The sequence below is a fragment of the Cypionkella sp. genome, from assembly GCF_036782355.1.
GTDB lineage: Bacteria > Pseudomonadota > Alphaproteobacteria > Rhodobacterales > Rhodobacteraceae > Cypionkella.
In genome coordinates this window covers 1-49,613 of sequence record NZ_DAIPZF010000025.1, presented here as the reverse complement: position 1 = coordinate 49,613, position 49,613 = coordinate 1, and the positions used below count along the sequence as shown (strand labels likewise).

The window sequence follows — 49,613 nt, the reverse complement described above, 5'->3', positions numbered from 1 at the left end:
CTCTCACAGCACCATTTAGCCAAAGCGCCTCAGGTCGCAGCCTAGCTAAACATCCTTAAATATGCACTTCTTTCAACCCAAATCAGCTCAGGCGTCGATTTGTGTGGACCAAAAACATCCCTTATACCTTTACCCGTGGCGGTTACTTTTACCCTTCGCGTCCTATGCCATCAGACTTGCTGCACCATGACAGCTGCCCCAGAATCGCGCAAAGGCTCACGACCAAATCGCAACAATCAGCGAAAACACGCGCTTTGGTTGCATCTGCAAAACTGGATAAACCTTGGTCACAATTGCACTTCGCACATGGCACTGTCTATGGCCCTGAAGCCGCCCTGCAAAGTGACAGCTCCTGTGTTGAGCCTAACGCTTTCATCTTGGCATAAATATCCTCGGGGGTGAGGCGAAGCCGAGGGGGCGGAAAGCCCCCTCCCCGCGCCCTAGCCCCAAACCCCGGCATGCACGGCGGCCGCCTCTTCCTCCAGCATCGGCCCAATCACCTCGACCTGTCGCTGCCCTGCGGCAAAGACCACGCGGCAGGGCAGATCCAGCGTCGGGTTTTCTGGATGATTGCCGGTAATCTCTTTCAGCGCATGTTCACTCAGCCCGTAAACCACCCGCTTTAACCCGGTCCAATAGATCGCCCCCGCGCACATCGCACAGGGCTCGGCCGAGGTATACATCGTGCACTCGCGCAAAACCTCTATCGGCAGGCTGGTCGAGGCGCGGGTCATCAGCACCCGCTCGGCATGGCCCGTCATATCGTGATCGGGCATAAAAGCATTGTGCTGGGTCATCAAAACCCTGCCATCCGGCCCGACCAAAATCGCGGCAAAGGGATGCACGCCGCTTTCGCGCGCCGCAAGACTTTCGGCAATGGCAAGCCGCAACAGCGCGGTGTGGTCAAGCTCGGGGGCAGCAGGCATGGCGCGTCCTTTTTATATCTTGTGATCCCAGCATGCGCTGAATCGGGCAAATTTCAAGCCGCAAGCCAGTGGCCCTGCGCTGATTCCAGCTTTACAATCCGCCTAAATTTTCAGCCGCTGCGCCAAAGCGTACGCGCAATCGGTTAGGCGCTTGCCTCATTCGCGCGGGGTCACAAGGGTATTTTGTGAAAAATTAAACATTAAAAACAGATATCTACACAAAAACCGCAAGCCACCGTCCTGCAAGCCGACCCCATTATAAACCTGAATTTCTTATCGCTAACGCGTTGCATCTCTTGCTGAAAAAACAGAATTCAGCTTAGGTGTTGCTGATCGAAGCGCTATTTTCCGGCATTGCTTGAAACAGCTTCGCTTGAAATCGAGAACCAAAACCCGACCCATGGGGCTAGCACTGATGCAGCAGCCAGACTGCAAAGCCAAAGGACGAACTATGACAGCTGCCCCTTCGTCTGCCATTCCGCCCCATTCCGATCACCTGCGCCTGTCCTTAAACGGCATCACCAAGCGCTTTCCAGGGGTTCTGGCAAACGATCAAGTCAGCTTTTCGGTGCGTCCGGGCGAGATCCATGCGCTTTTGGGAGAAAATGGCGCAGGCAAATCGACGCTGGTCAAGATGATCTACGGCATCCAGCAGCCCGACGCGGGCGAGATCTGCTGGAACGGCGCGCCGCTGGTCATTGCCAACCCCAAAGCCGCGCGCAAGCTGGGCATCGGCATGGTGTTCCAACATTTCTCGCTGTTCGAGGCGATGACGGTGCTGGAAAACATCGCGCTTGGCATGGATGCCTCGATCCCTGCGCGCGATCTTGAGGCGAAAATTCTGGCGGTGATGGCGCAATACGGGCTGAAACTGGAACCACATCGCATCGTCTCGACGCTATCGGTGGGCGAGCGTCAGCGCATCGAGATTGTGCGGGCATTGCTGCTGAACCCCAATCTGTTGATCATGGACGAGCCGACCTCGGTGCTGACCCCGCAAGAGGTGGATCAGCTGTTTGTGGTGCTGCGCCAATTGGCCTCGGAAGGCTGTTCGATCCTTTATATCAGCCACAAGCTGCATGAGATCAAAGCGCTTTGCGACACTGCCACCATTCTGCGCGGCGGCAAATTGGTCGCCACCTGCAACCCTGCGGTGGAAACCTCGCGCTCGATGGCCGAGATGATGATCGGTGGCAGCCTAAAAGACATCCAGCGCGGCGCGGGGCGGCAGATGGGAGCTGCGAAATTCGTGGTGCAGGATCTTTGCCTGCCCAAAGACGGGCCCTTTGGCACCGTGCTGAAAAACATCAGCTTTTCAGTGCGCGCGGGTGAGATTTTCGGCATTGCCGGCGTGGCAGGCAATGGCCAAAACCCGCTTTTGCTGGCGCTTTCGGGCGAGGCGGTAACGTCAGCCCCTGCGATCACGCTGGACGGTGTGCACATCGGCGCAACCTCGGCCAAGACCCGGCGGTTGTCGGGGCTGGCCTCGGTACCAGAAGAGCGCAACGGCCATGCCGCCGTGCCCGAGTTTACGCTTTCGGAAAACACTTTGCTGACTGCGCGCGACCGTTTGGGCATGGTCTCGAACGGCATGATCAACGCCCAAGCCGCAAAAACCTATGCGGGCGAGGTGATCAGCGCCTTTGCGGTCAAGGCCACCGGCCCCGCAGCCTTTGCGGAATCGCTTTCGGGCGGCAATCTGCAAAAGTTCATCATGGGGCGCGAGATTTTGCAAAAACCCGCGGTTCTGGTGGTCAGCCAGCCGACTTGGGGCGTCGACGCCGGGGCGGCAAGCGCCATCCATCAGGCCTTGGTCGATCTGGCGGCCACGGGATCGGCCATCGTGGTGATCTCGCAGGATCTGGACGAGCTGTTGTCGCTTTGCGATACGCTGGCGGTGATCAACGAAGGCAGGCTTTCCGCACCGATGCCGGTGGCGGGGGCAAATATCGAAGAAATCGGCCTGTTGATGGGCGGTGTCCACGGCGACGCGCCCCCAAGCGCGCTGCCACAGGAGAGTGCCCATGCGCATTAAGCTTGAACGCCGCCCCACCCCCAGCCGGATGATGCTGATCGTCACGCCGATTGCCTCGGTGCTGGCAACGATGCTGATCGGCATGTTGGTGTTTGATCTGATGGGCATCGACGGCGCACGCGCGGTCAAGGATATTTTCCTGTCGCCGCTGCTGCTAAGTTATAAATGGCAGGATGTGGCGCTGAAAGCCGCTCCGCTGATCATCATCGCGCTGGGTCTTGCGGTCGGCAACCGCGCACAGGTCTGGAATATCGGCGCCGAAGGGCAATATGTGGTCGGCGCCCTTGCAGCCGCAGGCGTTGGCATCGCGGCGGGCACTGCGGGTGGGTTTTTTATCGTTTTGGCGATGGTGCTGACCGGCGTGGTGTTTGGCGCGCTTTACGCGCTGATCCCCGCCATCTTGAAAACCCGCTGGAACGTGAATGAAATCCTCTCAAGCCTGATGCTGACCTATATATCGTTGCAAATCCTAAGCTATTTGGTGGGCGGGCCGTGGAAAGACCCCAATGGGCGCAACTTTCCGGCCACGGCCCCGCTGACCGACAGCCAAAGCCTGCCGCTGCTGTTTACCGGCAGCACCGTGCATCTGGGCGTGGTGATTGCGCTGATCATGCCCTTTGTGTTTTGGCTGATGATGTCGCGGTCGGTCTTTGGCTATCAGGTGCGGGTGGTCGGATCAGCGCCGCAAGCCGCGCGCCATGGCGGCTTTGACGCCAAGCAAACCATCTGGATCGCGATGCTGATCGGCGGCGGCATGGCGGGTCTGGCAGGCGCGCTGGAATTCACCGGCGCCTCGCATGCCATCAACCTTGGGTTCCCCTCGGGCTATGGTTTTACCGCGATTATCGTGGCCTTTCTGGGCCGGTTGAACCCGATCGGCTGTCTGATTGCGGGCATCGTTTTGGCGGTGACCTATGTTGGCGGCCAAGTGGCGCAAACCACCGTGCATATTCCCAACGCCACGGCAGGCATTTTTCAGGCGATGATGCTGTTCTTCATCCTTGGCAGCGAGATTCTGGTGCGCTACCGCCCCCGGATTGTCACCACCGCCAAGCCCGCTGTGGCAGGAGAGTAAAATGACCCCTGAATTCATTGTTCTGGTCATCACCGGCATCGTAGGGCTGACAACGCCTATTCTTTTGGCAGGTCTGGGCGAGTTGGTGGTCGAGAAATCCGGCGTGCTGAACCTTGGCGTTGAGGGCATGATGCTGATGGGCGCACTTGCGGGCTTTGGCGTCACCGTGATGACCTTCAACCCTTGGCTTGGCCTGATCAGCGCCGCGTGCGCGGGCGCGGTTTTGGCGCTGCTGTTTGGGGTGATGGTGTTAAGCCTGAATTCGAACCAAGTCGCCACCGGCCTTGCGCTGACGATCTTTGGCATCGGGGTGTCCTCGCTGATTGGCAGCAAGATGTTTCAAGGCCGCATCACGCCGGTTTTTGGCTCGGTCTTCCCCAACAGCCTTGCTAAAGATCCGATTTTGCAGGTGTTTTTCGGATATTCACCGATTGTCTACTTTGCCCTGATCATGGTGCCGCTGGTGGCGTGGTTTTTGAAATCCACCCGCGCCGGGCTGATCCTGCGCGCGGTGGGGGAAAACGACCACTCCGCCCATTCCATCGGCTATTCGGTGATCGGTGTGCGCTACGCCGCCATCGCCTTTGGCGGCGCAATGGCGGGGATTGGCGGGGCCTATTTCACCATGGTGATCACCCCGATGTGGAGCAACGAGTTGACCGCAGGCCGTGGCTGGCTTGCACTGTCCTTGGTGGTCTTTGCCGGCTGGCGCACATGGCGGCTTTTAGCGGGTGCCTTCTTTTTCGGCATTCTGATGTCTTTAGAGCTTTATGCCAAAGGTGCCGGTTTTTCTTTCGTTCCGTCGCAATTTTGGGCAGCTATGCCTTTTCTTATGACCGTGGTTGCGCTTACGTTCATCTCGTCTCGGGGGAACGTTGGCGCCTCTGCGCCTGCTTGCCTTGGCAAGCCCTTTCTGCCGTAACAAAAAACCTCAACAGGAGACTTCGATGACTACGATTTCCCGTCGCACACTGATGAAAGGCGTTGGCGCTGCTGCCACCCTTTCAATGATCGGCACCGCCGCGCAGGCCGAAGACAAGGTGAAGGTTGGCTTCATCTTCCTTGGCCCGATTGGTGACTATGGCTGGACCTGGGCGCATAACAAAGGCCGCGAAGCGATTGAATCTGCGCTTGGCGACAAGGTTGAAACCGTCTACGTCGAAAACGTTGCAGAAGACGCCTCTGCGGTTCCGGTGCTGCGCGATCTGGCGCAACAGGGCTGCAAGCTGATCTTCACGACCTCTTACGGCTATATGGATCAGACCCTGCAAGTCGCAGGCGAATTCCCCGATGTGAAGTTCGAACATTGCACCGGCTTTAAGCGCGCAGACAACGTTTCGACCTATAACTCGAAATTCCATGAAGGCCGCGCCGTTCTGGGCACCATTGCTGGCAAAATGTCGGCTTCGGGCACCTTGGGCTATCTTGGTTCGTATAAAGTGCCAGAAGTGGTCTTGGGCGTGAACGCCTTTTGTCTGTCGGCACAAAAGCAAAACCCAGCCGCGACCGTGAAACTGGTGCTGATCGACAGCTGGTTTGACCCACCGAAAGAGGCTGCTGCCACCGAGACCCTGATCAACTTGGGCTGTGACATCGTCACCACCCACACTGACAGCCCCGGCCCGCTGCAAATCCTTGAGCAAAAGGGCCTGCATGGCTTTGGCCAAGGCGCTGACATGTCGGCTTTCGCGCCAAACGCGCATCTGACCGCGATCGAAGACATCTGGGGCCCACATTATGTCGCTCGCACCCAAGCTGTGCTGGACGGCACTTGGGAGTCGATCGACATGTGGGAAGGCATGAAAGAAGGCGGCGTTGTGATTGCCCCCTATAACCCGATCATCCCAGCAGATGTTGTGGCTTTGGCAGACGGCATTCAGGCTGGCTACAAAGACGGCACCTATGACATCTTTACCGGCCCGATCTTTGACCAAGACGGCGTCGAGCGGGTGAAGGAAGGCGAGATCATGACGCTTGAGCAATTGGCAACCATTGATTGGTTCGTCAAAGGCGTCGAATCCGCCGCGTAATCGCGCACACTTTCGGCAAAAAGGCCCGCTATCTGCGGGCCTTTTTTATGCGCTACCGCCGGTAAGGCGCGACCATCTCGGCATAAAGCTTTTCAGCCCTGCGCTGCCTGCGCGCGATCTTGTCGGTTTGCAGCATCAGATCCATCTGGGCGCGCACCGCTGCACCATAGCGCAAAATGCTGTCGTCGCGGGCCTCGGGCTGGTTGCGGCTTTGCCAATACGCATCGGTGTGGCGGGCATTTGCCTCGGTGGTTTGCGCCACAGCCCCACGCCCGCGCAAGCGCCGCTGCATAAAACTGTCCCAAGTCTTTAGCCCGTAATGATTATACTGCGCCAAACGGTGAGAGACCGCATGGATCTTGCCATTGCGCAACTGCTTCCACAGCGGCAGCTCTGGGTCGGTCTGGGTCTGGGTGCCATCCCCCCACAACACCCCAAGTGGCGCCTTTTCGCGCAGGTTCACCAGCGAGTGGTTATGAATTTCGCGAAACCGCGCCGGTGCCCGTGTGAGGGTTTTCAGCGCGATATTGGCCTCGTGCTTGATCGGCAGGCGCATCTGAAACCTTGGGCAAATCGGGCCTTTGCGCCAGTTCACCTCGGGCTCGGCTGCGAAAAACATGCCGTTCAGCGCGATAACATCGACCTCGGGCTCTGCACGCGCGGTCAGATCGCTGACTTGCCCCGCCCCCAGATGCACGTTCAGAAACTCATCCGCATCCAGCATCATCAGCCAATCTGCGCTGTCGACATCATGGCGCTTGCGGATCTTGGCATAGCCCGCGTGCTGCGGGATCTCGCCCGGTTTCACCTCATTGGGCACATGCGCGATAAATCCCGCATCGGCCAAGCCCGCAAGCAGGCGGTCGGTGCCATCGCTGCAATCATTTGACGCCACGATGATCTGATCAAACCCCAGCACCAGATGATGCGCCACCCATTCCAAAACGAAGGGGCCTTCGTTTTTCATGTTGGAAATCAACACATGGCGGGCGGGGAATGCGGTCACAGGCGGGCCTTTACTCTTGACCCTGCCATTGAAAACCAAGCCCGCGCAAAGTCAACAGCAGCCCGCGTGACAATGTCGCCCCGCCTTGCCATGATGCGCCAAAACCACGCGAGGCCCGCCATGATCCACCGTCTTGCCCTGCTGCAATGCCTCTCGCCCGCAGGCGAGGCTGAGGCCGCTTTTGCACTGCTTGCCCCTGCGCTCAACGCCGCTTCTGCCGCAGGCGCGCAGATGTTGGTTGCCCCCGAAGCCCTACTTCCGGGCTATAACAGCCCAAGGATTGCAGAGCTTGCGCAAGCCCAAGGCGGCGCGTGGCAGCAGCGGCTGGCGCAGATTTGCCGCAAGGCAGGCTGCGGCCTGACGCTTGGCTACGGCGAGCGCGCGGGCGATGATGTCTATAACGCAGCGCTTTGCCTTGATGCGCAGGGGCAGGTTTTGGCCAACTACCGCAAAATTCAGCTTTATGGCGCGCGCGAGGCCGGGCTTTACCGCGCCGGTGACAGCTATTGCGTCTTTGACTTTATGGGCGAGAAAGCCGCGCTGCTGATCTGCTATGACGTTGAATTTGCACCCCATATCGCAGCACTTGCGGCGCGCGGCGTCAGCACGATCTTTGTGCCGACCGCCAATATGCTGCCCTTTACCCATGTTGCTGCGGCCACCGTGCCCGCCATGGCCGCAAATCACGGCGTGACGATTGTTTACGCCAATTTCTGCGGCAGCGAAGGCGATCTGACCTATGCCGGCGGCTCGGTGATCGCGGGGCCTCATGGCGAGGTTTTGGCGCAAGCAGGGCAAACCGCCAGCCTGCTGATCGCCGATATCCCGCCGCGCGACCCGGCACGGCTGACCAGCCAAAGCCGTGATTACCGCCCGATCAGCGGCTAAAGCCGGGCTTGCGGCTCCAGGCCAGCGCATCGCCGATCATCAAGGGCAGGGTCGAGCGTTCGGGCCGCCAGCCCAGTTCTTCGCGCGCGCGCGCCGACCCCGAGACCAGCGCCGCCGCATCCCCCGCCCGCCGCGCGCCAAGCGTCATCGGCACCTCGCGGTTGGTCACAGCGCGGCTGGCATCCACGACTTGGCGCACCGAAAACCCGTGCCCGGTGCCAAGGTTAAAGGCGCGATTGCCCCGCCCCGCCAGCAACCATTGCAATCCTTTGACATGGGCGTCAGCCAGGTCGCTGACATGCACATAATCGCGCACGCAGGTGCCATCTGGCGTTGGATAATCCTGCCCAAAGATCGTCAGCGCCGGTCTGCGCCCGTCAATCGCATCCAGCATCAGCGGAATAAGATGGGTTTCGGGGCGGTGCTGTTCGCCCACCTCGGCTTCGGGGTCGGCACCTGCGACGTTGAAATAGCGAAAGATCACATGGTTCAACCCATGCGCTGGCCCGAAATTCTTTACAATCTCTTCAATCGCCTTTTTCGACGCCCCATAGGCGTTGATCGGATATTGCGGGGTATCCTCGTTCAACAGCACGCCGTCCTGATCGCCGTAGGTGGCGCAAGTGCTTGAAAACACAAAGTTCAAACAGCCGGCACGCACCGCTGCCTCAACCAAGTTCAGCGAGCCGTTGACGTTCACCCGCCAGTAGCGGCCCGGATCGCTCATCGATTCGCCCACCAGTGACAGCGCTGCAAAATGCAGCACCGCGATGGGTTTGTATTGCGCAAAGGCCGCGTCCAGTGCGGCTGGATCCATCAGATCGCCCTGAAACAGCGGGCCAAATTTCACCGCCTCGGCCCAGCCGGTGCTAAGGTTGTCAAAGGCCACCGGCGTGAACCCTGCCCGCGCCAAGGCCTTACAGGCATGCGCGCCAATATAGCCCGCCCCGCCTGTCACCAAAACATGCTGCGTCATCGCCACTCCTTCAGGCCGCAGACTGCTTAGCGACCAACGGCAGTATAAATTTCAAAGCCCGCGGCTTTGGCCTCGTCTTCGGAATAGATATTGCGCAGATCGGCCATGCGCGGCAGCTGCATCTTCTTGGCCAATTTCTCCAGATCCATTGCGCGGAACTCGTTCCACTCGGTCAAAAGAACAACCAAATCAGCACCTTGCGCCGCCTGATAGGGGGTTTCGACCCATTTCACCCCCGGCAAAAGCGCCTCACCCTCGCGCTGGCCTTGCGGGTCGCAGACGCGCAGTTTGGCCCCGCCCCCGACCAGCGCGGGCACGATTGTCAGCGATGGCGCGTCGCGCATATCGTCGGTATTGGGTTTGAACGTAACCCCCAGCACAGCGATGGTCTTGCCGTTAAACGATCCGTCACACAGATCTTCCAGCTTGGCGATCATCCGCCGCTTGATCTCTTCGTTGACCTTGATCACGGTTTCGGTGATCTGCATCGGCACCGCATATTCTTGCCCTATCCGCGCCAAAGCCTTGGTATCCTTGGGAAAACAGCTGCCGCCATAGCCCGGGCCCGCGTGCAAAAACTTATTGCCGATGCGGCCGTCCATCCCCATGCCCTTGGAGACATCCTTGATATCGGCACCAACCTTTTCGCATAGCGCCGCGATCTCGTTGATAAAGGTGATCTTGGTCGCCAAAAACGCATTGGCGGCGTATTTGATCATCTCGGCGCTTTCAAGGCCGGTGTAAACCACTGGAAACTCGCGCAAAAACAGTGGGCGATAGACATCGGCCATCACCTTGCGGGCCTTTTCGGTCTCGACCCCGACAACAACGCGGTCAGGCCGCATAAAATCGTCGATAGCAGCGCCTTCGCGCAGAAATTCTGGGTTCGAGGCCACATCGAAATCGGCCGCCGGATTGGCCGCGCGCGCGGCCTCGGCCACCTTGCGGTTGGTGCCCACAGGCACGGTTGATTTGGTGACGATCACCGCATAGCCGGTCAGCGCACGGCCTATTTCTTCAGCCGCAGCCATGACATAGGTCAGATCGGCATGGCCATCGCCGCGCCGTGTCGGCGTGCCCACCGCGATGAAGACCGCATCCGCACCTGCCACGGCCTCGGCCAAATCAAGGGTGAAAGACAACCGGCCTGCGGCGACGTTCTTGGCCATCAGCACATCCAGCCCGGGCTCGAAAATCGGCACCTCGCCTGCCTTCAGCCGATCAATCTTGCGCGGATCTTTATCGACGCAGATCACCTCATGCCCGAAATCCGAAAAACACACGCCCGAGACCAAGCCCACATAGCCTGTTCCAATCATCGCAATTTTCATGAAGCAACACCTAAATCTGTTTGTACCTGTCTAGAAACTCTGGGCTAGGCTGTCAAACCCCATGCCCCGCGCGGCCGGCGCGCGCAGCCTCCGTTGCATCGCGCCATGACACCCAAGAAATCGCCGCGATAATCATCGCGCCGCCCAGCAGCACAAATCCGTCCACCGCCTCGTGAAACACCAAAGCGCCCAGAAGGCTGGCCCAGACCAGCTGCAAAAACGTCACCGGCTGCGTCACCGCAATTGGGGCCGCCTTGAACGCCCGCGTCATGCAGTAATGCCCCGAGGTGGCCCCAAGCGCCACCAGTGCCAGCCAACCCAGCTGCGCCCCCGTCACCGGCACCCAAACCCACCACGCCAAGGGCGCAAGCCCCGCCGTCACCGTCAGCGACAAAACCGCCACCACCTGCGAGGCCGAGACCAAGCCGCTAAGGCGTTTGGCAAAAAGATAGCTGCCACAAAAGCAGATCGAGGCCGCGATTTGCGAGAAATGCCCCAGCGTCAGCACCTGCACCCCCGGCCGCAGCACCACCAGCGCTCCCAGAAGCGCCACGCCCACCGCCAGCAGTTTGCGCAAAGGCAGCGCCTCGCCGAAAAACGCGGCACTGGCCAAGATCATCAGCACCGGATTGAGATAACCAATCGCGGTGACCTGCGCGACGGGGATGCGCACCATGGCATAAAACCAAAACAACACTGCCGCCGAATGCATCAGCCCGCGCCAACCAAACAGCCGCAAGGCCTGCGCCGGCAGCTTTGTGCGAAACAGCTTTGGCAGCACCGGCAGCAGGAACATAACCCCAAAGGCAAAACGCAAAAACGCCGATTGCGCCACTGGCAGATCGGTGCCCAAATAACGCACCACGCCATTGACGGTTACAAAAGACAGGCCCGAAAGGACCATCCAGAAAATGCCCTCACGCGGGCGGCCAAGGTCGGTAAAGCGTTCCATCGCCGCACCAAACGCCGCTTATCCGCCAAAGGCAAGCCCCACTGCAATGGCCCACATCGTGGCCCCGACGATCAGCTCTAACACCACCCAAGCGCGCGGGTTTTCAAACACGGGTGCCAGCAGCCGCGCGCCAAAACCAAGCGACAGAAAAAACACAAAACTGCCCAGCGCCGCGCCCAAACCAAAGCTCAGCCGGTGCGGATCATATTGCGCCGCAATCGAGCCCAGCAGCACGACCGTATCAAGATAAACATGCGGATTGGCCCAAGTCAGCACCAGCACCGTCATCAAAACCGCGCGCAGGCTGGCAGCCTCGCCGCCCTGCGGACGCAGCGCCTCGCCACCGGCAAAGGCCGCGCGAAACCGCATCGCGCCATAGGCCAGCAAAAACGCCACGCCGCCCCAGCGCATCGCCTCGCCCAGCCAAGGCAGCGCCGTCGAGGCCGCGCCAAAACCCGCCACCCCTGCCGCAATCAAGATTGCATCCGATCCAGCGCAGGCCAGCACCACCGCCAGCACATGCTCGCGCCGGATGCCTTGGCGCAGCACAAAAGCATTCTGCGCCCCAATCGCCAAGATCAGGCTGAGCGAGACCAAAAATCCGTGCAGTGCAGCATCAAACATCGCAGTCCCCCCAATATCCCTCAGACATGACAAAGGCGGGGCAGCCCCCGCCTGCGTCGTCAGATCCCCTAGCCCGATTATTCGAGCTGGGCGGCGACCTCTTCGCTCATGTCAAAGTTATGGGTGACGGCTTGCACGTCGTCATCTTCTTCCAACATGTCGATCAGCTTCATCAGCTTTTGCGCGGTTTCCAGATCAACCTCGGTCAGAACCTGCGGCTTCCAGATCAGCTTGGATTCGGTCGACTCGCCCAGCGCTTTTTCCAAAGCGTCCGAGACATCGTTCAACGCATCCATCGCGCAATAGATCCAATGGCCCTCGTCATCGGATTCGACATCATCGGCCCCCGCATCCAGCGCTGCCATCATCACATCATCGGCAGAGCCTGCCGAGGCGGGATAGGTGATCTCGCCCACACGGTCAAAGCCGTGGCTGACCGAGCCGGTCTGCCCAAGATTGCCGCCAGATTTGGTGAAATAGCTGCGCACGTTCGAGGCAGTGCGGTTCAGGTTGTCGGTCATCGCCTCGACGATAATCGCGATGCCATTGGCGCCGTAGCCTTCATAGCGGATCTCGGTGTAATCCGCGCCATCGCCCAGTTGCGATTTCTTGATCGCGCGATCAATCACATCTTTCGGCATCGACACGGCTTTCGCCGCCTTCACCGCAAGACGCAAACGCGGGTTCATATCTACGTCGGGCATGCCCATTTTCGCAGCGACGGTGATTTCCTTCGCCAGCTTTGAAAACATCTTTGACCGTAGTTTATCCTGCTTGCCCTTACGGTGCTGGATATTCGCCCATTTTGAATGGCCTGCCATGACCTTAAACTCCGCGCTTTTCGGTGATGGGTTGCCTTACACCACCAAAGGGGCGTCCTGCAACCCCGCGCGCTATTTCATATCGACAGGTGGTGGCGAGACAAAGCGGTAGCTTTGGCCGGCAGGGCTGGTCAGCACCACTTCGGCCATCGGCGCCAGCAGCCCTTCGGCCCCCAAGGCGGTTGTCAGATCGGTGAAAAGCTGGCGCAGCAGATTGGGCTTGGCGACTTCACTGACGCTGTAGCCAAAGCCACAGACCTGCCCCTGGGGCGCTGTGCGCCAATCAGCGCGGCAGATCTCGCCGGTGTTCAGGGTGAAGGACAGGGTCTGATCCGACAAACGCGCCTCTTGTGGCGTCGGCACTGTCAAAGCAGCGCAGCCCGCAAGCGCGAGGCAAATCAGGGTAAGGCGGGCGAAGGCGGGGGTTTTCATGCTACAGACCATAAATCAAAGGCACGACCAATGTAACGACAATTGCAGAGATCACATTCAAAGGCACGCCAAATCGGATGAAATCCATAAACTTATATCCCCCCGGCCCGTAAACCAGCGTGTTGGTCTGATAGCCAATCGGCGTGGCAAAGGAGGCCGAGGCCCCGATCATCACCACCACCACCAAGGGCCGCGGATCGACCCCGATGCCAAGCGCCAGCTGAATGACAATCGGCGTCACAATCACCGCCACCGCATTGTTCGAGACAATCTCGGTCAGAAAAGACGTCAAGACATAGACCGCAAACACCAGCACATAGGGCGATGCGCCACTGAGCACCGGGCTTACAACATTGACCACCAACTGCACCGCGCCAGAATGCTCAAGCCCAGCCCCGACCCCCAGCATGCCAAACAGCAGGGCCATAAGACGCCCGTCAATCGCCGCCATCGCCTCGTCTGCGTCAATCGCGCGGGTCACCAGCACTATCGCCACCCCCACAATCGCCAGAAACTGAATGGGGGCGATGTTCAAGGTCGCCAGCACCACGACCGCGATCAAAATCGCCACCACCAAAGGCGCATGGCCGCGCCGGAATGGGCGTTCAGAGGGCTGCGAGACATCGACCATGTCCATATCGGTCGCCAAGCGCTGAATATCGGCCATCGCCCCTTCCAGCAGCAGGGTATCGCCGACTTCGACCACCAGATCGTCCAACTGCCGACCGATGTTCTGATTGCGCCGATGGGCGGCCAGCGGATAGACGCCATAGCGCCTGCGCAGCCGCATCTGCCCCAAGCTGCGCCCGACCATGCGACAGCCCGGCGTGATCAGCACCTCGACCGTCGAGGTTTGCACCGTGGCCAAGGCATCGGCCTGCCGCAGTTCTTTATTGCCCTTTAGCCCCAACAGCTCGGCCATCGGGCTGCGCAGAACCACGCGGTCGCCCGCCTCGAGCAGCACCTGATCCAAACTGCGCCGCAACGACAAATCGCCGCGCAGCACATCGATCACCCGCGCGCCGCCGCGCGAAAACAGATCAATCTCGGCCGGCGCCTTGCCGATAAACCCCGAATCATCCGGGATCGCCACTTCGGTGAAAAACTTCATGCCCTTGCGATCCGACAGCAATGCCGCCATCGAATCGCGCTCGGGCAGCAGCCGCTTGGCAAACAGCCCCAGATAAATCAGCCCCGCCAGCGCCACACAAAGCCCAACGCCCGCAATCTCGAAAATCCCAAAAGCCGCCAGGCCCTTGGATTGCGCCACCCCATCCACCACCAGATTGGTCGAGGTGCCAATCAACGTCACCGTGCCGCCTAGAATTGTCATATAACTCAGCGGGATCAGCAGCTTGGAGGGCGAGACATGCAACTGCTTGGCCAGCTTCATAAAGATCGGCATCATCACAACCACCAAGGGTGTGTTGTTGACAAAGGCCGAAACCAGCGTCACCCCCAGCCCCAAAAGCACCAGAGTCCGCACCGGCTTTGCCTCGACATTGCGCGACGCCATTTGGCTGGCCCATTCCAGCGCGCCAGTGCGCACCAAGGCCCCCACGATCACAAACATCGCCGCAATCGTCCAAGGCGCGTTGTTCGACAACACCCCCGCCACATCCTGCATCGGCAAAATGCCCAGCAAAAGCATCAGCGCTGCACCCGAAATGGCTGTGACTTCAACAGGATAGGTTTCGCGCACGAAAAGCGTCAGCATCCCGCCAAGGATCATCAGCGCCAAGACCGCTTGCGTCGATTGCGCCAGTTCAAAGCCAAGCATCTTCGCCTCCAAAGCCCATCGGCGCAAAGTAACAATCAAAATTCAATCGGGCAACTTTAATCTCGACAAAAATGGCCGAGATTTACGGAGCCGCCTGTTCCAACCGCCCGCCCTCGCGGATCATCCGCACCTTCAGCGCTTTGCCGGTGCGATCGTCGGTTTCCACAAACACCCCCGACAGCGTCGCAGGGCCTTCGGCAGGCATAAACCGCCCCGAAGACATGCCGGTGATAAACCGCCGCAGCGGCTCTAGTTTATCCATGCCAATCACAGAATTATAATCGCCGCACATGCCAGCATCGGTCAAATAGGCCGTGCCCTGTGGCAAAATCTGCGCGTCCCCAGTCGGCACATGGGTATGGGTGCCCACCACCAAAGACGCCTGCCCGTCGCACCAATGCCCCAGCGCCATCTTTTCGCTGGTGGCTTCGGCATGCACCTCGACAAGTGCTGCTTGAACAGCGCCCCCCAAGCGGTGGGTTTTCAAAATCGTCTCGACGGCGGAAAACGGGTCGTCAAACGGGCGCTTCATGAACACCTGCCCCAGCACTTGGGTGACCAAAATCTTGCGGCCCTGCGTGGCATCAAAAATCTTGACCCCGCGCCCCGGCGCCACTTTCGAGAAATTGATCGGCCGCAAAATCCGCGGCTCTTGCTCGATGAATTGCAGCATGTCTTTTTGGTCAAACGAATGGTCGCCCAGCGTGACGCAATCGGCCCCAGCCTGCAAAATCACCTTTGCATGTTCCGCCGTAAGCCCCGCGCCTTGCGAGGCATTCTCGCCATTGACCACGACAAAATCGAGGCCCCAAGCCAGGCGCAAATGCGGCAACCGCTCGGCAATCGCCGCGCGTCCAGATCGCCCCACCACATCGCCAAGGAAAAGAATTCTCATGCCTTTGACCTAGGGCCTGCGCCGCCGTCTCGCAAGCCAAAACCAATCCGATTCGCGGCAAAGGCGAAGCGGCGCGGAAAAATCACCCCCTTGGGCGCTGCGAAAGCCCGCAAAAAGTCGATTTCAAACTATTCTCCCAGATTGCGACCAATTTTTCGCCGCAGCCCTTCCCGCAGCCGCCGCAGAGCCCTAGCTTGCAGCCATGCAGCTGCCCCCCGCGCTTTCAGACTGGTTCACCGCCCAAGGCTGGTCGCTGCACCCGCATCAAATCGACATGCTTGCGCGGGCGGATCACAGCGCGACCCTGCTGATTGCGCCGACGGGGGGCGGTAAAACTTTGGCGGGGTTTCTGCCCTCGCTTGCCGAAATAACGGCGCAGACCAAGGGTTTGCACACGCTCTACCTCTCACCGCTCAAAGCTTTGGCCGCCGATATTCGCCGCAACCTGCGCCGTCCGGTCGAAGGCGCGGGCCTGCCCATTCGCATCGAAGATCGCACCGGCGACACCAGCTATACCCAGCGCCGCCGCCAACGCGCCGATCCGCCGCATATTCTGCTGACCACCCCCGAAAGCCTTGCCCTGCTGCTGAGTTACGAAGACGCGCCGCAGATCTTTGCCGGTCTGCAACGGGTGATTATTGATGAAATTCATGCGCTTGCCGAAAGCAAACGCGGCGATCAGCTGATGCTGCAACTGGCGCGGCTGCAAAGCTTTGCACCGCATTTGCGCCGCGTTGGGCTCTCTGCCACTGTCGAAGACCCGCCCGCGCTTGCGCGCTTTTTGGGGCCGCAGACGCAGGTGTTGCAGGCCGATCCGGGGCCTGATCCCGACATTCAGATGCTGCAAACCAAACTGCCGCCGCCTTGGGCTGGTGCTGGCGGGCGCTATGCAATTCCTGATATTTTACAAGAGATTATGGCGCATAAGACCACCTTGGTCTTTCACAACACCCGCGCGCAGGCCGAGATTTTCTTTCACCACCTGTGGTTGGCCAATAGCGATGATCTGCCAATCGCCATTCACCACGGCAGCCTGTCGCGCGAACAGCGCGAGCGGGTCGAACAGGCGATGGCCGATGGCCGTCTGCGCGCCGTGGTCTGCACCGGCAGCCTTGATCTGGGGCTGGATTGGGGCGACGTCGACCTGGTGATCCAAGTCGGAGCGCCCAAGAATATCAAGCGTTTGGTGCAAAGGATTGGCCGCGCCAACCACCGCTATAACGCGCCCTCCAAGGCGGTTTTGGTGCCCGCCAACCGCTTTGAGGTGATCGAGTGTCAAGCCGCCCTTAAGGCCGTGCGCGCGCACCAGCTGGACGGCGCACCGCGCCCGCGCGGCCCGCGCGATGTGCTGTGCCAGCACCTGCTGGCCAGCGCCTGTGCAGCCCCCTTTGACCCCGATGCGCTTTTCGCCGAGGTGGTGACGGCAGGCCCCTACGCCAGCCTGACGCGCGCAGAATTTGACGCCTGTCTGGATTTCGCAGCCACCGGCGGCTATGCGCTGCGCGCCTATGACAAATGGCAAAAGCTGATGATAAGGCAGGATAAATTCTCGCTGCGCGACCCGCGTTCGGCGGCACAAATCCGCCAGAACCTTGGCACCATTATCGACACCGAAACCCTGAAAGTGCGGTTTAAGGGCCGCATGGGCGCACCCTTGGGCGAGATTGAAGAGGCCTTTGCCACCACCCTGACTCGCGGCGATACCTTTTTGATCGGCGGGCAGATCGTGCGCTATGAGGGGCTGAACGAGATGACGGTCGAGGTCAGCCGCCACGCAGGCCGCGACCCAAAGGTGGCGGTGTTTTCGGGCACGAAGTTTGCCACCTCGACCCAGCTTTCCGAAGGCATTTTGCAGCTGCTGCAACAGCCCGATTGGCCCGATCTGCCCGCCCACACCGTGCAATGGCTAACCTTGCAACGCGAGATCTCGGCACTGCCGCAGCCGGGGCGTTTGCTGATCGAAACCTTTGCCTATGAGGGGCGCGAGCATCTGTGCCTTTACGGCTTTGCCGGGCGCAATGCGCAGCAAACGCTGGGGCTTTTGCTGACAAAACGGATGGAGGATCAGGGGCTTAACCCCTTGGGCTTTGTTGCCACCGATTACGCCACGCTGATCTGGGGGCTGACGGCTGTGCCAGATCCCGCAGCCCTGCTTTGCGTGGATACCCTGCGCCATGACCTTGAAACCTGGCTTGCGGGCAATGCGGTGATGAAGCGCGGCTTTCGCAATGTGGCGCTGATCGCGGGGCTGATCGAGCGCAACCACCAAGGCCGGCGCAAATCGGGGCGACAGGCGACGTTTTCCTCGGACATCCTGTATGACACCCTGCGCAAATACGACCCCGACCATCTGCTGTTGCAGCTGACCCGCGAAGAGGCGATGCGCGGGCTGATTGATTTTGGCCGGTTGGAAGAGATGCTCACCCGCATCGGGCCGCGCATTGATCATCTGCGGCTGGACCGCGTCTCACCCTTTGCGGCACCGCTGTTTTTGGAACCGGGCAAGATCCCGATCCATGGCCAAGGCCGCGAAAAGCTGGCAGAAGAGGCGGCGCGACAGCTGATGCGTGACGCAGGCTTGCTGTAATCTGCCGCGGTTTGGAGCCTGAATGTTCGCCTTTCGCCTTGCTGAAACCCCGCTTTACGCCCTGGCCTCGGGCGCGCTTTACTGGCCGGATCAGGCCTTGCTGTGCGTCTCGGATCTGCATTTCGGCAAATCCGAACGGATGGCGCGGCGCGGTGGCGCGCTGTTGCCGCCCTATGAAACCCGCGCGACCTTGCAGCGGCTGGACGACGATCTTGCAGCCACGCGTGCCCAGCAGGTGATCTGTCTGGGCGATAGTTTCGATGATCTGGCCACCGCCGAGGGGCTGGATCTGGACGATCAGCTGTGGCTGACGCGGCTGATGGCGGGGCGCAATTGGATCTGGATCGAGGGCAACCACGACGCAGGCCCGGTCGAGATGGGGGGCAGCCACCGCGCAGACCTTCGCCTAGGGCAATTGCAGTTTCGCCACATTGCGACCGCAGAAACACCCGAGATTTCGGGGCATTACCACCCAAAAGCCCGCCTTGCAGGTCGGTCGCACCGCTGTTTTCTGTTGGACAAACAGCGGCTGATCCTGCCCGCCTATGGCACCTATACCGGCGGATTATGGAGCCATGACAGCGTGCTTTGCGACCTGATGCAGCCCGATGCGCTGGCCTTGGTTTTGGCAAAATCGGTGCTGGCGATGCCGATGCCGCGCCAAGGCAGGCCGTCTTAAATCAGACCGCGCGCCTCAAGTTTATAGCGGTGGTTCTTTGAAACCGGCACCCGTGCGCCATGTCGCAGCTTGAGGTAGAGTTTAACTCCCTCGCGCTCGACTGCCTCAATCGCCTCCCAAGCCACCCAATACGAACGATGCACCTGTAACCCAGCCTGCGGATCGACCTCGGCCATCGCATCGGCAAAGCGCAGCAAAAGGCTGACCGTACCCTTGCCCGTCTGCACATCGACATAATGATCGCGCACTGAAATCGCCAAGACCTCACCGCGCCGCGCAGGCTCAATCCGGTGCAGCAACCGATGCTTGGGCGCCCCCGCTGCCACGGCACGATCAGCGCTTGCGCCCTGCCCTTCTTGCGCCTCAAGCGCCGATTGCGCCAAGAAAATGCCAAGGATCAGCACTGCAAGTTCGAGAGGCGCAAGCTGCACCAGATCAGCCCCGCCCAAAAGCTGCGGCAAAAGTGCCAAGACCAACGGCGGCAACAGCGTGGCCGCGACCAAAGCCGCCCCCAAGCTTGCCAAACGCGGCGCAGCTGGCAAAATCCAATGCGACACCAACAGCCGGATCAGCGTGCCGATCAGCATGACAAGGCCAAGTGTTGGCACAAAAATCAGCGCCCGCCGCGCCAGATCTATGCTGTGATAGCTGCCAAAAGGCCCTGAAATCACAACAAAAAACGTCAGAAAAGTCCAAAATATGATCGAGACTCTGCTGCATAGCGCAACAACAAGCGCCCGCTTGAAACCCATCATGAAACCACCCCAGAGGGGGTATCCCCCCTGTGGCAATCGTAACGATTTCAGCGCACTTGAACAATCACCTAAAATATCCTTTAGGTGATTTTATATACGCTTAGGGATATATTAGGCCGTTAAACCCTCTGGCTCGGGCAAGCCATTGGCGCGGCAGCAGGCGGTCAAGGTATTGGCCAAAAGGCAGGCAATCGTCATCGGCCCCACGCCACCGGGCACCGGCGTGATCGCACCCGCAACGGCTGCGGCAGAAGCGTAATCGACATCGCCAACCAATTTGGTGCGGCCATCACGCTCGATCCGGTTGATGCCAACGTCGATCACCGTGGCACCTGGCTTGACGAAATCGCCAGTGATCATCTCGGGGCGGCCAACGGCGGCTACCAGAATATCGGCGCCGCGACAGACAGCCGCCAGATCCTTGGTGCGGCTATGCGCGATTGTCACCGTGCAGCTGTCGCCCAGCAAAAGCTGCGCCATCGGCTTGCCAACAATATTGCTGCGCCCAACCACGACTGCGTTCAGCCCCGCCAAGCTGCCGTGGTGGTCGCGCAGCATCATCAGGCAGCCCAACGGCGTGCAAGGCACCATCGACTTTTGCCCGGTGCCCAGCAAGCCAACGTTCGAGATGTGGAAGCCATCGACATCCTTCGCCGGATCAATCGAGTTGATGATCAACTCGGAATTCAAATGCGCGGGCAACGGCAGTTGCACCAAAATGCCATGCACCGCAGGATCGGCGTTCAGGGATTGCACCAGCGCCAGCAAATCGGCCTCCGAAGTGTCAATCGCCAGACGATGTTCAAACGAGGCCATGCCGACCTCTAGGGTCGAGGCATGTTTGTTGCGCACATAGACTTGGCTTGCCGGGTCTTCGCCCACCAGAACCACCGCCAGACCGGGCTGAATCCCGTGCTCTTCACGCAGCTTTGCGACCTGCACCTGCACTTGGGCGCGGACATTGGCGGCGAACAGCTTGCCGTCGATTACTTTAGCGGTCATTTGGCAGTTCCTTTGACAGATGGGCTTCTTCGCGCGCAATCGACCAGTCGATCAACTCGCGCCACAGTCTTTCGTAAAGTTCGGGCGGCAGGTTCAGCCGCTCGGCATGGTCGCGAACATTGGCAACAACCTCTTCCACACGCGCGGTAATCCGGGCAGGCAGGGCTGCCACCTGTTTGATCTGCGCCGCCCGATCAATATAGCCCACGCGCTCGGCAAAAAGCGCCATCAGCGCGTGGTCAAGCCGATCAATCTCGGCCCGAATATCTTTCATGTCAGCGCAGTCAGCCGGACGTTTCATAGCTTACCCTTGGTCTGAGGTGGCGCAGCTATACCCACGCCACCCCCAGAGAACAACGCAAGTTTAGAAAAGACCTTCGACATTTCCATCCGCGTTCAGCCGGATCACCTCGGCCGAAGGCACTTTTGGCAGGCCGGGCATGGTCATGATCTCGCCGCAAATGGCCACCACAAACCCCGCCCCCGCCGACAGACGCACTTCGCGCACCGGCACCGAATGGCCCGTCGGCGCGCCGCGCACGGTGGGATCGGTGGTAAAGCTGTATTGGGTTTTGGCGACGCAGATCGGCAGATGGCCATAGCCTGCGGCCTCCCAGACCTTCAGCTGATCGCGGATAGATTTGTCGGCGATCACCTCATCGGCGTGATAGATCCGCTTGGCGATGGTTTCCAGCTTTTGGAACAAAGGCATCTCGTCGGGATAAATCGGCGCAAAATTGGCGCTGCCGGATTCGGCCATCTCGACCACCTTATGCGCCAGATCTTCGATCCCAGCCGAGCCCATGGCCCAATGCTTGCACAAAATCGCCTCGGCACCTTGGCTGGCGACATAGGCCTTCACGGCAGCAATCTCGGCATCGGTGTCGCTGTAGAAATGGTTGATCGCCACGACCACCGGCACGCCAAAGCTTTTGACATTGCCAATATGGCGGCCAAGGTTTGGACAGCCCAGCTCGACGGCGGCGACATTTTCCGCCCCCAGATCTGCTTTGGCAACACCGCCGTTCATCTTCATCGCCCGCACCGTGGCCACGATCACCGCCGCCGAAGGCTTCAGCCCGGCCTTGCGGCATTTGATGTCAAAGAACTTCTCGGCGCCCAGATCGGCACCAAAGCCCGCCTCTGTCACCACATAATCGCCCAGCTTCAGCGCGGTTTTGGTGGCGATGACGCTGTTGCAGCCATGCGCGATATTGGCAAAGGGGCCGCCATGCACAAAGGCGGGGTTGTTTTCCAGAGTCTGCACCAAATTCGGTTGCATCGCATCTTTCAGCAGCACCGTCATTGCGCCATCGGCCTTGATGTCGCGGGCATAGATCGGGGTTTTCGCACGGGTATAGGCGACAACAATATCGCCCAAACGCTTTTGCAGATCTTCCAGATCGTTGGACAGACACAAGATCGCCATGACTTCCGAGGCCACCGTGATGTCAAATCCGGTCTGGCGCGGAAAGCCGTTCGACACGCCGCCAAGATTAACCACAATATCGCGCAGCGCGCGGTCGTTCATATCCATCACCCGACGCCAAACCACACGGCGCGCGTCGATTTCCAGCTCGTTGCCCCAATAGATATGGTTGTCGATCATCGCCGACAACAGATTATGCGCCGAGGTGATGGCATGGAAATCGCCGGTGAAATGCAGGTTCATCTCTTCCATCGGCACAACTTGCGCCATGCCGCCGCCCGCAGCCCCGCCCTTCATGCCAAAGTTTGGCCCCAAAGAGGCCTCGCGGATACAGATCACCGCCTTTTTGCCGATCCGGTTCAACCCGTCGCCCAAGCCCACGGTGGTTGTGGTCTTGCCCTCGCCCGCGGGGGTTGGATTGATCGCGGTCACAAGGATCAGCTTGCCGTCCTTTTGACCCGCCAGCGATTTGATAAACTCTTGGCTGACCTTGGCCTTGTCATGGCCATAGGGCAGCAGATGTTCGGAGGGGATGCCAAGCTTGGCCCCAATCTCCATGATCGGTTTTTTCTTCGCTTCGCGCGCGATTTCGATATCGGTCTTAAAGGCCATTCTCTCTCTCCCTTGGGCGGTTTTCTCCCTTGGCTTTGTGTTAGCGCAGGAAACCCCTCGACAGACTGTGCTTTTACGACTTTTTCACAAGCAAAATCGCCAGCACGCGGCACAAAGCCTGCTCTAGCGGCGCGCGGCGGCCAGATGCGCCCAGACCGGCTGATCGGGAATGTGCAGCCGGATGCTGTCGCCCAAGCGAAAGGCCCCGGCGCGCTCGACCCAAGCCACCACGCCGCGACGCCCCTTTGCGGCAGGCTTGAACGCCGCGCCAAAGCCAGGATATGCGGCCTCGATGCCGCGCGCAGGCAGGGTGCAGGGGCGGTTTTCCAGATCGACAACTAAGGTCGCCCCCGATGCCGCCTGCAACCGCGAGCCCGGCGGAATATGGCTGAAATCAGGAATGCCTTTGATCACCATCGAAGCCCCCAACAGTGCGGGGGGCAGCTCTGCCAGCCCCATGCGCGCGGCGATCTCGGCCAGATCTTCGGCCCCGATCAAAGAAAACTGCCGGGTGTTGCGAATTTCGCTGCCCTTGGGATATTGCGCCAAAACCCGGCTGCACGAGGCCCGCGTGGCACCTGCGTGTTTCTCGCCCGCCACACCGTCAAGGCTGGCCACAAGCTCGGTCTGCGCGGTCGAGGCAAGGCCTGCGCCCACCAAGCCCAGCCAAGTGATCGTGCCGATGAAATCTGTGGGTTTCAAAACCGTCATCGCGGGGCCCTTTTGCCAAAAGCCGCCCGCAAGGCTGGCGGCATAGAAAAACCCCAAGCCTTGCAAAAGGCTTGGGGTTTGGGGTCAGTCACAGCAAGGTTTATGCCAGCGGTTCAGGTGCATCTGGCACCACCTTTGGCTTGCGCGCGCGGGTCTTGGGAATAGCCACCACGCCCGCCCCCTTATCGCCGCCCTTGTCATCGTCAGGCGCGTCCAAAGCCTCGCCCGCGGTGATCTTGCGGATCTCTTCGCCGGTCAGGGTTTCATGCTCTAACAAGCCCTGAGCAAGCCGTTCAAATTCAACCGATTTTTCCAGCAGAATGCGGCGCGCGGTCTCGTAGCCTTCGTCGATCAGATGTTTGACTTCCTGTTCGATCATGGTCTTGGTTTCAGCCGAAACCGAGAAGCCACCGGTATTGCCCGCATAGCCCTCATGCGCCTCGGCATAGTCGATATTGCCGACCTTATCCGACATGCCCCAGCGCAGCACCATGGCGCGCGCAAGGCTCGAGGCCTGCTGAATATCGCCCGAAGGACCGTTCGAGACCGAGTCTTCGCCCCATTTGATGATCTCGGCCGCTTTGCCCGCCATGGTCATGGCGATGCGTTCTTTGCACTGATCCTTGTGCCAGTTCAGCCGGTCCATCTCGGGCAGGCTCATCACCATGCCCAAAGCGCCACCGCGCGGAATGATCGTGGCCTTATAGACCGGATCGCATTTCGGCAAAGCCATGCCCACAATCGCGTGGCCCGACTCGTGATAGGCGGTCATTTCCTTTTGCTCTTGGGTCAGCACCATCGAGCGACGCTCGGCCCCCATCATCACCTTGTCTTTCGCCTGCTCGAAGTCGTGCATGGTGACAAAGCGGTGACCAACGCGCGCCGCCATCAAGGCCGCCTCGTTGACAAGGTTTGCAAGATCGGCGCCCGAAAAGCCGGGGCAGCCGCGTGCGATGATACGCAGATCGACATCTGGGCCCAAGGGCACTTTGCGCGCATGCACGTTTAGGATCTTTTCACGGCCACGGATATCTGGGTTTGGCACCTGAATCTGACGGTCAAACCGGCCCGGACGCAGCAAAGCAGGGTCCAGCACATCGCGGCGGTTGGTGGCTGCCACAATGATCACGCCTTCATTGGCGTCAAAACCGTCCATCTCGACCAAAAGCTGGTTCAGCGTCTGTTCGCGCTCGTCATTGCCGCCGCCCATGCCAACGCCACGCGCCCGGCCCACAGCGTCGATTTCGTCGATAAACACGATGCAGGGCGCGTTCTTTTTCGCCTGTTCAAACATGTCGCGCACCCGGCTTGCACCGACGCCCACAAACATCTCGACAAAGTCAGAGCCCGAGATGGTGAAGAACGGCACCCCAGCTTCGCCCGCAATAGCGCGCGCCAGCAAGGTTTTACCCGTGCCCGGAGGGCCAACAAGCAGCGCGCCTTTGGGGATCTTGCCGCCAAGACGGCTGAACTTTTGCGGATTGCGCAGGAATTCAACGATCTCTTCCAGCTCTTCCTTGGCCTCGTCGATGCCGGCGACATCGTCAAAGGTCACACGGCCTTGCTTTTCGGTCAGCAGCTTGGCGCGGCTTTTGCCAAAGCCCATCGCCCCGCCTTTGCCGCCGCCCTGCATCCGGTTCATCATGAAAATCCAGATGCCGATCAAAACGATAAAGGGCAACCAAAGCGAGATCAGCGAGAAGATGCCCGACTGCTCTTGGCTTTTGGCCTTTACCTCGACGCTTTTGGCGATCAGGCGATCTACCAATTTGTCATCGCGCGGTGCGATCACCGAATATTTTGCACCATCGCTGGCGGTAACCCCCAAGTTTTCGCCATCCACCGTCACAGAGTCTACATTGCCGCTGTCAACGCTCTGGATGAAATCAGAGTAAGGCACGCTCGCGGTGGACGAGGTCGTAGCCGAGGGGTCAAGCATTTTAAACAGGGCCAAGATCAGCAGAAACAGAACGACCCAGAATGCGATATTTCGTGCGTTACCCACGAAGCTCTCCGTAATTATTGGCCGTGAAGACCGGTTGGCCCTTTTGGCGATTGCCTCTAAGATAGAGATAAGTCCGCTGGGTTCAATGCGATAAGATAGACTGATTTACCGATCGGACCAATTTCGCCTGCCAACCATTAAGAAAACCTGCACTCGGTGCGGCAATCAGCGCATCTTTTCGCCAGATTGCGGGGCAAACCAGCAGAGCCTGCCGCGGGATTGCCAAGCCGCGCCAGTTTGGCAGCTGTGCCAAACCCTCTGCCCCCAAAGCCCGCAGGCTAAGATCGGGCGCATGCGGGCCGATCATCTGCCAGCGATTGTCCCAGATGTCAGATGTCGCCACGCACAGGTTTTTCACCGCATGCGGCTCGCGGTAAATTTGCAGCCCGTCTGATGTGGTGCGAAAGCAACAGCCGTTCAGCGTGGCATCCGCGCCTTGGCGAATGGCCTCGGCAAGAGTGGCCATCTTTTGCGCGCGCGGCGCGTAATCGCCGCCTGAATACCAGCCAAGCACCGCCAGCAGCAGCCGGCGCTGTATCTCGACAGGTTGCGCTGCAAAACCCGAAAGGCGCAGCTGCACTGCCCCCGCCACGACCTGCCCACAGGCCTCCCAAGCGGCCAGCGTCGCGGCTTGCAACGCCTGTTGGGCGCTGGCCAGATGAGCGATGCTTTCACTCATCTGGGCCACGCCAAGCCCCAAGGGCTGCAACACAGCCAGCACTTGACGCGCGCGCACACGCGCAAAACGGTCATTGTCGTTTGACGGATCGTCGATCCAAACCACACCCGCCCGGGTCAGATAGGCGCGCAGATCGGCGCGGGTTTGGCCCAGCAGCGGGCGCTGAAACACCACCCCCGCCTCGACCCAACTGGGCCGCATCCCCGTCAGCCCGTCCAGCCCCGCCGCGCGGGTCAGCCCCATCAGAAAGGTCTCGGCCTGATCATCTGCGGTATGGCCGATCATCACCCGCGCAAGCCCAAGACCGCGCGCCCAATCGGCCAGCAAAGCATAGCGTGCGCGCCGCGCCTGATCTTGCAGATTTCCCACAATCGCGCCGTGATCCCAGCGCAAGATCTGATGCGGCACCCCAAGGCCCGCGCAAATCGCGGCCACCTGTGCCGCCTCTGCGGCAGAGCCCGCACGCAGCGCGTGATCCACCGTCACCGCATGGCAGGCCAAGCCCAACCCATGGCACAGATGCAAAAGCGCCAGCGAATCACTGCCACCCGAGACCGCAACGCCAATCCTAGCCTCGCCCGCCTGAACAACTTGCCGCAGCGCCGCACTTAGGCGCGCATCACAGTCTACTGGCACGCAAGTCCCGACATCACAGTTTGCGCCTCGGTGGCCGAAGCCGTGCCCATAAAGCGGTTCACAACTTCGCCCAAAGTCACGCAGGCATCTTGGGTTTGGCCAAGTGCTGCCAGCCCCTTGCCCAATTCCAGCAAGGATTGCGGCGCGAAGGTGCCGTCGGGTTTTCCCGAAAACGCATCCAGATACGACCGCGCCGACTCGGCGGTGTCACCGGCTTGGCGCAACGCCTCGCCACGGTTGAACTGCGCCTCTTGGGTCAGGGGCGAGCCAGGATAGGATTCGGTAAAGGTCTTAAAGAGGTCAGCGGCGCCGCGAAAGTCACCCTTGGCGAGCACCGCCTGAGCCCGATCAAAGTCGCTTTTCTCGCCAATCGCCAGTTCGGGGCCCGCATCTTGCGCAGGCGCCAAGGGTGGCGCCACACTGGCGGGCGCACCCGCCGTGCTGCCACCCAAGGGTTCGATCACTGGCATATTGCCCGGATCGCAGCCTTCGGTTTGCTCGCAAATGCGAAACTCCATATCGGCAATCCGCGCGGTGCCATCACTGGCGACACGGGTGACCTTTTGCTCGATCTCTTCGGTTTTGCTGGTCAGACGCGTCAGCGCAGCCTCGATGGCATCCAGCCGCTGCAAGGCGTCACCGCCCGCCGCGCCCGATTGCGCAGCCCCTGTCGAAATCAACTCTGATTTCAGGCCATTAAACTCGGCCAGCAACTGCCCCAATTCGGTTTTAACATCCGCCAAGGTCTGTGCCTTATCCTGTGCCAGTGCAGGCAGCGGCAGCAGTGCCAGTGCAAAAATCAAACCTCGCATACGCATATCAGGCCCCCGCGCCCATCGACAGCACCGTGACAGCGCGCCGGTTTTTCGAATAACAAGCCTCGTCCGAGCAAATCTCGATCGGGCGTTCTTTGCCATAGCTGATGGTCCGCATCCGGTCAGCAGGCAGGCCTTGGCTGATCAGAAAATTCTGCGCCGCAGCCGCGCGCCGCGCGCCCAGCGCCAAGTTATAATCGCGCGTGCCTTGCTCGTCGGCATGACCCTCGATGATGATGGCGTAATCAGCATTGGTTTTCAACCAAGCCGCCTGCGCCAGCAATACGCCGCGCCCTTGCTCCGAGATCGTCGCTTGATCCACAGCAAACAGCACACGGTCGCCAACAGATTGATTGAAATAAGCAATAGAACTTGGGTTCGAGGGGTCGCCTGCGGCACCAAAGCTGTCAAAGGCACTTGGGCCGCCGTTCAGTCCCGCCTTATTGCCGCAAGCTGCAAGCCCCAGCGCTGCGACAATCAAAAGGGCCTTCACTCCATATGACATCTTCGTTTCCTTTACAGACGCCCCCCCGAGAGGCAAGCGGTTACGAGTTCAAGCCAGCCGAAAGTACCGTGACAGCACGACGGTTCTTGGCATAGCAGGCCTCTTCCGAGCAAATCTCGATCGGGCGCTCTTTGCCATAGCTGATCGTGCGCATACGCGCCGCAGGCACGCCTTGGCTGATCAGATAGTTCTGCACCGCTGCCGCACGACGCGCGCCAAGTGCCAAGTTATATTCCCGTGTGCCCTGCTCGTCGGCATGGCCTTCGATGATGATGGCGTAATCGGCATTGGTGGCCAGCCACTGCGCCTGACCTGCAAGCACGCCGCGCGCTTCATCAGTCAGGCTGGATTGGTCCACCGGAAACAACACGCGGTCGCCAACCGATTGATTGAAATAGGCAATAGATTGTGGGTTGGACGGATCGCCCAGACCATTGGTGTCAACGAAGCCACCGTTCATGCCATTGGCACCCGCGCCATTGGCACCGCCCGCACCATAGCGGTCGGGGTTGTTACAGGCCGCAAGACCAAAGGCCACGACCAGAAGCAGAGATTTAGAAACCATAGACATATGTTTGTCCTTCTTTTTATGAGCTCGATAGGGAGGGTTATATCAGCTTTACGCGGCCTTGGAAATCGGCCGCGTTGCGCGATGTTAGGGAAGCAACGGCGACCATGCCGGATCAGAGGCGGGGCCATCGGTTTTGATCGCTTTCAGATTGCGGCCGGTGATGTCCACTGACATCAAACCCGCCTGCCCGCCAGCGCCAGCGCCTTCACGGGTAAACATGATCACGCGGCCATTGGGCGCCCAAGTCGGGCCTTCATCCAAGAACGAGGCCGACAAAAGCCGTTCTTCACTGCCATCAGTTTTCATCACGCCAATGTGGAAGCGGCCCTCGTTTTGCTTGGTAAAGGCCACCATATCGCCGCGCGGGCTCCAGACCGGGGTGGAATAGCGGCCCTTGCCGTTGGAAATCCGCACCGCCTCGCCGCCGCTTGCGCTCATCAGATAGATCTGTTGGGTGCCCGAGCGGTCGCTTTCAAACACGATCTGGCTGCCATCGGGGCTAAAGCAGGGCGAGGTTTCAATCGAGGGCGCATTGGTCAGCTGGCGCATTTGCCCCGATCCGATGTCCATCGAATAGATGTCGGTATTGCCGCCCTGTTCCAGACTAAAGACCATCGACTGACCATCCGGCGAAAACCGCGGCGCAAAGGTCATGGTGCCGGGCAATTCGCCCAAGTTGCGGGCTTGCAGGCTGGCCACATCCATCAAATAGATCGCCGGAAAGCCCGAGGCATAAGAGGTATAAAGGATCCGGTCGCCGCTGGGCGAAAACCGCGGTGCCAGCACGATCGACGAGCTGTCGGTCAGATAGGCCACATTCTCGCCGTCGTAATCCATCACGCCCAAGCGCTTTTGGCGTTGGTTCTTGGGGCCACTTTCGGCGACAAAGACCACACGGCTGTCAAAATACGGGCCCTCGCCGGTGATCCGGCTATAGACCGCATCGGCGACCTTATGCGCCATCCGCCGCCAGCTTTGCGGGGTGCCGGCAAATTGCAAGCCATCGCCCTGCTGCTGCCCCGAGGCGACATCAAACAGCCGGAACTTGACCACAATCCGGTCACCACCGGCCTGAACCGCGCCGGTGATCAACGCCTGCACATTGATCGCCGACCAATCGGGATAAGACACTGGCGCGTCAAACGAGGTGATATTGCTGATATAGGCCTCTTTTGGCGTATTGGCGAAAAGCCCGGTTCCGGCCAAATCCTGCGCCACCACCGCCGCGATATTGCGCGCCAGATCGCTTGCGCCGCCCTCGTCAATAAAGTCGGGCACCGCAATCGGCATCGGCTCGATCACGCCATCGGTAAAGGGCGGCAGGGTCAATTCGGCCTGGGCGGGGGCTGCAATAAAGCCACTCAGCCCCAGCATCAGCGCCATGGTCACAGATTTAAAATTGGTCATTCTATCCTCGTTTCGCACGGGGTTTCTGTTGGCCTGTGCGGGCCAAATCTTGAGGTGTTTCGCGCCAAGCCGGCAGGGGAAAAAATCCATGCTCATCTCAGCCGCATTCCATTAGGGTCAAAGGTCATGTTCAACACATTCCATTGACCGTATTTTTCGGGATCCAGATCATAGCCCTTTTGGCCACATAGCACGACCGCCTTGCGGGCCACCTGAAAGGCAATCTGCGCAGCAGCCTCTGAGCCGCCCGAAAAGCTGGTCATCTTGATGCTTTGGTAGTCTGGCTTGCCGTCTTCGCCCATCTCGACCCGAATCTGGATCGTGGTGTTCAGCGCATCTGTCGACATCGTGCCGGTGTTCCAGCATTTGTTGATCGCCAGATGCAGACCTTCAATCTCGGATTGGCTCATTGGCGGGCCTTCGGCAACATCCTGCGCGCCACCAGTGTCTTCGGGCGCGGCGGTGGCTTCGGCCAAGGCAGCGGCAAGGGCATCGGCGTCTGCTTGGGCCGCGGCATCGGCCTTGGCCTGTGCGTCAGCCTTGGCCTGTGCGTCTGCGGCAGCAGTATCCGCCGCAGCAGTTGTATCAACCGCCACCTCGACAGGCTTGGCAGGACGGCTTTGCGGGCGGCGGCTGCTGGTGGGGGCAAGCTGCGGTGCATCCTTGGCCAGATTGGCCTCGGTCACCACCTGCGTTGTCGCCTCTTTTGGCGCAGCGGCGGGCTTCTTTTCTTCGACCACGGGCTGATCTGGCTGCGGCTGATCGCTGGTCTCTTGCACGACTTTATCGGCCACTTCCGGCGTTTTGATCGGGCTTTCCACCGGCACTTTGGCGACACGGTCAACTGGCTTTGGCTTTGCGGCCTTATCGGTCAAAGGCACCGGCACCGGCTGTTCGTCGGCAGCAATCGGCGCGACCACAGGCGGCGCTTCCTGTGGCTGTGGAGTGGCATCCACCGGCACTTCGGGCGCGGGTTCGGGGGGCAGTGGCGCAGGCGCGGGCGGTGTGGGCTTGGCAGGCGCAGGTTTGGCCGCAGCCTTGGCAGGCTCGGGCGGTTTCGTCGCAGGCTTGACCACAGGTTTATCCGCAGGCGGCTTGTCGGTCTTGGGGGCCGCATCCATCATGGCTTGCAGATCAGACTGCGATACCATCGAGACCTGCACCGCCGTTGGAGGCGGCAGTTCACTTGGTGCAAACAGCCAATCCCCCAGAACGATCCAGGTGAGAACAACCGCATGGCCGATAACCGAGATGGTTTGGCTTTTGTCCATGCCAGCGCCTAGTTGCCGCCCATCGCAGCACCACCGGTATCGGTGACAAGGCCGATGTTATTAAAGCCGCCCGCCGACAGCGCGCCCATCACCGCCGCCACGCGGGTATAGGGCAAAGCGCCATCTGCGCGCAAAAACACCTTGTCAGATTTGCGGGTCTCGGCAATCGCGCGCAGCTTGGGGATCAGCTGATCCTCTGGCACTTCGGTGGTCTGGATCATCACCAAGCCATCGGCGGTCAGCGAAATCGTCAAGGGCGGTTCCTGTTCGGTCGGCAGGCTGGCGGCCGCAGATTTCGGCAGTTCAAGCGGCACGCCCACCGTCAACATTGGCGCAGTCACCATAAAGATGATCAACAGCACCAACATCACATCGACAAAGGGCGTGATGTTGATATCAGCCATCGCCGGAGCCGTGCCCCGCCGCCGTCCGCGTCGCCCACCGCCACCCGATTTTTTTGCTACCCCCGCGCCCATGGCTTAAGCGTCCAACTGGCGCGACAGGATGGTGGCAAATTCATCGGCAAAAGCCTCGTAGCCCGAAACGATATGCTCGGAATCCGCGTTCAGCTTGTTGTAAAAGATCACCGCCGGAATAGCCGCGATCAGGCCAATGCCCGTGGCCATCAGCGCCTCGGCAATGCCGGGGGCGACGGTGGCAAGATCGGTGTTTTTCGAGGCCGCAATTTCGGTAAAAGCGTGCATGATGCCGTAGACCGTGCCGAACAGGCCAATGAAAGGCGCTGTGGCCCCAACCGTCGCAAGGAAGGACAGCCCCTTGTTCAGCGCCTCGCTTTGACGGGCAATCGCCACATCCATCGCGCGGTCAATCCGGCTTTGCGCGCCGGCAATCAGCCCGCCATCCTGCCGGTGACTGCGCCGCCATTCCAGCATGCCTGCGGCGAAAATCTTTTCCGATTGCCCCTGCGGGTCGGCGCCGATTTTCTCGAACAATTCATCCAGCGGCTCGCCCGACCAAAAGGCGCGATCGAAAATCGTCGCCTCGCCGCGCGCATTGCGGAACAGAATATGCTTGCTGATGATGATCGACCAAGACCAGACCGACATGCCGATCAGCATGATCATAACGATTTTGACCGTGATTGTGGCACGGGCAAATAGGGCGAGCATAGAGAAATCAATCTCTTGCGCCATAACGGTGGCTTCCATGTTCTTTACGCCTGCTCAAGTTGTCGCGGTTCTTCGACCGCCTATTGCGCTGATTCTATCAAGGTTTAAAGCGGATTGCCAACACATTGGCGTGCGCGCGCAATAATTCGCCTTAGGCGAGTGCGGCGCGCAGGGCTTGCGGGATACGGGCGGCTTTGCCGTCTGCGCCCATGCAGACCAAAGTCACCTCGGCGGTGAACAAAACTTGCGTGTCGCGCAGCACCGATTGCTGCAAATCTATCCGCGCATTGCCCAAAGATTGCAGCCTTGTTTCCACCACCAAAGCATCGTCATAGACCGCGGGTTTCAGATAATCAGCCAGCACACGGCGCACCGCAAAGACCACGCCGGTCTCGGCCTTTAGCTTGCCCTGATCGATCCCCAAGCCGCGCACCCATTCCGAGCGGCCGCGTTCGATGAACTTCAGATAATTGGCGTAATACACGATCCCTGCCAGATCGGTGTCTTCGTAATAGACCCGCAGGGCAAAACGATGAGCCGCGTTCATGCCTGATCTGCCTTTCTGCCAGCGCAAAGCTGGGCGATATCTGCCTGATGCGCCGCGCAAGCGGCCACGCCTTTGGGCGTCAGCCCATAGATGCCATGCGCCACCCGTTCAAACCAGCCGTAGTGATCGGCGGCCATCAGCACGCGGGCGCGCGCAACCCCGGTGGCGCGGGCCAGATCGGCGGCGCGCAAAGGCCCCTGCGCCAAGCCGCCCAAAAGCCGCAGCGCGTCTTGGCGGTAGGCGGTCATGCGTTTGACGCCCGTGGTGCCGCCAATATTGGGGTCGCCCACCCGCCGTTCAAATTCGCGCAGCAAGCGGCCTGCGCGCGCAGTGGCGCGGCGCGGCTGATAGGGGGCGGGGTCCAGATGCGCCTCGACCCCCTGCCCCGGCTTGACCGCAAGCAGCCCCAGCCCCAGCCGCCGACACAGCGCCACAATATCCTTATACCGCAGTTTCCAGCCCTTTTCCGCCACCGGAACCGCCAGATAGACATCATCAAACATCGCTTGACGCGCCACACCCTGCATCACCAAGGCCAGCGAAAACGAGGTCTTCATCTCGACCACCACCGCAGGGTCATCCCCCCGCCGCGCCATCAGATCGCAAGCGCCGATTTCGGCCTTTACCTCATAGCCCTGCGCCTCAAGATAGGCTTTCAGATCGGGGTAAAGCTCGGCCTCTTTCATGGCAGCCGCGCTGCAATCCGCAAGGCATGCGAAGCATCGCGCGCCACTTTTGGCAGCATCGGATGATAGGCCGCACGAATGATGTCGCCAACATCGGGCCGCAAGATCACCTGCGCACCAACCCGCGCCAAGGGCGAAGACTGCGCAAAGGCACGGTCTGACCACAGGCAGATCACTTGGGCGGCCTGCGCCAAGGCCAGATCTTCGGCAGGCATGTCCGACAAATGCGCGTCCATGCGCAAAAACACAAAAGCCGCCTTAATCGCGCCATCGGCATCAAAGCGGAACAGGCGGTATTGGTTGGCATCGGCCTGCGCCAGCCGCGCGCACAGCGGGCCAAGATCGGGGATCAGATGATCAAGTTTCGGCACCGGCGGCAATTCCGCCCAATCGCGAATGAAAAACACCATCAGATTGGCGCCAAGTTCGGGGTCGGTTTCTGCCATGCTATGGCCTGCCAGCGCCACCACCGCCTCGATCGCGCCCTTGACGACGCCCAGCGTTGCATCATCGACGCCAAAGACCACCGGCACAATCGGGCGGCCCCAGCGCGCAAACAGATAGCTGCCGTCCGAGCGGGTAAAGAAGGCTTCAACCTCTTGTGGTGACATGTTTGCCTCGCGGTTTGATCAGGGCTGGGATGCAATGTTGCGCGGTCAGATGCAAGCCTGCTATGCCTCGAAAAGATCGCTTTGGCCCGGCGGTTTCGGCGGCTCTAGCCCCATGTGGCGCCAAGCCCGCGCCGCCAGCATCCGCCCGCGCGGGGTACGCTGGATCAGGCCTTGCTGCAAAAGATAGGGCTCGATCACCTCTTCAATCGCGTCGCGCGCCTCGGACAGAGCGGCGGCGATGGTTTCCACGCCCACCGGCCCGCCGCCATAATGCTCTGCCAACAGGCTGATATAGCGACGGTCCGCGCCATCAAGCCCGATGTTATCCACCCCAAGCCGCGTCAGCGCGCGGTCGGCAATCGCGCGGGTCAGGCGGCCATCGCCCTCGACGGTGACAAAATCCACCACCCGGCGCAACAAGCGTCCGGCGATGCGCGGCGTGCCACGTGCCCGCATCGCAATCTCGCGCGTGCCTTCGGGGTCTGACTGGATGCCAAGCAGCCGCGCGCCGCGGGTGACGATCAGATCCAGCTCGTCTTCGGTATAAAACTGCAACCGCGTCGGAATGCCAAAGCGGTCGCGCAAAGGCGTGGTCAACAGGCCCAGCCGCGTCGTCGCCCCCACCAGCGTAAAGGGCTGCAAATCAATCCGCACCGTGCGCGCGGCAGGCCCCTCGCCGATCACCAGATCCAGCGCGAAATCCTCCATCGCCGGATAAAGCACCTCTTCGACCACGGGGCTAAGGCGGTGGATCTCGTCGATAAACAGCACATCATTGGCTTCAAGATTGGTCAAAATCGCCGCCAGATCGCCGGGCTTGGCCAGCACCGGACCCGAGGTCATGCGAAACCCCACCCCCAGTTCGCGCGCCATGATCTGCGCCAGCGTGGTCTTGCCCAGTCCGGGGGGGCCGTGAAACAGCGTGTGATCCATCGCCTCGCCGCGGATCTTGGCGCTTTCGATAAAGACACGCAGATTGGCGCGGGCCTCGGCTTGGCCGACGAAATCTTCCAGCACCTGCGGCCGCAGCGCGCGGTCAAAATCTTCGGGCAGCTTTTCGGGGCGCAAAGCGGGATCAGGGTTCATCAGCGCGCCTTTGGTGCAAGCAGTTTCAGCGCGCCACGGATCAGCGCTTGGGTGTCGGCCTCGGGCAGATCTGCGGCCACGGTCGAGACCGCCTGCGCCGCATCACCCTGACCATAGCCAAGGTTGATCAGCGCCGACAAGGCATCAGCGGTAAAGCTGGCGCGTCCGGCTTGCGGTGGTGGTGGCGGGGCCTTGCGGGCCATGGGTTCGCCCAAGGGTTCCAGCACCACATCGCCCGCATCGGCCAGACCCGACATCGTCGACCCCAGTGCCATCATGTTGGGGGCCTTGGCCTTCAGCTCTAAAATGACCCGCTGCGCCAGTTTCGGCCCCACGCCCTGCGCCGATTGAATTGCGCGCTGATCGCCAAGGTTGATCGCACGCGCCACACCTTCAGCGCCCAAAGTGCCCATGATCGCCAGCGCAGCCTTTGCGCCTACGCCCTGCACTGTGGTCAAAAGCTTGTGCCATTCCTTGTCGATCATGCTGGCAAAGCCGAACAGCTGTAGCAAATCTTCGCGCACCACCAGATCGGTATAAAGCGAGACCGCCTCGCCCAGACTGGGCAGACCTGCTAATGTCCGCTCCGAGACATAAACGATATAGCCCACACCGCGCACGTCGATCAGCACCTGATCGCTGCCGCGCCAATCCAGCCGCCCCGAAAGCTTGCCAATCATCCTGCTGCCCTTTTCACTGCTGCCGCCAAGCGGCCCGCGCTTTGCATATGATGCGCATGACAAATCGCAATCGCCAAGGCGTCTGCCGCATCCGGCCCCGCAATCGTGACGCCGGGGAATTGCAGCTTGACCATATGATCCACCTGCTGTTTGGCGGCATGACCCACACCCACCACGCATTTCTTGACCGCATTGGGCGCATATTCCCCCACTGTCAGGCCAAATTGCGCCGGAACCAAAAGCGCAATGCCTCGGGCTTGGCCAAGTTTCAGCGTCGCCACCGCGTCTTTGTTGACAAAGGTATGTTCCACCGCCGCCGCATCGGGGGAAAATGCGCGCAAAACTTCGGTAAGCTGGCTGTGCAGCGACACCAAACGCTGGGCCAAATCCCCCACCTCGTCGCCGCGCGTGCTGTGGCAAATGCCATTGGCAACATGGCTTAACCGCGAGCCGGTCACGTCGATCACGCCCCACCCAAGGTTGCGCAAGCCCGGATCAATCCCCAAAACCCGCATACTTGCCCCTTATTCTGCTTTTGAGGTGAATTAGCACGAAAAGGGAACATCCGCCAAGTTAAATTAAATATTGCGGTTTTGTATCGGGTTTATTATGCAGGTGCAGCAAAGCGACAGGCCGTCGCGAGAAAACGACAAAACACCCCGTTGTTCACAAAACGCCTAATAAATAGCGGCGAAATTGTGGCAAATGGCTATGCATTGGGCGCAATGCAGCCATGCTCAGACCCCCATTGCTTCGCAGATGCAGCATAGCTAGATAGCCGTCATGCCAGACAGGGTGTTTGGCAGTTTTTATCCTTCGAAAGGAATACCGCAATGGCCGCCTATGAGTCGTCCCGCGCGGCGCCGTTTGGCGCCATCTCGATCTTCCGCACCGTACAATTCGTCACCGAGGTTTTGGCCAATCTGGCAACTTGGAACGATGGCCGGATCACCCGCAACGCCCTTGGCAAGCTTTCGGACCGCGAGCTTGACGATATCGGCCTGTGCCGTGGCGATCTGGAAACCATCGGCCGCTAAGCCCGATCGTTCCGCATCAAAAAGGGTCGGCGCCAGTCAGGCACCGACCCTTTTTTTCATGCCCGCCGCAGGCTTAGTTGCGGCGCAAAACTAAGGTCGACCATTCGCCGATATCGTCGCGGGTCACAGGCGTGAAATCGGCGGCAACATAGGCCGCCGTCACCGCTTCGGCCTGCACCACCAAAAGCCCCGACAGGATGATCAAACCGTCTTTGGCCAGATGTGCCGCCATTGGCGGCGCAAGCTGGATCAGCGGCCCCTTCAGGATATTGGCAAAAACCAGATCAAAGGGGGCTGCTTCGGCAAGACGCGGGTGGCCAAAGCCTGCCGCCTCCAGACATTCGATGCGGCCTTCCATATGGTTGATCGCCACATTGGCCACAGCCACATCCACCGCAACTTCGTCGATATCCGAAGCGATCACCAAAGCGTCGGGCAAAACCGAGGCCGCCGCCATCGCCAGAACGGCAGTGCCTGCGCCAATATCGGCCACTTTGGCAGGGCGGAATCCGCCTTCATAAAGCCGATCAAAGGCGCGCAAACAGCCCAGCGTGGTGCCATGGTGGCCGGTGCCAAAGGCCACCGTCGCCTCGATCTGCAAGGCGATCTTGTCGGCGGGAACCTTGTCGGCATCATGGCTGCCAAAGACAAAGAACCGACCCGCCTCGACGGGCGACAGTTCGCGGCGGACTTTGGCGACCCAGTCAATTTCGGGCAATTCCGACAGAGCAAAGGGCTTGGCGTCAAAGGCCATCGCCAGAACATCCAACAGCGCAGAGTTCGGCTGCTCTAGGAAATAGGCGCCCACTTCCCATAGACCCGAATCGTCTTCGATCTCGAAAACGCCAACGCCGGTGGGCTCTGGCTCCATCTTTTCAATCGCTTCAGCCAAGGCATTGGCGGCGTCTTCCCCCATCAGGGTGGTCAGGGCGGTAAAAGTTGGCATGGCGTGTCCAGTTTTCTAAGGTTGCGCCCTAGTAAAAGCTTTGCGGGTCGATGTCGATGGAAAGCCGCAGGTTTGTCGGCAGCTTGAATTGCGCCACCCATTCGGCCAAGGCCGGTTGCAGCGCTGCGGTCTTTTCGGCCTTGACCAGCAGGCGCACGCGGTGGCGTCCGCGCACGCGGGCAATCGGCGCCGGGGCGGGGCCAAAGACCTGCGCGCCAATGCGCCGCAAAGGCCCATCGCGCCGCGCCAGTTCCGCACCAAAGTCAAACACCTGCGCCACATCCGGCCCCGACAGGATAATCCCCGCCATCCGGCCATAGGGCGGCACGCCCGCGATCCGCCGCTCGCTCGCCTCGGCGGCCCAAAACGCCTCTTCATCGCCGCCCAGAATGGCGCGGATCACCGGATGTTCGGGCTGAAAGGTCTGCAAAAACGCGGTGCCGGGTTTGTCGGCCCGCCCTGCCCGCCCCGCCACCTGCCGCATCAGCTGAAAGGTGCGCTCGGCCGCGCGCAGATCAGAGCCTTGCAAGCCCAGATCGGCGTCGATCACCCCCACCAATGTCAGCAGTGGAAAGTTGTGCCCCTTGGCGACGATCTGCGTGCCAATGATAATATCTGCCCCACCTTCGGCGATCAGCGCGATCTGCTCTTTCAGCGCGCGGGCCGAGCCGAAAAGATCCGAGGACAGCACCGCAAGTCGGGCGTCGGGGAATTTGGCCGCCACCTCTTCGGCCAGCCGTTCGACACCGGGGCCGACGGGGGCCATCTTGCCCTCGACCTTGCAGGCGGGGCATTCGGTGGGCACCGGTTTGGTGGCACCGCATTGATGGCAGACCAGCCGCTTTAAAAACCGATGCTCGACCATGCGCGCGTCGCAATCATCGCAGCCCACCTGATGCCCACAAGCGCGACACAGCGTAATCGGCGCATAGCCACGCCGGTTGATGAACAGCAAAGACTGCTCTTGCCGGGCGATCCGCGCCGTCACCTCGGCGGCCAGTTTTGGCGAGATCCACTCATTGCCGCCAAGCTTTTCGGCGCGCATATCAATCGCCTGCATCTGCGGCATTTGCGCAGCCCCAAAGCGCGCGCCCAGATCAAGACGGGCGTATTTGCCGGCCTCGACATTGGCCCAAGACTCGAGGCTGGGCGTGGCCGAGGCCAGCACGATCGGCGCGCCAACAATCGCTGCACGCAGCACCGCCATATCGCGGGCATTGTAGAACACGCCCTCTTCTTGCTTATACGAGGTGTCATGTTCTTCATCGACCACGATCAGCCCCAGATCCTGAAACGGCAAAAACAAGGCCGAGCGCGCGCCGACCACAAAGCCCGCATCGCCGCGCCCCACCATCCGCCACAGCCGCCGCCGCTCGGTCATCGTCACACCTGAATGCCATTCGGCAGGCTTGGCGCCAAAGCGCGTCTCGACCCGTGCGATGAAATCGGCGGTCAGCGAAATCTCGGGCAACAACACCAAGGCTTGGCGCCCCCCGCGCAGGCATTCTGCCACCGCCTCAAGGTAGACTTCGGTCTTGCCCGACCCTGTCACCCCCTTTAGCAAGGTCGCCGAAAATCCGCCCTGCGCGACCAAGGCCACCAAAGCATCGCCCGCCGCCACCTGATCGCCCGCAAGCCGGGTGGTGCTGCGGGTGGCCAGTGCGGGATAGGGCAGATCGCGCGGGGCTTCGACCTCTTCGACCACACCCAGCTTGACCAGCCCTTTGACCACCGAAGTGCCGCAGCCCGCCTCTTCGGCCACTTCGGCCAAGGTTACCGAGGCGCCACCAAAGCGGCGCAGGGCCTCGACGACGCGAAACCGCGCATCGGTCAGTTGGTTGGGCAGATGACCGGTCAGGCGGTAAATCTTGCGCATCGAGGGCGGATCACCCAAGCCCGGCGCGCGGGTCGCAAGCCGCAGCATCGCGGCCAAAGGCGTCAGCGTGTAATCTGCCGCCCGGGTCAGAAAGCTGCGCATTTCGGCCCGCATCGGCGGCGCGTCCAGCACGCGGTAGATCGCGCGAATGCGTGCGGGGTCAAACTTGCCCTCGCCCTGCCCCCAGACCACGCCGATCACCTTACGCGGCCCCAAAGGCACCTCGACAAAATCACCGTCGCCGCAGCCGCCTTCGGGGGCCTTATAGTCCAGCGTGCGGCCCAAAGGCTCGGTGGTCAGCACGCCGACCAAATCTCCGGCCTGATAGACCCGTTCCGTTTGCATCCGCTCTTTCCCTATGCTGCCCTTTTGAGGTAAACCCCAGCGAGAGCCCCTACAACCTTCCAAAGGACCTGACCGATGAAATTCTTCGTAGATACCGCCGATGTTGCTGCAATTGCCGAGCTGAACGATCTTGGCATGGTGGACGGTGTGACCACAAACCCGTCGATCATCCTGAAATCTGGGCGCAACATTCTGGAAGTCACCAAGGAAATCTGCTCGATCGTCTCGGGGCCGGTTTCGGCCGAAGTGGTCGCCACCAAAGCCGATGAGATGATTGCCGAGGGCCGCAAGCTGGCCGAAATCGCGCCAAACATCACCGTCAAAGTGCCGCTGACCTGGGACGGCTTGCGTGCGTGCAAAGTGCTGTCAGGCGAAGGCCGCATGGTCAATGTGACGCTGTGCTTCTCGGCCAACCAAGCGCTGATCGCGGCCAAAGCTGGCGCGACCTTTATCTCGCCCTTCGTCGGCCGTCTGGACGACATCAACATGGACGGGATGGAGCTGATTTCCGATATCCGTCAGATCTATGACAACTACGGCTTTGACACCCAGATCCTTGCGGCCTCGATCCGCACGGTCAACCACATCACCCAATGCGCGCTTGTGGGGGCCGATGTGATCACCGCCCCGCCTTCGGTGATCAAAGCCTTGGCCAACCACCCGCTGACCGACGCAGGTCTGGCGCAGTTTGAAAAAGACTGGGCGAAAACCGGTCAAAAGATCCTGTAAGCTGACCTTTAGGCGGGGCCGCGTGCCCCGCCACAAAATATGAAGAATTCTGCGGCCGCTGCTGCTAGAGTAGGGCCACCCAAGAAAAGCAGGCTCCGATGATCGACCAAGACTTGCGCGACCGCATCCTGTCAGAACCCGAAATTCTGCTGGAAGACCGTGATGTGATGAACGCGCTGATCAGTGCGAATGAGCGGCTGATGGGCAGCAATATCGTCGATCTGCGTGGCATTGCGATGGAACGTTTGGAGGGCCGACTTGATCGGCTGGAAGACACGCATCGCACGGTGATTGCAGCGGCCTATGAAAACCTTGCTGGCACCAACCAAATTCACCGCGCCATCATGCAGCTGCTGGATCCGCTGAGTTTTGAAGATTTCCTGAAAACCCTTGCCAGTGATGTTGCCGGCACGCTGCGGGTAGATTGCGTGCGCTTGGTGCTGGAATCGGTGCAAAATGCCGAAGAGCCCGCGCTGCGCAAATTGGGCGATGTGCTTTACGTCGGCGAGCCTGGCTTTGTGGCCGAGTATGTCTCGGGCGGGCGCAATGTGCCGCTGCGCCCTGTCGTGCTGCGGCAAGTGCAGCCCAGTTCGGACGCGCTTTATGGCGAGCGCGCGGGCTATATCCGATCCGAAGCGCTGATGAAGCTGGATTTCGGCAAGGGCCGTCTGCCCGGCATGTTGGTGCTGGGCGCAGAAGACCCGCATCAGTTCAAAGTCACCCATGGCACCGATCTGTTGACCTTCTTTGCCGGGGTGTTTGAACGCACCATGCGCCGCTGGCTGTCATGACCAGCCTTGCCATCTCGCCCGCGCAAAGGGATGCGCTGGCGCGCTGGCTGGATCACATGCGCGCACTTGATGGCGCGGCAGAGCAAACGCTTACCGCCTATAACCGCGATGTGGCCGGATTTCTGGGCTTTCTGGCGCAGCACGCGGGCGGGGCCGAAGGCTTGGGCGCGCTGGCCCAGATCAGCCAATCTGACCTGCGGGCCTGGATGGCGGCAGAGCGCGCGCGCGGTCTGTCGGCGCGCAGCCTTGCCCGCGCGCTCTCGGCGGTGAAAAGCTTTACCGCATGGCTGGCCCAGCGCGACGACATCGACGTCACAGCGCTTTTGTCCGCCCGCAGCCCGAAATACCGCCGCAAACTGCCGCGCCCGCTAAGCGAAGACGGCGCGCGCGACATCATTTCGGGCGTGGGCGAGCAGGCCAGCGCGGCTTGGGTCGGTGCGCGCGATATTGCGGTGCTGACGCTGCTTTATGGCTGCGGTCTGCGAATCTCCGAGGCTTTGGGCCTGACGGGGGCGGCGCATCCGCTGCCCGAGGTGCTGCGCATCACCGGCAAGGGCGGCAAGACCCGCATCGTGCCCACCCTGCCCGTCACCCGCGCGGCGGTGGCCGACTACGCGCGGCTTTGCCCGCATCCGCTGACGCCCGAGGCGCCGCTGTTTCGCGGCGTGCGCGGCGGGGCGCTGAACCCAAGGCTGATTGCGCTGGTGATGGAAAAGGCGCGGCTGCAACTGGGTCTGCCCGCAAGCGCCACCCCGCATGCGCTGCGCCATTCCTTTGCCACCCATCTTTTGTCGGCAGGCGGCGATCTGCGCGCCATCCAAGAGCTGTTGGGCCACGCCTCGCTGTCAACCACCCAAGCCTATACCTCGGTCGACACTGCGCGGCTGATGCAAGCCTATGCCAGCGCGCATCCCCACGCCCAAAAGTTTTGAAAAGCGGCAATCCCCCCAATTGCACATAAAGACACTCTGTGGCGCGGGTGCAGGCTGCCAACGGCTTGCCTGACCCAAGCATTTCAGGCATGAAGCGAAAATGGATATTCGTTACAAAGCCCTTTCTGTTCACCTGTTGACCGCCTCTGGCGCCGTGCTGTCGATGTTTGCCATGTTGGCAGCGGTCGAAAGCAACTGGAGCCTGATGTTCCTTTGGCTGGTGGTGGCGCTGATTGTGGACGGCATCGACGGCCCGCTGGCGCGGCGCTGGGATACGCCCAAGAACTTTCCGATCTACGACGGCGTTCTGATGGATTTGATCGTCGATTATCTGACCTATGTCTTCATTCCGGCCTTTGCGCTGTTCAAATCGGGCCTGCTTGCGGGCTGGACCGGCTGGTTTGCGATCATCGCCATCACCTATGGCTCGGTGGTCTATTTCTCTGACACCCGCATGAAGACCAAGGACAAAAGCTTTTCCGGCTTTCCGGCCTGCTGGAACATGGTGGTTTTGGTGCTTTTTGCGGAAAAACCGCATCAGTGGGTGGTGCTTTTGGTCGTGGTGCTGCTGACGCTGGCGATGTTTCTGAACCTGAAGTTTGTGCACCCCACCCGCACCAAACGCTGGTATAAGATCACCTTCCCCACCTCGATCCTTTGGGTCGTGCTGGCGGGCTGGGCGGCTTGGCATGATTTCAACATTGGCTGGGCCGCGCATTGGGGGCTGGCTTTGACATCGCTTTACCTGATCTTGGCAGGCATCGCGCAGCAAATCTTTCCCGAACGCAGCCGCTAAAGCCGCGTCAAGATCACGCCGCTGACAATCACGCAGGCGGCAATCGCCTTGCCGCGCGTCATTTTTTCGCCAAACACCAGCCAGCCGATCAGCACCGCAAATAAGATCGAGGTTTCGCGCACCGCAGCCACCACCGCTATCGGTGCCTTAGTCATCGCCCAAACCGACACGCCATAAGCCCCGTAAGAGGCCGCCGCCGCAATCATGCCGGTGCCCCAGGGTTTCGCCTGACGCGGCAGCACCGCAAGGCCTTTCCACAGCAGCATGCCGCTGGCAAAAAACACCCCATCTGCGACAAAAACCCAAGCCACATAGGCAATCGCATCCCCTGCCACCCGCGCGCCGGTGCCGTCCAGCAGCGTATAGCTTGCCGTCGCACAGGCCGAGCCAAGCGCGAAAGGCAACATCTTGCGGTTCTCGCCATTGCTGAAAATCCCCTGCGCCATCAGCAAGATCCCCGCCCCCAAAACCACAATTCCGGCATATTCATGCAGGCTTAACTGATCGTTCAGCAAAAACGGCCCCGCCAGCGCCACCACCAATGGCGCTGCCCCGCGCGCAATCGGGTAGACCCGCGAAAGATCGCCGCGCTCATAGGCATAGGTCAGGAAAAACTTGTAAAAGAAATGCGCGCAGCCCGCCATCAGCACCCATTTCCACGCCTCAGGCAGCAGCCCGGGCCGAAACATCGCCACCGTCAGCCCAATCGGCACCTCGCCAATCGACAGCACCACCATTGCGCCCAAGCGCGAGGTTCCGGTCTTGATCAGGCCATTCCAAAGCGCGTGCAGAAAGGCCGAGCCCAGAACGGCAAAAAGGATCGCAATGCTCATCGGCCGCCCTGCTGTTGTCTGTCACAAAACTGTTACGTGGCGGTTCTGGCGCAGGCAAGCCCAGCCGATAGGTCCAGTTCAGATCAGCAAAGACGCAGCCCCCTCCAGCCGCAGCAGAAACACCTTGGAATCGACCCCGCCCTTGGCCGAAAACCCGCCCAAGCCCGTGGCCGCCAGCACGCGGTGGCAGGGGATCAGGATCGGAATCGGGTTGGCCCCGCAGGCCTGACCAATCGCCTGCGCAGGCACGCCAATCTCGCGCGCCAAATCACCATAGGTCCGCGTCTGGCCAAAGGGAATTGCCGCCATCGCGCGGCGCACTTGGCCCTGAAAACCCTGCCCCATATCCAGCGGCAGATCAAAATCCTGCAACTTGCCCGCGAAATAGGCATCCAACTGCGCACAGGCCTCGCGCAACAGCGGGCTGACTTGCGTCGTCCGCCCGCTCCACGACAGTCCCGTGATCATCCCACCCGCCTCGGCCACCGCAACGGCACCCAAAGGCGAGTGGTAGACCATCTGCTGCAAAGGCTCTGCCTGCGGCATAGGCCGGCCTAGCCCAGCGCCTCGTTGCAGCGCTTGCAGGTATGGGCATGTGCGTGGCTGCCAACGTCGGGCAAAATCTGCCAGCAGCGCTGGCACTTCTCGCCCGAGGCATGTTCAAACACCACCCCCACGCCCGCAACATCGGGCAAACGGAAGGCCTCATCGGGCATGGCATCGCCGGTCAGCTGAATGCCCGAAGTGATGCAGGCTTCGGCAAAGTTGATCGATTTCAGCGCCGCCAAAATCGCGGTATCAGCCACATGCACCACCGGGGCGGCCTCAAGGCTGGCGCCAATCACCTTGGCGCTGCGCTGCACCTCCAGCGCACCGTTGACCACACGGCGCACGGCCCGAATGCCCTCCCATTTCGCGGCCAGCTCTGGGTTGAGCCACGCGCTCGGCGTCTCGGGCAGATCCAGCAAATGCACCGAGGTGCCCGCCTGCGGGAACCGCGACAGCCAAACGTCTTCCATGGTAAAGACCAGCACCGGCGCAAGCCAGGTGGTCAGACGGTGGAACAGCAGATCCAGCACGCTGCGCGCGGCACGGCGGCGCAGACTGTCGGCCGCATCGCAATAAAGCGCGTCTTTGCGCACATCGAAATAGACCTGAGACAGCTCGGTGGTGGCAAAGGTGAACAGCTTGGTAAACACGCCTTGGAAATCATAGCGCGCATAGCCCGCCCGCACCTCGGCGTCCAATTCCGCCAAACGGTGCAGCACCCATTGCTCCAGCTCAGGCATATCGGCCGGGGCAACCCGCTCGGCCTCGTCAAAGCCCGCCAGATTGCCCAAGACAAAGCGCATGGTGTTGCGCAGCCGGCGATAGCTGTCGGCCACGCCTTTCAAGATCTCTTTGCCGATGCGCAGATCAACAGTGTAATCCGATTGCGCCACCCAAAGCCGCAGAATATCCGCGCCATATTCCTTGATCACCTCTTCAGGTGCGACGGTATTGCCGATGGATTTGGACATCTTCATGCCCTTTTCATCCAGCGTAAAGCCATGCGTCAGCACCCCGCGATAGGGCGCGCGCCCCTTGGTGCCACAGGCCTGCAACATCGACGAATGGAACCAACCGCGGTGCTGATCAGTGCCCTCCAGATACAAATCCGCAATGCCGTCAACGCTGCCATCCTCGCGGTCGCGCAAAACAAAGGCATGCGTTGACCCCGAATCGAACCATACGTCCAAAACGTCATTGACCTTGTCATAGGCCTGCGGATCAACGATGCCCTCCAGCATCTTTTCCTTGAACCCCTCCACAAACCAAACATCGGCACTGTCGGCCTCAAAGGCCGCCTTGATCCGCGCGTTCACCTCAGCGTTGCGCAGCAGGAAATCAGCATCAGTTGGCAAAGCGCCTTTCTTGACAAAACAAGTCAGCGGCACCCCCCAAGCGCGCTGCCGCGACAGCACCCAATCGGGCCGCGCCTCCATCATCGCGTTCAAGCGGTTGCGCCCGGCAATCGGCGTCCAGCTCACCAATTGGTTGATCGAGGTCAGCGCCCGCTGGCGGATCGTCTCGCCATAGCTTGACATGCCATCGTCCAAGGGCTTGTCGATCGCGACGAACCACTGCGGCGTGTTGCGATAGATCACCGGCGCTTTGGACCGCCAAGAATGCGGATAGCTGTGCTTCAGCTTGCCCTTTGCAAACAGCGCCCCCTGCGCGTGCAGCGCCTTGATATTGCTGACATTGCCAGCACCCTCTTTGCCGTCCGCGTTGATGATGAACTGCCCGCCAAACAGCGGCAGGCTGGCGCGATAGCTGCCATCGGCCTCGACGTTATAGGTCATCGGCAGGCCATATTTCAGACCCATCTGATAGTCATCATCACCATGGCTTGGCGCGGTATGCACAAAGCCCGTGCCCGCATCATCGGTCACATGATCACCCGCCAGCATCGGCACATCATAATCCCACTCGCCCGCACCGGCCTCGATGCCGCGATAAGGATGCGCCAAAGCCAAGCCCTGCAACTGATCGGCCGGCACATCTTGCAGCCGCACAAAGCGCTCGACCTTGGCCGCCGTCATCACCGCCTCGGCCAAAGCATCCGCCAAAAGGATCACCTCCCCCGCCACAGCGGTGGAATGCTCGCCAACCGCCTCAACGCGGTAAAGCCCATAAGCAATCGCCGGGTTAAACGCCACCGCACGGTTCTGCGGGATCGTCCAAGGCGTCGTGGTCCAGATCACAACCCCGGCTTTCATCTTGGCAAAAATATCCCCGCCGGAGGCCCCGGCCAACACAGGGAACCGCACCCAGATCATATGGCTGGTATGATCGTGATATTCGATCTCGGCCTCGGCCAAAGCGGTCTTCTCCACCGGCGACCACATCACCGGCTTGCTGCCCTGATACAGGCTGCCGTTCATCACGAACTTCATGAATTCATCGGCGATCACCGCCTCGGCGTGGTAATCCATCGTCAGATAAGGCTTTGGCCAATTGCCGGTGATGCCCAAGCGCTTGAACTCCTCGCGCTGGATGTCGATCCAACCCTCGGCGAACTTGCGGCATTCCTGACGGAAGGCCACCACATCAACGTCGTCTTTGTTCAGCCCTTTGGCGCGGTATTGTTCCTCGATCTTCCACTCGATCGGCAGGCCGTGGCAATCCCAGCCCGGCACATAGCGCGCGTCTTTGCCCATCATCTGCTGGCTGCGCACCACCATATCCTTCAGGATCTTGTTCAGCGCATGGCCGATGTGCAGATGGCCGTTGGCATAGGGGGGGCCGTCATGCAGGGTAAAGGCCGGCCGGCCGGCGGCTTTTTCGCGCAAACGGTCATAAACCCCAATCTCTTCCCAGCGCGCAAGCCACTCGGGCTCGCGTTGCGGCAGGCCTGCGCGCATCGGAAAATCGGTCTCGGGCAGAAAAACGGTATCGCGGTAGTCAGGTGTGGTTTGCTCAGCGCACATCGCGGCGGTCCTTAAACTTGAGAATATCGGCCCGAACTCCATCGGGAAGGGGGTGCCATGCACCAAAACCCCGGCGTCTGATCGCTCAGAGCGCCGGGCCGATAATTCGGAAAATGCTCACGAATTGGCGGTCCATCCGCGCCTTATAGGAAAGGCCGAGCGGGCGGTAAAGGGGCCTGCGACGTTGCGACCCCTTGTGATGCCACAGCAAAGCCCCGATCTTGCCGCGATGGATCACGCCCCCCCTGCCCGCTTTGCGATCACGGCCACCGAAATTCAGGCGGTGGTGACCGCCTTTTACGCCGATGTGCGCCGCCACCCGCAGCTGGGCGCGGTCTTTGCCGCCCATGTCGGCGATTGGCCCGCGCATGAGGCCAAGATCACCGCCTTTTGGTGCAACGCCATTTTGCATCAGCGCGATTATGACGGCAATCCGATGGCCGCGCATAAGGCGGCGGGCAATGTGCGGCCGGGCATGTTTGACGCTTGGCTTGGCCTGTTTGACCAAAACCTTGCGCGGCTGCTTGCGCCCGATCAGGCGCAGGCTTGGTCGGCGCTGGCGCACCGCATTGGGCGCGGGCTGCGCTATGGCCTGCTCGAGCCTGCGCGCGCGCCATCGGGGGCGCCACGGCTCTTTTAACGAAAACGCGCTCTGGGCTATTGGACTGAAGCCGACATCACGCTATGGTTGAACCCAGCGGAGGATCCATGCGCGCACCATCTTTAAACGTTCTGGGCGAAAGCCTTATGCCTTGTTCCACCAGCCCGATGACGGGATTTTTTCGCAACGGCTGTTGTGACACCGGCCCGATGGATCAGGGCCTGCATACGGTCTGCGTGCGGGTCACGGCAGAATTTCTGGCCTATTCGCGCTATCTGGGCAATGATTTGTCAACGCCGCGGCCGGAATACAGCTTTGCAGGCCTGAAACCGGGCGATCAATGGTGCCTTTGCGCCAGCCGGTTCCTGCAAGCCCATGAAGAGGGCGTCGCCCCGCCCGTAAACCTTGCCGCCACCCATCAGCGCAGCCTGAGCGTGGTGACGCTTGAAATTTTGCAGTCCTACGCCGCCGATTGATCCGGCAAGCGCAGAGTTCCGGCCTCGTCGCGCATCAGATCTTCGATAAACAGGCTTAAAAGCTGCGTGCGCCCTGACACGCCAGCTTTGCGATAAATCGCATTGGTCTGGGCCTTGACGGTGCCCTCGGAAGTGCAGCGCAGGGTCGCAATCTCGGGTGTAGACAGACCCTTGATGGCAAAAAGCGCCACATCTTTTTCGGCAGGCGTCAGGCCCCAATCTTCAAAACTCGCCGCCAGCAGATCCATAAAGGCGCCCGAGGCGCGGCTTAGACGCTGCTCGGCTGCGCGCCGTGCCTTGATCGCCACCCGCAGCATCGCCCCACCCAGCACAAGGCCAATCACCAAACCAAGGGCAGCCCAAACCTCCATAAACTCGCGCAATTGCCACGGCAGCGGTTTGCTGGTGATGCCAATCAACGACGACAGGATGTCCGAGACAAAAAACACCGCGCAAAGCGCCTGCAACACGAAGATCGCCAAGATAAAGGCCGGATGCTTCATGCAGCCTCCCTGAGCCCAGGTGCGGCGGCGGCCTTAATCATGGCGCTCGCCGTCATGGTCATCCCCTTCGCTGCGGGTGTCGTCGCCGTGGTCGTCTTGG

At 60.6% G+C, this 49,613-nt stretch carries 51 protein-coding genes; 15 read left to right on the top strand and 36 right to left on the bottom strand.

Going from position 1 to position 49,613, the window contains the following annotated elements:
• Nucleotides 1-101 precede the first annotated feature (101 nt).
• On the top strand, nucleotides 102-386 hold the full coding sequence (locus V7Q10_RS15630) for a DUF6538 domain-containing protein (protein ID WP_442885860.1): 285 nt from the start codon (nucleotides 102-104) through the stop codon (nucleotides 384-386).
• 54 nt (nucleotides 387-440) lie between these two features.
• Here V7Q10_RS15630 and V7Q10_RS10935 read toward each other — a convergent pair whose 3' ends face one another.
• Nucleotides 441-926: a nucleoside deaminase gene (locus V7Q10_RS10935; protein WP_333869130.1), complete on the bottom strand. Its 486-nt coding sequence runs from the start codon at nucleotides 924-926 to the stop codon at nucleotides 441-443.
• 451 nt (nucleotides 927-1,377) lie between these two features.
• Between V7Q10_RS10935 and V7Q10_RS10930 the strand changes: the two genes are divergently transcribed.
• From V7Q10_RS10930 to V7Q10_RS10915, 4 genes are read left to right on the top strand one after another with little or no spacing between them, the layout of a single operon-like run.
• Nucleotides 1,378-2,961 (top strand): ABC transporter ATP-binding protein, encoded by a 1,584-nt coding sequence (locus tag V7Q10_RS10930; RefSeq protein WP_333869129.1) that lies wholly within the window; start codon nucleotides 1,378-1,380, stop codon nucleotides 2,959-2,961.
• Complete coding sequence (locus V7Q10_RS10925; RefSeq protein WP_333869128.1) at nucleotides 2,951-4,036, top strand: ABC transporter permease; 1,086 nt, start codon at nucleotides 2,951-2,953, stop codon at nucleotides 4,034-4,036. Before V7Q10_RS10930 ends, V7Q10_RS10925 begins: the two co-directional genes overlap by 11 nt.
• A gap of 1 nt (nucleotide 4,037) precedes the next feature.
• On the top strand, nucleotides 4,038-4,958 hold the full coding sequence (locus tag V7Q10_RS10920) for an ABC transporter permease (RefSeq protein WP_333869127.1): 921 nt from the start codon (nucleotides 4,038-4,040) through the stop codon (nucleotides 4,956-4,958).
• A gap of 25 nt (nucleotides 4,959-4,983) precedes the next feature.
• Nucleotides 4,984-6,066 carry a BMP family ABC transporter substrate-binding protein gene (locus tag V7Q10_RS10915; protein ID WP_333869126.1) on the top strand — a complete coding sequence of 361 codons (1,083 nt, stop codon included), beginning with the start codon at nucleotides 4,984-4,986 and terminating at the stop codon, nucleotides 6,064-6,066.
• A 52-nt stretch (nucleotides 6,067-6,118) separates the two neighbouring features.
• Here V7Q10_RS10915 and V7Q10_RS10910 read toward each other — a convergent pair whose 3' ends face one another.
• A complete protein-coding gene (locus V7Q10_RS10910; protein ID WP_333869125.1) occupies nucleotides 6,119-7,072 on the bottom strand; it encodes a glycosyltransferase family 2 protein in 954 nt (317 codons plus the stop codon).
• Nucleotides 7,073-7,192: 120 nt separating this feature from the next.
• On the opposite strand from V7Q10_RS10910, the gene V7Q10_RS10905 reads away from it, so the two are divergent.
• Nucleotides 7,193-7,960 (top strand): nitrilase-related carbon-nitrogen hydrolase, encoded by a 768-nt coding sequence (locus tag V7Q10_RS10905; protein WP_333869124.1) that lies wholly within the window; start codon nucleotides 7,193-7,195, stop codon nucleotides 7,958-7,960.
• On the opposite strand, the gene galE is transcribed toward V7Q10_RS10905, so the two are convergent.
• The 8 genes from galE to V7Q10_RS10865 form a co-directional block, all read right to left on the bottom strand.
• Nucleotides 7,950-8,936: a UDP-glucose 4-epimerase GalE gene (gene galE / locus V7Q10_RS10900; protein WP_333869123.1), complete on the bottom strand. Its 987-nt coding sequence runs from the start codon at nucleotides 8,934-8,936 to the stop codon at nucleotides 7,950-7,952. The genes V7Q10_RS10905 and galE overlap by 11 nt on opposite strands.
• 26 nt (nucleotides 8,937-8,962) lie before the next feature.
• Nucleotides 8,963-10,267: a UDP-glucose dehydrogenase family protein gene (locus tag V7Q10_RS10895; RefSeq protein WP_333869122.1), complete on the bottom strand. Its 1,305-nt coding sequence runs from the start codon at nucleotides 10,265-10,267 to the stop codon at nucleotides 8,963-8,965.
• Nucleotides 10,268-10,319: 52 nt separating this feature from the next.
• Complete coding sequence (locus tag V7Q10_RS10890) at nucleotides 10,320-11,219, bottom strand: DMT family transporter (RefSeq protein ID WP_333869121.1); 900 nt, start codon at nucleotides 11,217-11,219, stop codon at nucleotides 10,320-10,322.
• Nucleotides 11,220-11,237: 18 nt separating this feature from the next.
• Entirely contained in the window at nucleotides 11,238-11,843 is a 606-nt protein-coding gene (locus V7Q10_RS10885; RefSeq protein WP_333869120.1) for a LysE/ArgO family amino acid transporter, read from the bottom strand.
• 77 nt (nucleotides 11,844-11,920) lie between these two features.
• Nucleotides 11,921-12,664 (bottom strand): YebC/PmpR family DNA-binding transcriptional regulator, encoded by a 744-nt coding sequence (locus tag V7Q10_RS10880; RefSeq protein ID WP_333869119.1) that lies wholly within the window; start codon nucleotides 12,662-12,664, stop codon nucleotides 11,921-11,923.
• A 72-nt stretch (nucleotides 12,665-12,736) separates the two neighbouring features.
• A complete protein-coding gene (locus V7Q10_RS10875) occupies nucleotides 12,737-13,096 on the bottom strand; it encodes a hypothetical protein (protein WP_333869118.1) in 360 nt (119 codons plus the stop codon).
• 1 nt (nucleotide 13,097) lies between these two features.
• A complete protein-coding gene (locus V7Q10_RS10870; protein WP_333869117.1) occupies nucleotides 13,098-14,876 on the bottom strand; it encodes an SLC13 family permease in 1,779 nt (592 codons plus the stop codon).
• An 82-nt stretch (nucleotides 14,877-14,958) separates the two neighbouring features.
• Nucleotides 14,959-15,771, bottom strand: coding sequence for a TIGR00282 family metallophosphoesterase (locus V7Q10_RS10865; RefSeq protein ID WP_333869116.1), 813 nt, complete (start codon nucleotides 15,769-15,771; stop codon nucleotides 14,959-14,961).
• A gap of 202 nt (nucleotides 15,772-15,973) precedes the next feature.
• On the opposite strand from V7Q10_RS10865, the gene V7Q10_RS10860 reads away from it, so the two are divergent.
• Nucleotides 15,974-18,358: a ligase-associated DNA damage response DEXH box helicase gene (locus V7Q10_RS10860; protein ID WP_333869115.1), complete on the top strand. Its 2,385-nt coding sequence runs from the start codon at nucleotides 15,974-15,976 to the stop codon at nucleotides 18,356-18,358.
• A gap of 22 nt (nucleotides 18,359-18,380) precedes the next feature.
• Entirely contained in the window at nucleotides 18,381-19,037 is a 657-nt protein-coding gene (gene pdeM / locus V7Q10_RS10855; protein ID WP_333869114.1) for a ligase-associated DNA damage response endonuclease PdeM, read from the top strand.
• Here the strand turns inward: pdeM and V7Q10_RS10850 are convergent.
• The 20 genes from V7Q10_RS10850 to ruvC form a co-directional block, all read right to left on the bottom strand.
• Nucleotides 19,034-19,792, bottom strand: coding sequence for a LytTR family DNA-binding domain-containing protein (locus V7Q10_RS10850; RefSeq protein WP_333869113.1), 759 nt, complete (start codon nucleotides 19,790-19,792; stop codon nucleotides 19,034-19,036). The two genes, pdeM and V7Q10_RS10850, sit on opposite strands and share 4 nt — an antisense overlap.
• 111 nt (nucleotides 19,793-19,903) lie before the next feature.
• The gene (gene folD, locus V7Q10_RS10845) at nucleotides 19,904-20,794 is read right to left on the bottom strand and encodes a bifunctional methylenetetrahydrofolate dehydrogenase/methenyltetrahydrofolate cyclohydrolase FolD (protein WP_333869112.1); all 891 of its coding nucleotides are present in this window, start codon (nucleotides 20,792-20,794) and stop codon (nucleotides 19,904-19,906) included.
• Nucleotides 20,784-21,095: a chorismate mutase gene (locus V7Q10_RS10840; protein ID WP_333869111.1), complete on the bottom strand. Its 312-nt coding sequence runs from the start codon at nucleotides 21,093-21,095 to the stop codon at nucleotides 20,784-20,786. The genes folD and V7Q10_RS10840 overlap by 11 nt, the downstream gene beginning before the upstream one ends.
• Before the next feature lie 63 nt (nucleotides 21,096-21,158).
• Nucleotides 21,159-22,835, bottom strand: coding sequence for a formate--tetrahydrofolate ligase (locus V7Q10_RS10835; protein ID WP_333869110.1), 1,677 nt, complete (start codon nucleotides 22,833-22,835; stop codon nucleotides 21,159-21,161).
• Nucleotides 22,836-22,958: 123 nt separating this feature from the next.
• Nucleotides 22,959-23,546 (bottom strand): MOSC domain-containing protein, encoded by a 588-nt coding sequence (locus V7Q10_RS10830; protein WP_333869109.1) that lies wholly within the window; start codon nucleotides 23,544-23,546, stop codon nucleotides 22,959-22,961.
• Between the two features lie 100 nt (nucleotides 23,547-23,646).
• A complete protein-coding gene (ftsH, locus tag V7Q10_RS10825; RefSeq protein WP_333869108.1) occupies nucleotides 23,647-25,551 on the bottom strand; it encodes an ATP-dependent zinc metalloprotease FtsH in 1,905 nt (634 codons plus the stop codon).
• Between the two features lie 82 nt (nucleotides 25,552-25,633).
• Nucleotides 25,634-26,866 carry a tRNA lysidine(34) synthetase TilS gene (gene tilS / locus V7Q10_RS10820; RefSeq protein WP_333869107.1) on the bottom strand — a complete coding sequence of 411 codons (1,233 nt, stop codon included), beginning with the start codon at nucleotides 26,864-26,866 and terminating at the stop codon, nucleotides 25,634-25,636.
• Nucleotides 26,857-27,684 carry a tol-pal system protein YbgF gene (gene ybgF / locus V7Q10_RS10815; RefSeq protein ID WP_333869106.1) on the bottom strand — a complete coding sequence of 276 codons (828 nt, stop codon included), beginning with the start codon at nucleotides 27,682-27,684 and terminating at the stop codon, nucleotides 26,857-26,859. Before ybgF ends, tilS begins: the two co-directional genes overlap by 10 nt.
• Before the next feature lies 1 nt (nucleotide 27,685).
• On the bottom strand, nucleotides 27,686-28,186 hold the full coding sequence (pal, locus tag V7Q10_RS10810) for a peptidoglycan-associated lipoprotein Pal (protein WP_333869105.1): 501 nt from the start codon (nucleotides 28,184-28,186) through the stop codon (nucleotides 27,686-27,688).
• Nucleotides 28,187-28,226: 40 nt separating this feature from the next.
• The gene (gene pal / locus V7Q10_RS10805; RefSeq protein ID WP_333869104.1) at nucleotides 28,227-28,757 is read right to left on the bottom strand and encodes a peptidoglycan-associated lipoprotein Pal; all 531 of its coding nucleotides are present in this window, start codon (nucleotides 28,755-28,757) and stop codon (nucleotides 28,227-28,229) included.
• Between the two features lie 84 nt (nucleotides 28,758-28,841).
• On the bottom strand, nucleotides 28,842-30,164 hold the full coding sequence (gene tolB, locus V7Q10_RS10800) for a Tol-Pal system beta propeller repeat protein TolB (protein WP_333869103.1): 1,323 nt from the start codon (nucleotides 30,162-30,164) through the stop codon (nucleotides 28,842-28,844).
• A gap of 92 nt (nucleotides 30,165-30,256) precedes the next feature.
• On the bottom strand, nucleotides 30,257-31,435 hold the full coding sequence (locus tag V7Q10_RS10795) for a cell envelope biogenesis protein TolA (RefSeq protein WP_333869102.1): 1,179 nt from the start codon (nucleotides 31,433-31,435) through the stop codon (nucleotides 30,257-30,259).
• A gap of 8 nt (nucleotides 31,436-31,443) precedes the next feature.
• A complete protein-coding gene (gene tolR, locus V7Q10_RS10790; RefSeq protein WP_333869101.1) occupies nucleotides 31,444-31,911 on the bottom strand; it encodes a protein TolR in 468 nt (155 codons plus the stop codon).
• A 3-nt stretch (nucleotides 31,912-31,914) separates the two neighbouring features.
• Complete coding sequence (gene tolQ, locus V7Q10_RS10785) at nucleotides 31,915-32,604, bottom strand: protein TolQ (RefSeq protein WP_333869100.1); 690 nt, start codon at nucleotides 32,602-32,604, stop codon at nucleotides 31,915-31,917.
• A 112-nt stretch (nucleotides 32,605-32,716) separates the two neighbouring features.
• Nucleotides 32,717-33,112 carry a tol-pal system-associated acyl-CoA thioesterase gene (ybgC, locus tag V7Q10_RS10780; RefSeq protein ID WP_333869099.1) on the bottom strand — a complete coding sequence of 132 codons (396 nt, stop codon included), beginning with the start codon at nucleotides 33,110-33,112 and terminating at the stop codon, nucleotides 32,717-32,719.
• Nucleotides 33,109-33,798, bottom strand: coding sequence for a DUF2161 family putative PD-(D/E)XK-type phosphodiesterase (locus V7Q10_RS10775; protein ID WP_333869098.1), 690 nt, complete (start codon nucleotides 33,796-33,798; stop codon nucleotides 33,109-33,111). The genes ybgC and V7Q10_RS10775 overlap by 4 nt, the downstream gene beginning before the upstream one ends.
• Nucleotides 33,795-34,409, bottom strand: a complete 615-nt coding sequence (locus tag V7Q10_RS10770) for a hypothetical protein (RefSeq protein ID WP_333869097.1) — start codon at nucleotides 34,407-34,409, stop codon at nucleotides 33,795-33,797. Before V7Q10_RS10770 ends, V7Q10_RS10775 begins: the two co-directional genes overlap by 4 nt.
• Nucleotides 34,410-34,469: 60 nt before the next feature.
• On the bottom strand, nucleotides 34,470-35,498 hold the full coding sequence (gene ruvB, locus V7Q10_RS10765; RefSeq protein WP_333869132.1) for a Holliday junction branch migration DNA helicase RuvB: 1,029 nt from the start codon (nucleotides 35,496-35,498) through the stop codon (nucleotides 34,470-34,472).
• Nucleotides 35,495-36,175 (bottom strand): Holliday junction branch migration protein RuvA, encoded by a 681-nt coding sequence (gene ruvA / locus V7Q10_RS10760; RefSeq protein ID WP_333869096.1) that lies wholly within the window; start codon nucleotides 36,173-36,175, stop codon nucleotides 35,495-35,497. Before ruvA ends, ruvB begins: the two co-directional genes overlap by 4 nt.
• The gene (ruvC, locus tag V7Q10_RS10755) at nucleotides 36,172-36,690 is read right to left on the bottom strand and encodes a crossover junction endodeoxyribonuclease RuvC (RefSeq protein ID WP_333869095.1); all 519 of its coding nucleotides are present in this window, start codon (nucleotides 36,688-36,690) and stop codon (nucleotides 36,172-36,174) included. Before ruvC ends, ruvA begins: the two co-directional genes overlap by 4 nt.
• Nucleotides 36,691-37,008: 318 nt before the next feature.
• Here ruvC and V7Q10_RS10750 point away from each other — a divergent pair, with 318 nt between their 5' ends.
• Nucleotides 37,009-37,212 carry a DUF1127 domain-containing protein gene (locus V7Q10_RS10750; protein ID WP_333869094.1) on the top strand — a complete coding sequence of 68 codons (204 nt, stop codon included), beginning with the start codon at nucleotides 37,009-37,011 and terminating at the stop codon, nucleotides 37,210-37,212.
• Nucleotides 37,213-37,285: 73 nt separating this feature from the next.
• Here V7Q10_RS10750 and V7Q10_RS10745 read toward each other — a convergent pair whose 3' ends face one another.
• A complete protein-coding gene (locus V7Q10_RS10745; protein WP_333869093.1) occupies nucleotides 37,286-38,158 on the bottom strand; it encodes a 50S ribosomal protein L11 methyltransferase in 873 nt (290 codons plus the stop codon).
• A gap of 28 nt (nucleotides 38,159-38,186) precedes the next feature.
• The gene (locus V7Q10_RS10740) at nucleotides 38,187-40,379 is read right to left on the bottom strand and encodes a primosomal protein N' (RefSeq protein WP_333869092.1); all 2,193 of its coding nucleotides are present in this window, start codon (nucleotides 40,377-40,379) and stop codon (nucleotides 38,187-38,189) included.
• Between the two features lie 75 nt (nucleotides 40,380-40,454).
• Between V7Q10_RS10740 and fsa the strand changes: the two genes are divergently transcribed.
• The 4 genes from fsa to V7Q10_RS10720 all read left to right on the top strand — a co-directional run bounded on the left by fsa (nucleotide 40,455) and on the right by V7Q10_RS10720 (nucleotide 43,627).
• Nucleotides 40,455-41,108 (top strand): fructose-6-phosphate aldolase, encoded by a 654-nt coding sequence (gene fsa / locus V7Q10_RS10735; protein ID WP_333869091.1) that lies wholly within the window; start codon nucleotides 40,455-40,457, stop codon nucleotides 41,106-41,108.
• A 98-nt stretch (nucleotides 41,109-41,206) separates the two neighbouring features.
• Nucleotides 41,207-41,899 (top strand): DUF484 family protein, encoded by a 693-nt coding sequence (locus tag V7Q10_RS10730; protein WP_333869090.1) that lies wholly within the window; start codon nucleotides 41,207-41,209, stop codon nucleotides 41,897-41,899.
• Nucleotides 41,896-42,831 (top strand): tyrosine recombinase XerC, encoded by a 936-nt coding sequence (locus V7Q10_RS10725; protein ID WP_333869089.1) that lies wholly within the window; start codon nucleotides 41,896-41,898, stop codon nucleotides 42,829-42,831. Before V7Q10_RS10730 ends, V7Q10_RS10725 begins: the two co-directional genes overlap by 4 nt.
• A 100-nt stretch (nucleotides 42,832-42,931) precedes the next feature.
• On the top strand, nucleotides 42,932-43,627 hold the full coding sequence (locus tag V7Q10_RS10720; RefSeq protein WP_333869088.1) for a CDP-alcohol phosphatidyltransferase family protein: 696 nt from the start codon (nucleotides 42,932-42,934) through the stop codon (nucleotides 43,625-43,627).
• Here V7Q10_RS10720 and V7Q10_RS10715 read toward each other — a convergent pair.
• From V7Q10_RS10715 to ileS, 3 genes are all read right to left on the bottom strand, one after another.
• Entirely contained in the window at nucleotides 43,624-44,460 is an 837-nt protein-coding gene (locus V7Q10_RS10715; RefSeq protein WP_333869087.1) for a DMT family transporter, read from the bottom strand. The genes V7Q10_RS10720 and V7Q10_RS10715 overlap by 4 nt on opposite strands.
• A 78-nt stretch (nucleotides 44,461-44,538) precedes the next feature.
• On the bottom strand, nucleotides 44,539-45,006 hold the full coding sequence (locus tag V7Q10_RS10710) for a methylated-DNA--[protein]-cysteine S-methyltransferase (RefSeq protein ID WP_333869086.1): 468 nt from the start codon (nucleotides 45,004-45,006) through the stop codon (nucleotides 44,539-44,541).
• Between the two features lie 8 nt (nucleotides 45,007-45,014).
• Nucleotides 45,015-47,933, bottom strand: coding sequence for an isoleucine--tRNA ligase (gene ileS, locus V7Q10_RS10705; RefSeq protein WP_333869085.1), 2,919 nt, complete (start codon nucleotides 47,931-47,933; stop codon nucleotides 45,015-45,017).
• 184 nt (nucleotides 47,934-48,117) lie between these two features.
• Here ileS and V7Q10_RS10700 point away from each other — a divergent pair, with 184 nt between their 5' ends.
• On the top strand, nucleotides 48,118-48,573 hold the full coding sequence (locus tag V7Q10_RS10700; RefSeq protein WP_442885859.1) for a group III truncated hemoglobin: 456 nt from the start codon (nucleotides 48,118-48,120) through the stop codon (nucleotides 48,571-48,573).
• 68 nt (nucleotides 48,574-48,641) lie between these two features.
• Entirely contained in the window at nucleotides 48,642-49,010 is a 369-nt protein-coding gene (locus V7Q10_RS10695; protein WP_333869084.1) for a DUF2237 family protein, read from the top strand.
• On the opposite strand, the gene V7Q10_RS10690 is transcribed toward V7Q10_RS10695, so the two are convergent.
• The gene (locus V7Q10_RS10690) at nucleotides 48,995-49,513 is read right to left on the bottom strand and encodes a helix-turn-helix transcriptional regulator (RefSeq protein ID WP_333869083.1); all 519 of its coding nucleotides are present in this window, start codon (nucleotides 49,511-49,513) and stop codon (nucleotides 48,995-48,997) included. The two genes, V7Q10_RS10695 and V7Q10_RS10690, sit on opposite strands and share 16 nt — an antisense overlap.
• Nucleotides 49,514-49,613: the final 100 nt, after the last annotated feature.

Bases quoted from the DNA above. Each gene is read 5' to 3' on its own strand.
- tolB (WP_333869103.1), bottom strand. From the start codon at position 30,164: ATGACCAATTTTAAATCTGTGACCATGGCGCTGATGCTGGGGCTGAGT.
- V7Q10_RS10870 (WP_333869117.1), bottom strand. From the start codon at position 14,876: ATGCTTGGCTTTGAACTGGCGCAATCGACGCAAGCGGTCTTGGCGCTG.
- V7Q10_RS10770 (WP_333869097.1), bottom strand. From the start codon at position 34,409: ATGTCACCACAAGAGGTTGAAGCCTTCTTTACCCGCTCGGACGGCAGC.
- V7Q10_RS10695 (WP_333869084.1), top strand. From the start codon at position 48,642: ATGCGCGCACCATCTTTAAACGTTCTGGGCGAAAGCCTTATGCCTTGT.
- V7Q10_RS10865 (WP_333869116.1), bottom strand. From the start codon at position 15,771: ATGAGAATTCTTTTCCTTGGCGATGTGGTGGGGCGATCTGGACGCGCG.
- V7Q10_RS10715 (WP_333869087.1), bottom strand. From the start codon at position 44,460: ATGAGCATTGCGATCCTTTTTGCCGTTCTGGGCTCGGCCTTTCTGCAC.
- ybgF (WP_333869106.1), bottom strand. From the start codon at position 27,684: ATGCGTATGCGAGGTTTGATTTTTGCACTGGCACTGCTGCCGCTGCCT.
- pal (WP_333869105.1), bottom strand. From the start codon at position 28,186: ATGTCATATGGAGTGAAGGCCCTTTTGATTGTCGCAGCGCTGGGGCTT.
- V7Q10_RS10880 (WP_333869119.1), bottom strand. From the start codon at position 12,664: ATGGCAGGCCATTCAAAATGGGCGAATATCCAGCACCGTAAGGGCAAG.
- tolQ (WP_333869100.1), bottom strand. From the start codon at position 32,604: ATGGAAGCCACCGTTATGGCGCAAGAGATTGATTTCTCTATGCTCGCC.
- ileS (WP_333869085.1), bottom strand. From the start codon at position 47,933: ATGTGCGCTGAGCAAACCACACCTGACTACCGCGATACCGTTTTTCTG.
- V7Q10_RS10725 (WP_333869089.1), top strand. From the start codon at position 41,896: ATGACCAGCCTTGCCATCTCGCCCGCGCAAAGGGATGCGCTGGCGCGC.
- pdeM (WP_333869114.1), top strand. From the start codon at position 18,381: ATGTTCGCCTTTCGCCTTGCTGAAACCCCGCTTTACGCCCTGGCCTCG.
- pal (WP_333869104.1), bottom strand. From the start codon at position 28,757: ATGTCTATGGTTTCTAAATCTCTGCTTCTGGTCGTGGCCTTTGGTCTT.
- V7Q10_RS10925 (WP_333869128.1), top strand. From the start codon at position 2,951: ATGCGCATTAAGCTTGAACGCCGCCCCACCCCCAGCCGGATGATGCTG.
- V7Q10_RS10775 (WP_333869098.1), bottom strand. From the start codon at position 33,798: ATGAAAGAGGCCGAGCTTTACCCCGATCTGAAAGCCTATCTTGAGGCG.
- V7Q10_RS10710 (WP_333869086.1), bottom strand. From the start codon at position 45,006: ATGCCGCAGGCAGAGCCTTTGCAGCAGATGGTCTACCACTCGCCTTTG.
- V7Q10_RS10840 (WP_333869111.1), bottom strand. From the start codon at position 21,095: ATGAAACGTCCGGCTGACTGCGCTGACATGAAAGATATTCGGGCCGAG.
- tolR (WP_333869101.1), bottom strand. From the start codon at position 31,911: ATGGGCGCGGGGGTAGCAAAAAAATCGGGTGGCGGTGGGCGACGCGGA.
- V7Q10_RS10745 (WP_333869093.1), bottom strand. From the start codon at position 38,158: ATGCCAACTTTTACCGCCCTGACCACCCTGATGGGGGAAGACGCCGCC.
- V7Q10_RS10875 (WP_333869118.1), bottom strand. From the start codon at position 13,096: ATGAAAACCCCCGCCTTCGCCCGCCTTACCCTGATTTGCCTCGCGCTT.
- V7Q10_RS10835 (WP_333869110.1), bottom strand. From the start codon at position 22,835: ATGGCCTTTAAGACCGATATCGAAATCGCGCGCGAAGCGAAGAAAAAA.
- V7Q10_RS10750 (WP_333869094.1), top strand. From the start codon at position 37,009: ATGGCCGCCTATGAGTCGTCCCGCGCGGCGCCGTTTGGCGCCATCTCG.
- galE (WP_333869123.1), bottom strand. From the start codon at position 8,936: ATGACGCAGCATGTTTTGGTGACAGGCGGGGCGGGCTATATTGGCGCG.
- folD (WP_333869112.1), bottom strand. From the start codon at position 20,794: ATGACCGCTAAAGTAATCGACGGCAAGCTGTTCGCCGCCAATGTCCGC.
- V7Q10_RS10850 (WP_333869113.1), bottom strand. From the start codon at position 19,792: ATGATGGGTTTCAAGCGGGCGCTTGTTGTTGCGCTATGCAGCAGAGTC.
- V7Q10_RS10740 (WP_333869092.1), bottom strand. From the start codon at position 40,379: ATGCAAACGGAACGGGTCTATCAGGCCGGAGATTTGGTCGGCGTGCTG.
- V7Q10_RS10915 (WP_333869126.1), top strand. From the start codon at position 4,984: ATGACTACGATTTCCCGTCGCACACTGATGAAAGGCGTTGGCGCTGCT.
- V7Q10_RS10920 (WP_333869127.1), top strand. From the start codon at position 4,038: ATGACCCCTGAATTCATTGTTCTGGTCATCACCGGCATCGTAGGGCTG.
- V7Q10_RS10935 (WP_333869130.1), bottom strand. From the start codon at position 926: ATGCCTGCTGCCCCCGAGCTTGACCACACCGCGCTGTTGCGGCTTGCC.
- V7Q10_RS10795 (WP_333869102.1), bottom strand. From the start codon at position 31,435: ATGGACAAAAGCCAAACCATCTCGGTTATCGGCCATGCGGTTGTTCTC.
- V7Q10_RS10730 (WP_333869090.1), top strand. From the start codon at position 41,207: ATGATCGACCAAGACTTGCGCGACCGCATCCTGTCAGAACCCGAAATT.
- V7Q10_RS10930 (WP_333869129.1), top strand. From the start codon at position 1,378: ATGACAGCTGCCCCTTCGTCTGCCATTCCGCCCCATTCCGATCACCTG.
- V7Q10_RS10890 (WP_333869121.1), bottom strand. From the start codon at position 11,219: ATGGAACGCTTTACCGACCTTGGCCGCCCGCGTGAGGGCATTTTCTGG.
- V7Q10_RS10905 (WP_333869124.1), top strand. From the start codon at position 7,193: ATGATCCACCGTCTTGCCCTGCTGCAATGCCTCTCGCCCGCAGGCGAG.
- V7Q10_RS10690 (WP_333869083.1), bottom strand. From the start codon at position 49,513: ATGAAGCATCCGGCCTTTATCTTGGCGATCTTCGTGTTGCAGGCGCTT.
- V7Q10_RS10830 (WP_333869109.1), bottom strand. From the start codon at position 23,546: ATGACGGTTTTGAAACCCACAGATTTCATCGGCACGATCACTTGGCTG.
- V7Q10_RS10720 (WP_333869088.1), top strand. From the start codon at position 42,932: ATGGATATTCGTTACAAAGCCCTTTCTGTTCACCTGTTGACCGCCTCT.
- ruvA (WP_333869096.1), bottom strand. From the start codon at position 36,175: ATGATTGGCAAGCTTTCGGGGCGGCTGGATTGGCGCGGCAGCGATCAG.
- fsa (WP_333869091.1), top strand. From the start codon at position 40,455: ATGAAATTCTTCGTAGATACCGCCGATGTTGCTGCAATTGCCGAGCTG.
- V7Q10_RS10885 (WP_333869120.1), bottom strand. From the start codon at position 11,843: ATGTTTGATGCTGCACTGCACGGATTTTTGGTCTCGCTCAGCCTGATC.
- V7Q10_RS10860 (WP_333869115.1), top strand. From the start codon at position 15,974: ATGCAGCTGCCCCCCGCGCTTTCAGACTGGTTCACCGCCCAAGGCTGG.
- ruvC (WP_333869095.1), bottom strand. From the start codon at position 36,690: ATGCGGGTTTTGGGGATTGATCCGGGCTTGCGCAACCTTGGGTGGGGC.
- V7Q10_RS10895 (WP_333869122.1), bottom strand. From the start codon at position 10,267: ATGAAAATTGCGATGATTGGAACAGGCTATGTGGGCTTGGTCTCGGGC.
- ybgC (WP_333869099.1), bottom strand. From the start codon at position 33,112: ATGAACGCGGCTCATCGTTTTGCCCTGCGGGTCTATTACGAAGACACC.